General features: G+C 62.2%; 58 protein-coding genes and 1 pseudogene. 42 read left to right on the top strand and 17 right to left on the bottom strand.

Annotation, left to right across the window (positions count from 1 at the left end; translation table 11 throughout):
- Window positions 1-156 precede the first annotated feature (156 nt).
- The 12 genes from QRN63_RS22270 to QRN63_RS22215 all read right to left on the bottom strand — a co-directional run bounded on the left by QRN63_RS22270 (window position 157) and on the right by QRN63_RS22215 (window position 9,866).
- Window positions 157-948: an antibiotic biosynthesis monooxygenase family protein gene (locus QRN63_RS22270; RefSeq protein WP_285032753.1), complete on the bottom strand. Its 792-nt coding sequence runs from the start codon at window positions 946-948 to the stop codon at window positions 157-159.
- Between the two features lie 56 nt (window positions 949-1,004).
- Complete coding sequence (locus tag QRN63_RS22265) at window positions 1,005-1,808, bottom strand: fumarylacetoacetate hydrolase family protein (RefSeq protein ID WP_285032752.1); 804 nt, start codon at window positions 1,806-1,808, stop codon at window positions 1,005-1,007.
- Between the two features lie 183 nt (window positions 1,809-1,991).
- The gene (locus tag QRN63_RS22260; protein WP_285032751.1) at window positions 1,992-3,044 is read right to left on the bottom strand and encodes a cupin domain-containing protein; all 1,053 of its coding nucleotides are present in this window, start codon (window positions 3,042-3,044) and stop codon (window positions 1,992-1,994) included.
- A gap of 17 nt (window positions 3,045-3,061) precedes the next feature.
- Entirely contained in the window at window positions 3,062-3,709 is a 648-nt protein-coding gene (locus tag QRN63_RS22255) for an MBL fold metallo-hydrolase (RefSeq protein ID WP_285032750.1), read from the bottom strand.
- Between the two features lie 30 nt (window positions 3,710-3,739).
- Window positions 3,740-4,447, bottom strand: a complete 708-nt coding sequence (locus QRN63_RS22250) for a maleylpyruvate isomerase family mycothiol-dependent enzyme (RefSeq protein ID WP_285032749.1) — start codon at window positions 4,445-4,447, stop codon at window positions 3,740-3,742.
- Window positions 4,437-5,273 carry a fumarylacetoacetate hydrolase family protein gene (locus QRN63_RS22245; protein WP_285032748.1) on the bottom strand — a complete coding sequence of 279 codons (837 nt, stop codon included), beginning with the start codon at window positions 5,271-5,273 and terminating at the stop codon, window positions 4,437-4,439. The genes QRN63_RS22250 and QRN63_RS22245 overlap by 11 nt, the downstream gene beginning before the upstream one ends.
- Window positions 5,270-6,325: a cupin domain-containing protein gene (locus QRN63_RS22240; protein ID WP_285032747.1), complete on the bottom strand. Its 1,056-nt coding sequence runs from the start codon at window positions 6,323-6,325 to the stop codon at window positions 5,270-5,272. The genes QRN63_RS22245 and QRN63_RS22240 overlap by 4 nt, the downstream gene beginning before the upstream one ends.
- Entirely contained in the window at window positions 6,322-7,014 is a 693-nt protein-coding gene (locus QRN63_RS22235; protein ID WP_285032746.1) for a class II aldolase/adducin family protein, read from the bottom strand. The genes QRN63_RS22240 and QRN63_RS22235 overlap by 4 nt, the downstream gene beginning before the upstream one ends.
- A 2-nt stretch (window positions 7,015-7,016) precedes the next feature.
- Entirely contained in the window at window positions 7,017-8,195 is a 1,179-nt protein-coding gene (locus QRN63_RS22230; protein ID WP_285032745.1) for an FAD-dependent monooxygenase, read from the bottom strand.
- Window positions 8,195-8,530, bottom strand: a complete 336-nt coding sequence (locus tag QRN63_RS22225; RefSeq protein WP_285032744.1) for a ferredoxin family protein — start codon at window positions 8,528-8,530, stop codon at window positions 8,195-8,197. The genes QRN63_RS22230 and QRN63_RS22225 overlap by 1 nt, the downstream gene beginning before the upstream one ends.
- Window positions 8,531-8,580: 50 nt before the next feature.
- The gene (locus tag QRN63_RS22220) at window positions 8,581-9,504 is read right to left on the bottom strand and encodes a TAXI family TRAP transporter solute-binding subunit (protein WP_285032757.1); all 924 of its coding nucleotides are present in this window, start codon (window positions 9,502-9,504) and stop codon (window positions 8,581-8,583) included.
- 92 nt (window positions 9,505-9,596) lie between these two features.
- Entirely contained in the window at window positions 9,597-9,866 is a 270-nt protein-coding gene (locus QRN63_RS22215; RefSeq protein ID WP_285032743.1) for a nickel-binding protein, read from the bottom strand.
- Between the two features lie 171 nt (window positions 9,867-10,037).
- On the opposite strand from QRN63_RS22215, the gene QRN63_RS22210 reads away from it, so the two are divergent.
- From QRN63_RS22210 to QRN63_RS22050, 33 genes are all read left to right on the top strand, one after another.
- The gene (locus QRN63_RS22210) at window positions 10,038-10,814 is read left to right on the top strand and encodes an IclR family transcriptional regulator (RefSeq protein ID WP_285032742.1); all 777 of its coding nucleotides are present in this window, start codon (window positions 10,038-10,040) and stop codon (window positions 10,812-10,814) included.
- Between the two features lie 236 nt (window positions 10,815-11,050).
- Complete coding sequence (locus QRN63_RS22205) at window positions 11,051-11,818, top strand: MlaE family ABC transporter permease (RefSeq protein ID WP_285032741.1); 768 nt, start codon at window positions 11,051-11,053, stop codon at window positions 11,816-11,818.
- Entirely contained in the window at window positions 11,815-12,663 is an 849-nt protein-coding gene (locus tag QRN63_RS22200; protein WP_285032740.1) for an ABC transporter permease, read from the top strand. Before QRN63_RS22205 ends, QRN63_RS22200 begins: the two co-directional genes overlap by 4 nt.
- 4 nt (window positions 12,664-12,667) lie before the next feature.
- Window positions 12,668-14,008, top strand: a complete 1,341-nt coding sequence (locus QRN63_RS22195) for an MCE family protein (protein ID WP_285032739.1) — start codon at window positions 12,668-12,670, stop codon at window positions 14,006-14,008.
- Between the two features lie 40 nt (window positions 14,009-14,048).
- A complete protein-coding gene (locus tag QRN63_RS22190; protein WP_285032738.1) occupies window positions 14,049-15,077 on the top strand; it encodes an MCE family protein in 1,029 nt (342 codons plus the stop codon).
- Window positions 15,074-16,333 carry an MCE family protein gene (locus tag QRN63_RS22185; protein ID WP_285032737.1) on the top strand — a complete coding sequence of 420 codons (1,260 nt, stop codon included), beginning with the start codon at window positions 15,074-15,076 and terminating at the stop codon, window positions 16,331-16,333. The genes QRN63_RS22190 and QRN63_RS22185 overlap by 4 nt, the downstream gene beginning before the upstream one ends.
- On the top strand, window positions 16,330-17,631 hold the full coding sequence (locus tag QRN63_RS22180) for an MCE family protein (RefSeq protein WP_285032736.1): 1,302 nt from the start codon (window positions 16,330-16,332) through the stop codon (window positions 17,629-17,631). The genes QRN63_RS22185 and QRN63_RS22180 overlap by 4 nt, the downstream gene beginning before the upstream one ends.
- Before the next feature lie 38 nt (window positions 17,632-17,669).
- Window positions 17,670-18,767: an MCE family protein gene (locus QRN63_RS22175; RefSeq protein WP_285032735.1), complete on the top strand. Its 1,098-nt coding sequence runs from the start codon at window positions 17,670-17,672 to the stop codon at window positions 18,765-18,767.
- A 1-nt stretch (window position 18,768) separates the two neighbouring features.
- Complete coding sequence (locus tag QRN63_RS22170; RefSeq protein WP_285032734.1) at window positions 18,769-20,259, top strand: MCE family protein; 1,491 nt, start codon at window positions 18,769-18,771, stop codon at window positions 20,257-20,259.
- Complete coding sequence (locus tag QRN63_RS22165; RefSeq protein WP_285032733.1) at window positions 20,226-20,807, top strand: Rv1363c family protein; 582 nt, start codon at window positions 20,226-20,228, stop codon at window positions 20,805-20,807. The genes QRN63_RS22170 and QRN63_RS22165 overlap by 34 nt, the downstream gene beginning before the upstream one ends.
- Before the next feature lie 48 nt (window positions 20,808-20,855).
- Window positions 20,856-21,470 carry an Rv1363c family protein gene (locus tag QRN63_RS22160; RefSeq protein WP_285032732.1) on the top strand — a complete coding sequence of 205 codons (615 nt, stop codon included), beginning with the start codon at window positions 20,856-20,858 and terminating at the stop codon, window positions 21,468-21,470.
- 15 nt (window positions 21,471-21,485) lie between these two features.
- Window positions 21,486-21,845, top strand: coding sequence for a DUF732 domain-containing protein (locus QRN63_RS22155; RefSeq protein WP_285032731.1), 360 nt, complete (start codon window positions 21,486-21,488; stop codon window positions 21,843-21,845).
- Window positions 21,845-22,321 carry a CAP domain-containing protein gene (locus tag QRN63_RS22150; protein ID WP_502888174.1) on the top strand — a complete coding sequence of 159 codons (477 nt, stop codon included), beginning with the start codon at window positions 21,845-21,847 and terminating at the stop codon, window positions 22,319-22,321. The genes QRN63_RS22155 and QRN63_RS22150 overlap by 1 nt, the downstream gene beginning before the upstream one ends.
- Window positions 22,322-22,520: 199 nt before the next feature.
- Complete coding sequence (locus QRN63_RS22145) at window positions 22,521-23,258, top strand: hypothetical protein (RefSeq protein ID WP_285032729.1); 738 nt, start codon at window positions 22,521-22,523, stop codon at window positions 23,256-23,258.
- Window positions 23,255-23,836: a cupin domain-containing protein gene (locus tag QRN63_RS22140; RefSeq protein ID WP_285032728.1), complete on the top strand. Its 582-nt coding sequence runs from the start codon at window positions 23,255-23,257 to the stop codon at window positions 23,834-23,836. The genes QRN63_RS22145 and QRN63_RS22140 overlap by 4 nt, the downstream gene beginning before the upstream one ends.
- 287 nt (window positions 23,837-24,123) lie before the next feature.
- A complete protein-coding gene (gene mhpA, locus QRN63_RS22135; RefSeq protein ID WP_285032727.1) occupies window positions 24,124-25,701 on the top strand; it encodes a bifunctional 3-(3-hydroxy-phenyl)propionate/3-hydroxycinnamic acid hydroxylase MhpA in 1,578 nt (525 codons plus the stop codon).
- A 56-nt stretch (window positions 25,702-25,757) separates the two neighbouring features.
- Window positions 25,758-26,645: a fumarylacetoacetate hydrolase family protein gene (locus QRN63_RS22130; RefSeq protein WP_285032726.1), complete on the top strand. Its 888-nt coding sequence runs from the start codon at window positions 25,758-25,760 to the stop codon at window positions 26,643-26,645.
- A gap of 12 nt (window positions 26,646-26,657) precedes the next feature.
- Window positions 26,658-27,587 carry a VOC family protein gene (locus QRN63_RS22125; protein WP_285032725.1) on the top strand — a complete coding sequence of 310 codons (930 nt, stop codon included), beginning with the start codon at window positions 26,658-26,660 and terminating at the stop codon, window positions 27,585-27,587.
- An 882-nt stretch (window positions 27,588-28,469) separates the two neighbouring features.
- A complete protein-coding gene (locus QRN63_RS22120) occupies window positions 28,470-29,039 on the top strand; it encodes a TetR/AcrR family transcriptional regulator (protein ID WP_285032724.1) in 570 nt (189 codons plus the stop codon).
- Window positions 29,026-29,613, top strand: coding sequence for a pyridoxamine 5'-phosphate oxidase family protein (locus QRN63_RS22115; RefSeq protein ID WP_285032723.1), 588 nt, complete (start codon window positions 29,026-29,028; stop codon window positions 29,611-29,613). Before QRN63_RS22120 ends, QRN63_RS22115 begins: the two co-directional genes overlap by 14 nt.
- On the top strand, window positions 29,610-30,059 hold the full coding sequence (locus QRN63_RS22110) for an anthrone oxygenase family protein (RefSeq protein ID WP_285032722.1): 450 nt from the start codon (window positions 29,610-29,612) through the stop codon (window positions 30,057-30,059). Before QRN63_RS22115 ends, QRN63_RS22110 begins: the two co-directional genes overlap by 4 nt.
- 35 nt (window positions 30,060-30,094) lie before the next feature.
- Window positions 30,095-31,012 carry an ABC transporter permease gene (locus QRN63_RS22105; protein ID WP_285032721.1) on the top strand — a complete coding sequence of 306 codons (918 nt, stop codon included), beginning with the start codon at window positions 30,095-30,097 and terminating at the stop codon, window positions 31,010-31,012.
- Window positions 31,012-31,860, top strand: coding sequence for an MlaE family ABC transporter permease (locus QRN63_RS22100; protein WP_285032720.1), 849 nt, complete (start codon window positions 31,012-31,014; stop codon window positions 31,858-31,860). Before QRN63_RS22105 ends, QRN63_RS22100 begins: the two co-directional genes overlap by 1 nt.
- Before the next feature lie 141 nt (window positions 31,861-32,001).
- Window positions 32,002-32,889: an MlaD family protein gene (locus QRN63_RS22095; protein ID WP_285032719.1), complete on the top strand. Its 888-nt coding sequence runs from the start codon at window positions 32,002-32,004 to the stop codon at window positions 32,887-32,889.
- Entirely contained in the window at window positions 32,886-33,887 is a 1,002-nt protein-coding gene (locus QRN63_RS22090; RefSeq protein WP_285032718.1) for an MCE family protein, read from the top strand. The genes QRN63_RS22095 and QRN63_RS22090 overlap by 4 nt, the downstream gene beginning before the upstream one ends.
- Window positions 33,884-34,843 (top strand): MlaD family protein, encoded by a 960-nt coding sequence (locus tag QRN63_RS22085; protein ID WP_285032756.1) that lies wholly within the window; start codon window positions 33,884-33,886, stop codon window positions 34,841-34,843. The genes QRN63_RS22090 and QRN63_RS22085 overlap by 4 nt, the downstream gene beginning before the upstream one ends.
- Complete coding sequence (locus QRN63_RS22080) at window positions 34,813-35,937, top strand: MlaD family protein (protein WP_285032717.1); 1,125 nt, start codon at window positions 34,813-34,815, stop codon at window positions 35,935-35,937. The genes QRN63_RS22085 and QRN63_RS22080 overlap by 31 nt, the downstream gene beginning before the upstream one ends.
- Complete coding sequence (locus QRN63_RS22075) at window positions 35,937-36,929, top strand: MlaD family protein (RefSeq protein WP_285032755.1); 993 nt, start codon at window positions 35,937-35,939, stop codon at window positions 36,927-36,929. The genes QRN63_RS22080 and QRN63_RS22075 overlap by 1 nt, the downstream gene beginning before the upstream one ends.
- Window positions 36,926-37,909, top strand: a complete 984-nt coding sequence (locus QRN63_RS22070) for an MlaD family protein (RefSeq protein ID WP_350224467.1) — start codon at window positions 36,926-36,928, stop codon at window positions 37,907-37,909. The genes QRN63_RS22075 and QRN63_RS22070 overlap by 4 nt, the downstream gene beginning before the upstream one ends.
- 58 nt (window positions 37,910-37,967) lie before the next feature.
- On the top strand, window positions 37,968-38,627 hold the full coding sequence (locus tag QRN63_RS22065; RefSeq protein WP_285032716.1) for a hypothetical protein: 660 nt from the start codon (window positions 37,968-37,970) through the stop codon (window positions 38,625-38,627).
- A 109-nt stretch (window positions 38,628-38,736) separates the two neighbouring features.
- Window positions 38,737-39,333, top strand: coding sequence for a hypothetical protein (locus QRN63_RS22060; protein ID WP_502888175.1), 597 nt, complete (start codon window positions 38,737-38,739; stop codon window positions 39,331-39,333).
- Window positions 39,320-39,805, top strand: coding sequence for a hypothetical protein (locus QRN63_RS22055; RefSeq protein WP_285032714.1), 486 nt, complete (start codon window positions 39,320-39,322; stop codon window positions 39,803-39,805). The genes QRN63_RS22060 and QRN63_RS22055 overlap by 14 nt, the downstream gene beginning before the upstream one ends.
- Window positions 39,806-40,225 carry a hypothetical protein gene (locus tag QRN63_RS22050; protein ID WP_285032713.1) on the top strand — a complete coding sequence of 140 codons (420 nt, stop codon included), beginning with the start codon at window positions 39,806-39,808 and terminating at the stop codon, window positions 40,223-40,225.
- Window positions 40,226-40,964: 739 nt separating this feature from the next.
- Here the strand turns inward: QRN63_RS22050 and QRN63_RS22045 are convergent.
- Window positions 40,965-41,549, bottom strand: coding sequence for a TetR/AcrR family transcriptional regulator (locus QRN63_RS22045; RefSeq protein ID WP_285032712.1), 585 nt, complete (start codon window positions 41,547-41,549; stop codon window positions 40,965-40,967).
- Window positions 41,550-41,647: 98 nt separating this feature from the next.
- Between QRN63_RS22045 and QRN63_RS22040 the strand changes: the two genes are divergently transcribed.
- The 9 genes from QRN63_RS22040 (at window position 41,648) to QRN63_RS22000 (ending at window position 51,132) form a co-directional block, all read left to right on the top strand.
- Window positions 41,648-42,895 (top strand): NADH:flavin oxidoreductase/NADH oxidase family protein, encoded by a 1,248-nt coding sequence (locus tag QRN63_RS22040; RefSeq protein ID WP_285032711.1) that lies wholly within the window; start codon window positions 41,648-41,650, stop codon window positions 42,893-42,895.
- A 43-nt stretch (window positions 42,896-42,938) separates the two neighbouring features.
- Window positions 42,939-43,772, top strand: a complete 834-nt coding sequence (locus QRN63_RS22035; protein WP_285032710.1) for an alpha/beta fold hydrolase — start codon at window positions 42,939-42,941, stop codon at window positions 43,770-43,772.
- A 61-nt stretch (window positions 43,773-43,833) separates the two neighbouring features.
- Entirely contained in the window at window positions 43,834-44,697 is an 864-nt protein-coding gene (locus QRN63_RS22030; RefSeq protein WP_285032709.1) for an alpha/beta fold hydrolase, read from the top strand.
- Between the two features lie 59 nt (window positions 44,698-44,756).
- Window positions 44,757-45,587, top strand: a complete 831-nt coding sequence (locus QRN63_RS22025) for an SDR family NAD(P)-dependent oxidoreductase (RefSeq protein WP_285032708.1) — start codon at window positions 44,757-44,759, stop codon at window positions 45,585-45,587.
- A 240-nt stretch (window positions 45,588-45,827) separates the two neighbouring features.
- Window positions 45,828-46,808, top strand: coding sequence for an enoyl-CoA hydratase/isomerase family protein (locus tag QRN63_RS22020; RefSeq protein ID WP_285032707.1), 981 nt, complete (start codon window positions 45,828-45,830; stop codon window positions 46,806-46,808).
- Window positions 46,805-47,725 carry an alpha/beta hydrolase gene (locus QRN63_RS22015; protein ID WP_285032706.1) on the top strand — a complete coding sequence of 307 codons (921 nt, stop codon included), beginning with the start codon at window positions 46,805-46,807 and terminating at the stop codon, window positions 47,723-47,725. Before QRN63_RS22020 ends, QRN63_RS22015 begins: the two co-directional genes overlap by 4 nt.
- Window positions 47,722-49,206 carry a class I adenylate-forming enzyme family protein gene (locus QRN63_RS22010; RefSeq protein WP_285032705.1) on the top strand — a complete coding sequence of 495 codons (1,485 nt, stop codon included), beginning with the start codon at window positions 47,722-47,724 and terminating at the stop codon, window positions 49,204-49,206. The genes QRN63_RS22015 and QRN63_RS22010 overlap by 4 nt, the downstream gene beginning before the upstream one ends.
- Entirely contained in the window at window positions 49,203-50,222 is a 1,020-nt protein-coding gene (locus QRN63_RS22005; RefSeq protein ID WP_285032704.1) for an NADP-dependent oxidoreductase, read from the top strand. Before QRN63_RS22010 ends, QRN63_RS22005 begins: the two co-directional genes overlap by 4 nt.
- A 181-nt stretch (window positions 50,223-50,403) precedes the next feature.
- The gene (locus tag QRN63_RS22000; protein WP_285032703.1) at window positions 50,404-51,132 is read left to right on the top strand and encodes a TetR/AcrR family transcriptional regulator; all 729 of its coding nucleotides are present in this window, start codon (window positions 50,404-50,406) and stop codon (window positions 51,130-51,132) included.
- Window positions 51,133-52,428: 1,296 nt separating this feature from the next.
- On the opposite strand, the gene QRN63_RS21995 is transcribed toward QRN63_RS22000, so the two are convergent.
- From QRN63_RS21995 to QRN63_RS21980, 4 genes and pseudogenes are all read right to left on the bottom strand, one after another.
- Entirely contained in the window at window positions 52,429-54,330 is a 1,902-nt protein-coding gene (locus QRN63_RS21995; RefSeq protein ID WP_285032702.1) for a glycosyltransferase family 39 protein, read from the bottom strand.
- Window positions 54,331-54,385: 55 nt separating this feature from the next.
- On the bottom strand, window positions 54,386-55,933 hold the full coding sequence (locus tag QRN63_RS21990; RefSeq protein WP_285032701.1) for a sensor histidine kinase: 1,548 nt from the start codon (window positions 55,931-55,933) through the stop codon (window positions 54,386-54,388).
- Entirely contained in the window at window positions 55,914-56,615 is a 702-nt protein-coding gene (locus tag QRN63_RS21985; protein WP_267318543.1) for a response regulator transcription factor, read from the bottom strand. The genes QRN63_RS21990 and QRN63_RS21985 overlap by 20 nt, the downstream gene beginning before the upstream one ends.
- Before the next feature lie 407 nt (window positions 56,616-57,022).
- A pseudogene (locus QRN63_RS21980) lies at window positions 57,023-57,120 on the bottom strand (MspA family porin); the annotation flags it as partial.

Below are 57,120 nucleotides of genomic sequence, written 5' to 3'. Positions count from 1 at the left end.
CTCGATGCCGTCCGAACCCTCGGTGGCATTCACGATCTTCAGATCGATCTCGCCCTGCGGGAAGCACAGGAGCGTTGTGTCGTGGTTGGCGAGATCGGTTGTCATGCTATCGATTCGGGTTGCGTTGATCGATCGGCGGGTGGTTTCACTCCTTGCTCACGCCACGCAAATACCCGGAATTGCGGTACGGCGCATAGCTTCCCGCATGCATACGCTGTCGACGGGATAATTGGCCGAGAGTGCGGCGAATTCGGGAGCTGTCACCGCCTCATGAAGTGCCTGAGCCGACTCCCAGACAGCAAGGTTGATCAGGACGTTGCTGCTGCCGATGCCGCGGTAAAGCTGCCCGGAGATGAAACCACGCCGCGCCTTCATATACAGCGCGTGCTGTCGCCAGCCGACGATCGCTTCATCGGCTTCTCCGTTGGGTGCGATCAACATATCTAGCAGCGTGAACGGCCCCTCGGTCTGTGCCAACTGCTCCGCAAGCTGCAGGTCCGGATCTAGGTAGCGGAAATTCAGCTGGGGGTTGGGGGCCCTGCTTGGGGCAGATTGCGGATGGGTTGAATTCCAGCGATTCCCGATGCAGATTCCCCTTACCGCGATGGGTCGTACCAGATGCGGGTAGGCCACCGTGCCGTCGGGGTATGTCAGTAGCTGACGCTGAAATTCGGGACTAAGGACGGCGTCGCGCAATGCAGCTGTGGACTCCCACACGGCCACGTTTGTCATGACCCGGCTGCCCGGGGCCGTTCCTCGATGCAGCTGCGCGGAAATACACCCCTTGGACATCATGAGTTCGGCGTCGTGGCGCCAGATTTCCATGACTTTATCCGCCTGGCCACACGGTGCAAGGAAGGTGTTGATGATGGTGACCGGATCGGTTCCCTGATCCTGGATTTGCGCGAAGAAAGGGGAGTTTGGATCGAGATTTTCTAGAGTGATCATGGACGTCCGTCTCTTTGTTGAGGCGCAGGGTAATTGGGATTAGTCGAGTACCGCGGCTAGGCCGACGTACGAGGGCGAACCGGGGTGACCTCCGGCGGGGGCACCGGACCACGCCGAGCGCCAAGGGTAGGGCAGCTGACGGCTCCTGCTGAGCTGACCGAGACAGATAGCACACCGATTCGGTCAATCTCGACACTCACGGTGTCACCGTCGGCGATCTGGCCGATGCCGGCCGGTGTGCCAGTGGTGATGATGTCGCCCGGGTGCAGCGTCATCACGGACGAGGCATAACTCAAGAGTTCGGGTATACCCCAAATGAGGTCGGCGATGTCGGCGTCCTGACGCAGCGTGCCGTTGACTGTGGTGCGCAGCCGCAGCTGCGACAGTTCGCCGACTTCGCTAGGGGTGACCAGTTGCGGTCCCACGGGAGTGAACGTCTCGAATGACTTACGCGTGGAACGATCTTCGCCGCCGCGCATCGTCATGTCCAAACAGCACGTATAGCCTGCGACGTATGTGAGAGCGTCAGCGACATCGACGAATCGTGCTGTGCGCCCGATGACCAGCGCCAGTTCGCCTTCCTGGTCGAACCTACGGTCGGTGTAAGGGAGTACCACTGTGCCGCCGTGCCGAAGGACCGACGAAGGTGCTTTCAGAAAGACACCGAGTGCTTCGATGCCGTAGTCCTCGTTCATTTCCTGCTGGTGGTCGCGGTAGTTAACCGGAGCGGCAACGACTTTGGTCGGGTCTGGAACAATCGGTTCGATGCCGACATCGTCCATCGATACGCTTTGCAGACCCTTGAGGTCAGATGCAGAAAAGTCCAGTACACCGTCGAACGCCTGGAGCAGGCGACGCATGGGGCTTTGGCCCGAACCGATACCCGCGAACAGCGGGCGAAGGTCCAGGAGATGTGAGTCGGATGTCCTCAATCCGACGGACGAGCCGGAAATCGGGTGGCGGAAGCTAACTAGTTTCATGGCTCTACTCCTAAACGGACAACGACCGCAGAGTGAGGCCGGACATGATCGGCGACGCGGACATCAGTACTCCAGAATTTCTTGCCGGAAGAGCGAAAGTGCCTGCAGCACAGGCGCATCGCTGCAAACGAACACGTCGAGCTGAGCGTCGGCGTGAATGAGGTAGGTGCTCCACGAGGGCACCACAAAGATGTCACCGCTTTCCAGGCTGAATGTCTGGTCTTCGACGTCTACGTGGCCTGAACCGTTGAGAACGCCAAAGACCTGGGCACCGGTCTGACGTGCCGGTTCGCTCGACGCCCCAGGAAGGATGCGCGTCATCTCGCACCGTAGCGTCGGCATGACGTCTCCGCCGCTCGTGGGATCGGTGTAGCGCACAGTCGCTGCTGTCGAACGGTGGAGATTAAGTAGTGCATACAGCCCGCGATCGGTGTCACCCCATCGATACACGGTCAACGGTGAGTGTGCGGAACCGTTGTCAGCGGCGTGCTGTCCAGAGGGCACCAGTCCGGGGCCTTGTCCGTAGCGTTGCTCAGCAACCGACGGTGATCTGCTCCACGGTGGTCGTTCTGATCGACCGGGCTCGAAGAAGATCGCTTCGAGCGCCTCCACCACTGGTAGGTCGAGGATGTCGAGCCACATCATGGAACTCATACCGAAGTTGTGGTGCCCATGCCATGTCCAGGCGGGTGTGAGGACAAGATCTCCCCGGGCCATCGGGATCGAGTCGCCGTCGACCGTCGTCGAAACGCCGTCGCCGTCAAGAATGAAGCGCAATGCAGCGGGGGAGTGCCGGTGCGGCGGTGCGGTTTCCCCTGGCAACAGGTACTGAACCGCGGCCCACAGAGTATTGGAAATATACGGCGCCCCATCTAATCCCGGGTTCGACATCGCGAGTACCCGACGGTCGCCGCCCTCATTGATGGGAATCAGCTCGCCGGACCTTGCTGCTAGCTTGTACATCTCCGATGCCCGCCACCGAAAGGGAATCGTCCGGGGACACGGCGTGGTGGTCAGTAGTCCTCGCATCTCCCATAGAGGCTGCAACTGTGCTGCGGCCAAGTCCCCGTAGAGATCGTCGATTGCGCCGTTCGCCGAGTTGTACCGCGTTGTCATGACAGGTCTTTCGTCGTTCAGATGGTGGTCGCCACGCCCTGCTCAAGTACGACGACCTCACAGTTCGCCGGACCTAGGTTGCGCAGCAGCGAGTAGTGCAGGTTCTGGTGTACGGGAGCGAGGCCAGCCTGGTGGATGGGGATCACAATGCGTGGATTGACCGCTCGCAGGTAGTCGATCGCTTCGCCGACCTTCATCCATGGGCCGCCGACCGGAAGCAGCAGCACCTCCACAGATCCCGAGGGCTTGATGAAGGCATCTCCGGGGTGCAGAACGCGTTCGTCAATCACGTAACCGTTGTTGGTGAGATTCGGCATGTCGCAGTGAATGGTTGCGTGGTCACCGGCTAGGGCATCGATACGGATCGCGCCAACAGTCGACGTACTGCCGTCGATAGCCACGTGATGGGTGATTCCGTGATCGGAAAGTATTGCAGCACAGCCTATATCCGCGATCACCTGTACGGTCGGGTTGGCTTTGGCAAGAGCCGGTACCCGGTCCATGTCGATGTGGTCGGGATGAGCATGAGTAAACAGCAGCCCTTCAATATCACCACCGGTATCGAAGCCCTGGGAGTAAGTGCCCGGGTCGATCAAAATGCGGGTCGGATCGGGTGTTTCGAATTCCAGCTGGACACATGCGTGCCCGAAATGGGTGATCTTCAACTGAAAGCTCCTGTGCGTTGGGTGGGGTGGTCAAAGCCAAGGGGGGAGGATCGGCAACGGCTGGTCGCTACTGAGGTGCTCGCCGGCGGATCGGCCGATCAGCCACGCGACGAGCTGAGCGGCAGTGCCGCTGACCGTATTGGTGACGTCCTCCGCCCCGGTTGTGACGAACTGCGCCGTGTCGACCGTCCCTAGGCGTAACGAAGGCCATTCCGGCTGCTTGCTGGTCCAGGCCGCTACGTCGTCCAACAGCGCAGCAGCCACCAGCGGCGGCACGTCGTCGACTGATGCACCGAGATCGATGTGATGAATCAAGACCTCGCGCAACCGAAGCCACGGTACGAGGGATGCAGGGATCGTCCTGCCCTGAGCGGTTCGGACAGGACTTTCCCAGTCTTGCGCGGTGAGCTTATCTGAGTTGGCCTGCAATCGGTCGGCGCTATCCACGACATCGCTGATGATTTCAGCAGCCAGCCGCCTCGCGCCAACGTTGATGTCTGTAGTGCGTTGTTCGCCGGATGAATACATGGGTGTTTCGACGCCCGTGCGGGCCCAGAGCAAGAGATTGCCCAACGCATCGGCATTGCGGGCAAGGTGGGATAGAAGATGACCGAGCGACCATCCCGGCAGCGCGCTGTCCTTGCTCAGGTCGTCGTCCCACAGAGAGTCGACAGTGACAAGCAGGCGCGCGGTCTCGGTCTGCAGCCAGGACTCGACGACCGTGCGGTCAGGACGCATCGGCGAACTCCGGTCGGCAGATGTTCTGGCATTGGCCAAGCCCGGTGATGGTCGTGGTCAGTGTTGCACCGGGATTCAGGTACCGCTTGGGGTCACGGGCGTGGCCGACGCCGCCGGGGGTGCCAGTCGCGATGACATCGCCGGGGCGCAATGTGAAGATCGTCGAGATATACGACACCAGGTCAGCGGGATCGAAGACCAGATCGCTGATCTCGGCCGATTGCACGATCTCTTCACCGACGCGCCCTTCAATTCTGGCCGCGCCGATATCGAATGCGTCGGCGGTTACCAAGTACGGCCCCATGGGGGTGGTGGAGTCGAAGTTCTTCCCCTGCAACCACTCTACCGTGCGATATTGCCAATCCCGTGCAGTGACGTCGTTGAGAACGCTATAGCCGGCAATCGCGTCCAGCGCGGTCACCCGGTCGGCATGCCGTACCGGTGCGCCGACCACGACGGCAAGCTCGGCTTCCCAATCCACCGCGTTCGATGCGCTTGGCAGGATGATGTTGTCGTTGGCGCCGATCAGGGCGTCTTCGTATTTGGCGAACAGTGTTGGGAATTGCGGTAATTCCCGGCCCATTTCCAGGATGTGGGACCGATAGTTGAGGCCCACGCAGATGACCTTGGAGGGCCTCGGGACCACCGGGGCGAAGTTCAGCCCGTCAACAGAGTGCCGGGCACCGTCGGCCGCCGCGGCGACGGCGTGCCAGTCGGGTTGCTTGAGGAGGTCGCCGACATCACCGAAGCCGGTTTCCACGGCTGCGTTCTCGTCAACGCGGACAGCTGCAGTGCCGGCAGCCAGGCGGATGGTCGCCAGTTTCACTGGGTGATTCTCCTATCGAGATGAAGGCGTTCGAAGATTGGGGCGTCGCTCATGCGGAACAGTGTCATCTCGGTCTCCGCTGTGAATGTGTTTGCGCACCAAGAAGGTACGGCGATGAGGTCGCCGCGCACCACGTCGCGCCGCTCGTCGCCGAGGTTGACCGAACCCGTGCCATCGAATACTTGCCAGACGCTGGAACCGGCTTCTTGGGTTGTCAATGTCGCTGCACCGGAAGCGATTCGGTGCATCTCGGTACGGATGGTCGGTAGGGCGTCGCCACCGGTAACAGGATTGCTGAATCTGACGGCTGCGTGTCCGGGGCTGACAACCCCGGGAAATCCTTCGGCCTGCAATTCGAGCTGGGCCCGCAGCGCTGCGTCGGTGTCTTCCCATCGGTAGGCCGCCAGCGGAGAATGCTCCGCCGGACTTCCGACGGCTGATACGGGCAGCAGCCCCGGGTGGCCCCATAGTCGTTCAGAGCGCGACGTCTCTGGGGTGCTTCGATCTTCGACGCCGTCGGTGCCGAATTCGAAGAAGCCTGCGTCGATCTGAGAGCTGAACGGGATGTCGAGTCCATCGAGCCATGCCATCGGTGCCGGGTTTGGGTTGTGGTGGCCGTGGAATTGCCAACCGGCGGTGAGCAACAGATCACCGCGACGCATCGCTACCGGATCGCCGTCGACGACCGTCCAGACCCCTTCGCCCTCCAAGACGAAGCGAAAAGCGTTCTGGCTGTGCCGATGCGACGGCGCTGTTTCGCCGGGCCCCAGGTACTGGATTGCCGCCCACATGGTGGGCGTCGCGTACGGCATCGGGGACAGCCCCGGGTTCGCGATCGCGATGGCACGGCGCTCGCCGCCGCGGCCGACGGGGATGAGGTCACCTGCCTGCTGCGCCAGCGGATACAGATCGGTCCAGTGCCAGATGTACGGAATTGCAGCCGGATTGGGTACCGACGGCATCAGATCGCCTCGTGCCGTCCACAGCGGAATGAGGTGGTTCTCCGCGAAGTCCGCGTACAGCTGTGCCTCTGATTCGGTGGCCGTTGTCATCGGTACTGCCTCTCACTCGCGCGAACCAGATACTGGTAACCGGCATTGAGCTGAACGGGATTCCAGATCTGTTCGTTCTTGAACGCGGACTCTGCGGGGTCCGACCAGCTCAGCGGGCCGCCGGCGGCCATGGCCATCAGTTGGGTGCGGCACGCCCGCTCCAGCAGAACCGCGTACATGACCGCGGTTGCTGGATCGGGTCCCACTGTCACGGCACCGTGGTTCGGCATCAGGATCGCCGGTGCGCTGCCCAACTCGGCCGCTAGAGCCTGGCCTAGTTCACGCGTAGCGATCAGCGCTCCCGTGACGCTGAATCGTGGCAGGTCTGCCTCGAATGCCACCGCGTCGTGGGAGATTGGCCGTAGCGCGGTATTGAGCGAGGCGAATGCGCTCAATGCCGGTGCGTGAGTGTGGACCACGGACTGGACGTCATCGCGTGCCGCCATGATCTCGGTGTGTATCGGGTATTCGAGGTGACGCGGTCCCGATCCGCCAGCCACCTCTCCGAGTGGCGTTACCAGGGCGACCCGGTCAGCGGTGATCTCCTCGAATCCCCAGCCAGAGGCCTTCATCCATACGCCGTTGTCGTCGGGGTCGCGCACCGAGGCGTGGCCCCACACCATGTCGGTGAGGCCGGCCACGGCCAAGGCGGCACTAGCGTCGATTACCTGGGCAATCGGATCTGCCACCGTCACAACACCTTTGCTTGGTAGAGCCAGTCGAGATCGGCGTAGTTCTCGTCGGAGCTGCGCGCCAAGACCCGGTTGCGCAATGCGGGCACGATCGCGTCGGACGCGTGCCAGATTTCGCCCCATGCCCGCGCGATGGTTTGGACCTCTGCTGTTCGCGGTAGCCGGTCCTGCTGATAGGAGGCGAAGGCTTCGACAATATCGCCGTCGTGCTTGACCATGTACTCGGCCAGGCAACCGGCATCCTCGATCGCCTGGCAAGCGCCTTGGGCCAAATACTGCAGCATGGGGTGCGCGGCGTCGCCGAGCAAGGTGATGCGTCCAGTGGTCCAATTGTCGATCGGCTCACGGTCAAACATTGGCCAGCGCCGTTCCCGCTTGAACAAGGTCACCGACGCGCGCACCTGTTCGCACGCCACTCCAAAATGCTCGTCGAGCTCGTCTGGCGTGCCCCAGTCGGTGTCGTTCTCCATGCCTGGCCGGTATCGGTGACTGTGGAAAACCGCGACCTGGTTGTAGAGCTCGCCGCCGCGAATCGGGTACTGAACCAGGTGCCGGTCCGGCCCGATCCAGATGATCTCGGCATCGTCGTCGTGCCGCACTGGTAGATCGGCGATCGGAACCGCACCACGGTAGGCAACGTAGGACGAACAGACAGGCTGATCGTCTGATACCAGACGACGGGTTTTCGACCATAGTCCGTCAGCACCCACGACGGCGTCACACTCGTAGGACGTTCCGTCGGCGAATTCGACGCGTGCCCAGTCACCTTGATCGCTGATGTCCGTCATAGCCTTGTTTGGTTCCAAGGTGATTCGGTCATTGGCGCGGCAGGCAGCCAGCAGTACCTCGAGCAGATCGCCACGGTGCAGGACGGTGTAGGGGTATCCGTAGCGCTGAATGAACGGCTCACCCATGTCCACGGTCGTCAGCTTCGCACCGGTGTCGATGTCGTGGAAGATCAGAGAACTCGGCTGTACGGCGATCTTGTTGATCTCCGAAAGCAATCCGAGACCGTCGAGAATTCGCATCGCGTTGGGGGCCAATTGGATTCCAGCCCCGATCTCGCTGAATTCCGAGGCCTGTTCGACCACGTGAACGGCGAAACCGGCGTGTGCGAGTGCGACGGCAGCCGACATGCCGCCGATACCGCCTCCCACAATGAGTAGGGGGATCCGCATCATTTGTCCTTTCTCGGGCCCACACGGGGCGTGTCGACACCGATTGGGCCGAGGGGGGTGGCGCCGCCGGGGTCTCCTAGCGGCTGTTCGCGTCCGGGCAGTGGCTCATCGAAGAATCGCGCGTTGTCTTCGAACACATCCGGCGCATCGTTGAATTCGTCTGGCGTCAGAATGGCGTCGACCGGGCAAGTCGACAGGCACGCACCGCATTCCACGCATTCGCGGGGATGGATGTACCGCTTGGTCAGCCCCTCGTAAATGCAGTCGACCGGGCAGACCTCCACGCACGAGCCGTCCATCTCGCCGATGCAAGCGTCGTTGATTACATAAGTCACGGGTCACTCCTAACTGTGCGGGCCCCGATGATGGCGGTGCCCGCGTTGCCCTAGCCCCACATCGCGGAAGGCGCGCTGGCAGATGCGCCGACATCCTTGTATGCGCGTTCAGCGGCCGAGTGCAACGGAATTGGCGTGTTCGCCATCTCGATCGGATCTATCGGCGATACCAATGGGGAGCGCTCGGGCGGGAGCATGGCGTACTGCGCTTCCAGCGCCTGGCGTGTACGGATCATGCACCAAGTGATCAGGTACGCCACGTCGTCATCGAGATCGTCGCGACAGACCAGCAGAAAGTCCGCGAAATCGAGGGCGCGCAGATCGTGCTCAAGACCAGGCAGGTAACCGGCCGGCACCGAGCGTTCCTGCCAACCGTGCTCAGCGAAGCCGGCGAAAACCGCTGCGTCCCAGTCGAGGTAGCGCACGGGCCGCTTCTGCGCGATGCGCTGCCAACCCGGTGTCATGATCGCCTCTTGTACCAACACGTTCGCCGTACCTTCGGCGAAGTGTTGCAAACCTGGGAACGGGCGTTCGTCATAGTCGAACGTCGCCCCCGCGGCGACCAGAGCGTCCGGGTCGGCACCGGCCAAGCGCAGCGCGGTATGGGCGGCGAAACCGACACCATTGACGCCGTCATCCGGGCACGTTGCGATCACCAACTGATCGGCCACCGCCATCAGATCAGCCACGTTATGTACCGGAAGGGCGGCGTCCACGACGATGACCAGACGGTCCCGGTGGCCGATACGGCCTAGTGCGCGCAAGAACGGTTGTGGCGCGGCGTCTTCGGCAATCTCTCCGGAACGGACCAGCGGCACCGCCGCGGCGGGCGTCATCACCGCTACATCGACCTCGCGAGCAGCGAGAGCCGCCGCCTGATCCGTACCACCCCGACCCGACCAGATGGCGAAACGGGACCCGGCCGGTACCCGGTCACCGACTTCCTGGGCCAACCAACCGCATATGCGCGTCATATTGGCCTGGCCCCAGTCACCTCGGAAGGCCAACTCGATCGGGCGATCGAGACGGACTTCGCCGTCGCTGGACACGCTGACTGCCGTAGTCGTCACTGGTTCGCCATCGCCGCCACGGCAGCGCCGTCGACTGCCGCATCGATCTCGTGGATCTCGTCGTACGGGAAACCGACCCGCTCGAATTCCTGGCGCAATGCATCAGCGGTCTCGGCCTCGTACAGCGTGAAGATCGCGCCACTGTCAGTGTTCGCGTAGAGGTGTTTGAACGTGGCGTGCACGTTCTTGGCGACCTCTGGGGCGTACCCAGCGATCTCCTCTTCGGACAGGCCGGGGGCTTGATGCGTGCTGAGGAAGAGTGACATCCAGAGACCTTTCAGTGTCGCTATGCGGGACAGTGTCCCGTCTGATGCTGCCATGACCGTCGTCACATTGCAAGCAATCACCGGGCTGGGTAACCAGATGGGATACGGTGCACGCGTGAGGTTTCACGCTGGCGAGCACAAGGCCGCCCATCGCGCAAGGTTCGGTGCGCGATGACCTCCGATGCACAAGAAGAGCGACCATCGAGCCTGATTGGCGCCGTTGACAACGTTCTGCGGCTGCTCGCGATGTTTGAGACCAAGAAGGTCATCCGCGTCAACGAAGTGAGCCGCGACATGGGACTGTCGCGATCCACCGTGCACCGGATGCTGTCCACGTTGCACCACCACCACTTTGTCGAGCAGGACGACTTGTCCCGCGCGTACGCGCCGGGGCCGGCTCTTGTGGATATCGGACTGTCGGTGATCCGCAACATGGATGTCCGGACGGTGTCGCACGGGGTTCTCGTGGAGTTGGCCGAAAAGACCAACGAGACTGTGCATCTGGGCGTTCTCCGGGGCGACAACCTTGTGTACCTCGACAGTGTCGAAAGTGCCCAGATGGTCCGCACGGGGAGTCGCGTTGGCTGGACGCTGCCCGCGCACACCACTGCCAGCGGCAAGGCCCTGCTGGCGGCGATGTCGGACGCTGAGTTGCAGACGCTCTATCCCGACGAGCAACTCCCAGCTCAAACAGGCAACACGATCACCACCCGCGCCGCCCTGTTCGCCCAACTCGATGAGATTCGCCACTGCGGCTACGCGACCAACATGACCGAGAGTGAAGGCGACGTGAGCGCCGTCGGGGCCGCGGTCTGTGACCCGAACGGTCGGGTCCGCGGTGCGCTGGCCGTCACCGCGCCGGCTTCGCGGGTCGACGACACATGGATCACTGCCTGCTCGGATGCGGTGGTCAGCGCTGCTCGGGTACTGGGCAACCGCTTTAGCTGACATCTCGCTCCGCCGAACGTATTTCCGCGGGCAACTCCTGCAATCGCTTGCGTGTGTGACTTCGTCATGTCTACAGTGCGAAGCGTGATAGCGATCACTGTTCCGTATAGTGCGACATCGAGCTGCTTGGTGGTCGATCGTCTATCGGTGCTGAGGAAATTGTTGGTCCGACTCCTGATCCGGCGGCCGGAGCAGTTTTGGTACGCCAGTTCTGCAGACAAATGCAGCGGTTGCGCATGAGCGTTTTATCGATCGCGTCGCGGCCAGCTATCGCCCTGGGTGGGTTCTTCGCGCTGGCGTTGGAGGTGGTACTACTTCTCCCGCGGCGGCCGTTCGCACTGCGCGAATTCGTCCTCCAAGCATGGTTTGTCGCGCGGGTCTCGTTGCTGCCCACCTTGATGCTGGCGATGCCCTACACGGTGCTCGTCGTCTTCACGTTCAACATCCTGTTGATGGAGTTCGGCGCCGCTGACTTCTGCGGTACGACAGCGGCTTTCGCGACGGTCACGCAAGTTGGCCCGATCGTGACGGTGCTGGTTGTCGCCGGCGCGGGAGCGACCGCCATGTGCGCTGACCTCGGAGCTCGCACCATCCGCGAAGAACTCGACGCGCTACGGGTCATGGGGGTCAATCCCATACAGGCCCTAGTGGTTCCGCGAGTCCTCGCCGCGACGCTGGTCGCCGTGCTGCTGTCATCATGGGTGATCACGGTCGGACTGGTCGGCGGCTTCTTCTTCTCGGTGTATGTCCAGCACGTGACACCCGGCGCCTATGTCGCCGGCATGACGGTGCTCACCAGCATGCCTGACTTGGTAGTGGCCCTGGTAAAGGCCGCACTGTTCGGGCTGGCCGCCGGACTGATCGCCTGCTACAAGGGCGTTTCGGTCGGCGGCGGCGCCGCCGGCGTCGGCAACGCCGTCAACGAGACAGTCGTTTACACCTTCGTGGCGCTCTTTGCGATCAACATCATCGCGACCGCCGTCGGCGTGAAGGTCACGCTGTGACCGTCGCCGCGCCACGGTTGCCTCGGCTGACCCAGAAGGCCCGCGGCTGGGCGGCCGGGTGGAATCGCATCGGTGAACAAGCCAAGTTCTACGCCACGACCGTCATGTCGACCCCAGATGCGGTACTGAACTATCGCTCCGAGCTGCTCCGGCTCATTGCCCAAATGGGTTTGGGGACAGGCGCACTCGCCATCGTCGGCGGCACGGTGGTGATCGTCGCGTTCCTCACCGTCACCACCGGCGCCCTTGCCGCGGTGATCGGGTACAACCAGCTCAACGACATCGGCGTCGAGGCGCTAACCGGCTTCGCATCAGCGTATTTCAACGTCAGGCTCGCTGCCCCGCTCACCTCAGGTGTCGCACTGGCAGCCACGATCGGAGCCGGCGCCACCGCGCAGCTCGGTGCCATGCGTATCAACGAAGAAATCGACGCACTGGAAGTCATGGGCGTGCGCTCCATTTCCTATCTGGCGGCCACACGCCTGGTCGCCGGCTTAGTAGTGGTCATGCCTCTGTATTGCGTCGCCGTATTAGCGGCATTCGCCTCAGCCTGGTTGTGCACCACCGTGATCTACGGCCAGTCCAGCGGCGTCTACGACCACTACTTCAACACCTTCCTTTACCCCATGAGCCTCATCTGGTCATTCATGCTTGCGGTAGCGATGGCGATCGTAATCATGCTGGTGCACACGTACTACGGCTTCACCGCCAGCGGCGGGCCAGCCGGCGTCGGCGAAGCAGTCGGCCGCGCAGTACGCAGTTCACTGGTTGCGGCCGGAGTGCTGACCGTGTTCATTTCCCTGGCTGTCTACGGGCAGTCGGGCAGCTTCAACCTGTCGGGCTGACAACATGAGCACAGCAACAGGTCTCTCGCGCATACATCCGGCGTGGTGGGCAGCCACGCTCATCGCCGCGATCACCACCTTCATCTGGTACTGCGGTGCCACGTTCGCCGGCACACTCGACTTCACGATTCCAATCACGCTGGCCGCCGACCGCTCCGGTCTGGTCATGGAATCCGGCGCCAAGGTCAAGCTGCGCGGCGTTCTTGTCGGCCATGTCACCGGAATCGAGCCGGGCACCAAACCAGTACGGCTGAAATTGGAACTCTTCCCAGATCAGATCAGCCACATCCCAGCCAACATCAGTGCACAGATCCGATCCACCACGATCTTCGGCGCAAAGTACGTCGACCTTGAAGTTCCGGAAAATCCTAGTGCACAACGCATTTCGGCTGGCGCCGTGGTGCAATCAAGTAACGTGAGCACCGAGGTCAACACGGTCTTCCAGAACTTGGTCGACGTCCTGAATAAGATCGACGCACCGAAGCTCAACGCGATCCTGACCGCCATGTCCGACTCCGTGCGAGGCCGCGGGCAACAGATCGGCGAGGCAACCTCAGCCAGCAACCATGTACTTGGTGAGATCAATCCCCGCATGGACGCGGTGCAAGCAGATCTGCGCTCGGCGAAAGCCGCCGCAGACGCCTACGGCGCCGCGGCGCCGGACCTAGTGGCCGCTGTAAAAGATTTCACCACAACAAGTTCAACCATCAAGACCCACGCCACCGATTTAGATGCGTTGCTGCTCAGCACAATCGGTGTGTCCAACGCCGGTATCGATCTGCTGGCCCCCAACCAGGACAACCTCGTCACAGCCATCAACGTGCTGGAACCGACAACGAGCCTGCTGCTGAAATACCAGCCTGAATACACCTGCACCCTGGTCGGCGCCAAGAAGGTTCTCGACGAGGACGGATACCAGGTGTTTGGCGGCAACGGATATTCGCTAGTCCTGGATGATGCCTTTCTATTCGGCAGCGACCCGTACCACTATCCGGACAACCTTCCGATCGTGGCCGCCAAGGGCGGACCCGGCGGCAAGCCGGGCTGCGGATCGCTGCCCGATGTCAACAAGAACTTCCCGGTGCGGCAATTGGTCACCAACACCGGGTGGGGCACCGGCTTGGATATCCGGCCCAATCCCGGGGTTGGCAATCCCTGGTGGACGGACTTGCTCCCCGTGACGCGCGGCATACCGCAGCCCCCGAGCACTCGAGGCGTCGGAGCTCCGGCGATCGGGCCCGTTCCATACCCCGGCGCGCCACCCTACGGCGCGCCGGAATACGGACCTGACGGCAGCCCGCTCTACCTCCCGCCTCCCGTCCAGTCATCACCACCCACCCCATAGCAGATCACTACGGCGACAGCATCGATTAAGGACCATTGCAGTGAGAGACAACTTGGTGGGAGCGGTATGGCGCTTCTCCGTCTTCGCGGCCGTCTGCCTGTTGGCGACCTACGGCCTGTTCATGGTTTTCGCGCAGATCCGCTATGAGCCGCAGGTACAGTACTCGGCCGAATTCAGCAACATCAGCGGTCTCAAGGTCGGAGACTTCGTCCGCATCGCCGGCGTCGAGGTCGGCAAGGTGAAGCACGTTTCCATACGCCCGGATACGGTGGTGGTAGCTGATTTCACCGCAGACAAGAGTGTTGCTCTGACACAGGGGAGCCGCGCGGCGATCCGTTACGAGGATGTCGTTGGGCACCGCTACCTCGAACTCCTGCAGGGCACCCCCGGGCTCGCGCGCATCAATCCCGGCTCGACCATCCCGATCGGCCGCACCGAACCCGCACTTGACCTCGACGCACTCATCGGAGGCTTTCGCCCCCTGTTCCGGGCGCTGGACCCGGTCCAGATCAACGCTCTGTCGGGACAACTGATCACCGCGTTTCAGGACCAGGGCGCCGCGATCGGTGGATTCCTGGAGCAGGCCGCGGTGGTCACCAGCACCCTCGCCGACCGCGACGATCTCATCAAATCGGTCATCACCAACCTCAACACGGTCCTGGGATCCCTGGGCGACCAAAGCCGCCAATTCGACAAGGCACTCACGTCGTTTTCGTCATTGATGAGCCGGTTCGCAGAGCACAAAGGCGATCTCACCGACTCGCTCGCACACGGCAACGCGGCCGCGCTATCCATTTCCAGCATGTTGGCGCAGATGCGACCGTCATTCAAAGAGACTGTGGCGCAGTCGGATCGCGCCAACGCCATCGTGGTGGCCGACCATGACTACTTCGACGATTTCCTCAACACGCTGCCCGACGCTTACCAGGTCCTCGCCAGGCAGGGCATGTACGGCGACTTCTTTACCTTCTACCTGTGTGATGCCCTCCTGAAAGTCAATGGAAAAGGCGGACAACCCGTGTATGTCAAACTCGCCGGCCAGTCGTCGGGGAGGTGTACGCCGCGATGACATCCCATTCCCCGCGCCGCCTAGCAATCATGGGAATCGTTGGCGTCGCTGTCGTCGTGGCGATCGTGGCGGGAGCCTTGGGCTACGACAAACTGCCGTTCTTCACCGCGGCGAAGACCAGCTACTCGGCCTACTTCGCTGATTCGAACGGAATCGACACCGGTGCACCGGTACAGGTTTCGGGCTTCCAGGTGGGCGCCGTCACCGGTGTTGATCTGGACGGAGACCGGGTGCGGATCACCTTCTACGTCGACAAGAACATCCCTCTCGGGAATCGAACCGAAGCGGCGATCAAAGCCAAAAGCCTACTGGGAGCCAAAGTCCTGCAAATCACCCCACGCGGGGGAGGGCACCTCGACGCGCCCATCACCATCGACCGCACCACACCGACGTACGAATTACCCGATGCCCTAGGCGATCTCGCGCAGACGATCAACGCACTGAACACCGATCGGCTCAACGAATCACTGAGTATGCTCGCCTCGACCTTCAAAGACACCCCACCCCAGTTCAAACGCGCTGTCGAGGGCGTCGCGCGATTCTCGCAGGTGCTCAATGAACGCGACGGGCAACTGCGCGACCTACTCCTCAACGCCAACAAGTCCACTTCGGTATTGGCTCAGCGCAGCGATCAAGTCGTTGGGATGATCGTCAACACCAATGCACTGCTGGCCCAATTACAAACTCAGAGTGCGGCATTGGAACAGATTTCGGGCAACATTTCCGCACTATCGCGGCAGGTATCCGGATTCGTCACCGATAACCGCAGTCAACTCCACGGTGCACTGGACAAGCTCAATGGCGTCCTGGCCATCGTCGACGGACGAAAAGACCGCATTCAGCAATCGCTAAAGCTGCTCAACACGTACGCGATGTCACTAGGCGAAGCGGTGTCGTCGGGGCCGTTCTTCAAAGCGTATGTGGCCAACCTACTTCCGGGACAGTTCGTGCAGCCGTTCGTCGACGCAGCATTCTCTGACCTGGGTCTCGATCCGAATACGCTGCTGCCGTCGCAGCGGGTAGACCCGCCCACCGGCCAACCCGGAACGCCGGCTCTGCCCGTGCCGTATCCGCGCACCGGCCAAGGGGGCCAGCCGAAGCTGTCGCTGCCTGACGCGATCACCGGTAACCCCGACGACCCGCGCTATCCCTACCGCGAACCGCTACCCGCACCGCCGCCAGGCGGCCCCCCGCCGGGCCCACCGGCCACATCGCCCGCAGCCGATCAACCCGCCGCGAACGGGGTGCCGCAATGAGATCGACCAGAACGTGGGTGATGACGGCGGTCATTCTCGGGCTGGTGGTTCTCGCCGGTATCGGGGTATCCCAGTGGCCGCCGCAGCGCACCAGCAAGACACACATCGTGGCCTGGTTCGATAACAGCAACGGTCTCTTCGTCGGAGACAACGTGGTCGTGCTGGGCGTCAAGGTCGGGACCGTCGATGCGATCGAGCCGCTGCCGGACGGGGCCAAGGTCAGCTTGTGGGTGAACCGGAAGTACCCGATCCCCGCCGACGTGCGTGCGGTAATCCTTTCCCCCAAGCTGATCACCTCTCGGGCGATTCAGCTGACCCCTGCCTATACCGGTGGGCCGGCGCTGGCAGACGGTGCTGTGATCACCAAAGCGCGCACCGCTGTACCTGTCGAGTTCGACGATTTCCGCCAGCAGCTGCAGAAATTGACCGACAGTATGCAGCCGACGCAGCCCGGCGGCGTCAGCCCGATGGGGCAGTTCGTCGATACTGCCGCGGACAATCTGCGCGGTCAGGGTGCACAAATCAGGGACACCATCATCAAGCTGTCGCAAGCTGTTTCGGCTCTGGGTGACCACAGTGCCGACATCTTCGGCACCGCGAAGAATCTCGCGATACTGGTCGCCGCGCTGCACGACAGCGCCGGTCTGATGCAACGACTGAACAACAACTTGTCCACGGTCACCGGTTTGATGACCAATGATCCCGGAGCCATCGCGCGAGCCGTCGACGACCTCAACGCCGCGATCAATGATGTCACCGGGTTCGTGGCAGACAACCGCGAAGCGCTTGGCACTGCCACCGACAAACTGGGCTCGATCACCAAGGCGTTGGTCGACAGTCTGGACGACGTCAAACAGACCCTGCATGTGCTGCCCAACGTGATGACCAACGTGAGCAGCATCTACGAGCCGGCCCATGGCGCTATCAGCGGCATCCTGTCGATCAACAATTTTGCCAACCCGATCTCGTTCTTGTGCGGTGCAATTCAAGCGGCGTCACGACTCAACAATGAGCAGTCGGCGAAACTGTGTGTCCAATACCTCGCACCTATCGTGAAAAACCGCCAGTACAACAACCTGCCTATCGGCATGGATCCGTTCGTCACCGCGCAGGCGCGGCCCAACGAGGTGACCTACAGCGAGAACCGGCTGCGCCCGGACTACCGGCCAGGCTCCCCGCCTGCCGCCGAGGCGCCGAGTCCGCCGCCCCCCACAGCCGCCCCAGCTGAGGTACCGATCCCGACCGATCCTGCTGGGGGTCTAGCCGGCCTCATGGTGCCCGCCGGAGGTGGACAGTGAACGCGTGCCGGCGAGCGCTCCGAGTCGCGCTCGCGCTGATGACTGTCGCGGCTGTTACGGCCGGTTGCGGTGGGTGGCACGGATTGAACTCGCTGCCGCTACCCGGTACTCAGGGGCAAGGCCCCGGTTCCTACGTCGTGCAAGTCCAACTGCCCAACGTGGTGAATATCCAGCCCAATTCACGAGTCCGAGTCAGTGATGTCAACGTCGGCACCGTGACCAAGGTCGAGCGCCAAGACTGGCATGCACTAGTCACAATGCGCCTCAACAGTGATGTCGTGCTACCGGCCAACACCACCGCCAAAATAGGCCAGACCAGCCTGCTGGGCACCATGCACATCGAACTGGCACCGCCCACCGACGAAGCCCCCGAGGGCCATCTTCATCAGGGGTCACTGATCCCACTGAGTCACGCAGGCGCCTACCCGACGACTGAGCAGACACTGTCAGTCGCGTCCACGTTCCTCAATGGCGGTGGCCTGGCCAAAGCCCAGGACATCACCCAGGCATTCAGCACCGCATTCGCCGGGCGTGAGGCCGACCTGAGATCGCTCATCCAACGGATCGACGAGTTCAGCGCACATGTCCAGGACCAGATTGGCGACATCATCGCAGCCAACGAAAGCTTCAACAACGTCACCACTCAGTTCGCCCAACAAAAGCCGTTGATGGACAACGCTTTACGAACCATCCCTGACGCCCTGGCCGTACTCAGCGACAACCGCAACAAGCTCGTCGAGGCATTCGATCAGATCGGAAAGTTCAGCGCACTCGCCGCAGACACGGCCGACAAGACCAAAGACGCCTTAGCTAAAGAGTTCCGGGCACTCGGTCCGGTATTCGATGCCTTGGCCAATGCCGGTCCGGCACTGACACGCTCGCTGAGTCTGCTGGCCACCTACCCCTGGCCCAAAGAGACGATGACCAAGTATTTCCGGGGTGATGCCGCGAACATCACGATGGTCATCGACATGACTCTGAGCAGGCTGGACACATCGTTCTTCACCGGAACCCGGTGGGAGGGCAATCTCACCGAACTGGAAATGCAGTGGGGCCGCACCATCGGCCAGCTACCCAGCCCTGTCACCGGCGGCAACCCGCTGGTGGTTCCGTACCACCTCGACCAGAGGCCGTGATATGCACCTCGCCTTGAGCATCAGGATACGGCTAGCGGTGTTCACCACCATCGCGTTGGTGGCCGCGGGAATTCTGATCGTCGGCTACATCGATTTGCCGGCAATGCTTTTCGGGATCGGACGGTATGACGTCACACTCCAATTGCCGCGTGCGGCCGGGCTCTACCCGCAGGCGAACGTCTCCTACCGCGGCACCGTCGTCGGGCAGGTCAAGACCGTGGCGCTTACCGATTCCGGAGTCCGGGCAGTGCTGTCGTTGGACTCGAAATACCAGATATCGTCGAAGGTGCGTGCCGAGGTACACAGCCAGTCCGCCATCGGCGAACAGTACGTCAACTTGATGCCGGAACCTGCGAACAGCGCGCCGCCGCTGAAAAGCGGCGACGTCATTGCCCCGTGGAACGCGACAGTGCCGCCCGACTTCGACGCGCTGCTCGACGCAACCAACCGTGGTCTGACTGCGATACCGCAACAGAACCTCGAGACCGTAGTCGACGAAAGCTACCTCGCAGTAGGAGGTTTGGGCCCGGAACTGACGCGGCTGGTCAAGGGGGGATCAGCGCTTGCGATCGATGCCGACAAGAACCTCGATTCACTGCTCACCCTCATCGATGACTCTCAGCCGGTGTTGGACTCGCAGGCCAACACTGCGGATGCGATCAGAGCCTGGGCCGCACACGTGGCCGACCTCTCCAAACAGTTCGCGATCAAAGATGCCTCCGTTGCGGGCATACTCCACAACGGAGCTGCCGCAGCTGATCAGGGCCGGCAACTGTTCGATCGGCTGAAGCCAACCCTCCCAATACTATTGGCCAACCTCGCCAGCATCGGCCAGACAGCGGTGATCTATCAACCGAACATCGAGCAGCTGCTCGTACTGACGCCGCAACTGGTCGCCGTCGCACAGGGGATCATGGTCGCCGACCACAGCATCAAATCGCCCTACAAGGGAATGTATCTCGACTTCAACCTCAATCTCGGCGTGCCACCTGTCTGCAACACCGGCTTCCTGCCGCCACAGCAACAACGGGTACCCAGCGAGGTGGACTACCCGGCACGCCCCGACGGGGACCTTTACTGCCGCGTGCCGCAGGATTCCCAGCTCAACGTCCGCGGTGCCCGTAACTTCCCCTGCGAAACCGTCCCAGGCAAGCGGGCGCCAACCGTGAAAATGTGTGAAAGCGACACGAATTACGTGCCGCTCAACGAAGGCTACAACTGGAAGGGCGACCCCAACGCCACCCTTTCAGGCCAGGCCGTTCCGCAGCAGCCGCCGGGAACGTCGTCACCCGCTGCACCCCTCTCTGGCGGCGCTCCAGCGAACGCGCAGGAACCGGCCAGCGCGCCACTTCCTCTTGTCCTCGCCGAGTACGACCCTGCCACAGGCAATTACGTCGGCCCTGACGGCAAGCTCTACACCCAGCTGGACCTATCGCCCAACGCCACGAAGGACAAGACATGGCAATCGATGTTGCTGCCACCGAACAACTAAACGACACCGACGATGCCGGTGACAGGGTCGTGGGGGACCTTGCTGCCGCAGCGGTTGAGGCACAGCATTCAACCACAAAGACGGCGATCGTGGCCGGAGCCGCAATCGCAGTCGGGCTGGTCGGCCTGGTCGGATGGCTTGGTTACCAGGACTACCGCCACCGGCAGGCTGATGACCAACGCAGTTCGTTCGTCGACGCGGCCAAACAAGAGGCGGTAAATCTCACCACCATCAGCCACACGGAGGTCGACAAAGACGTCCAGCGGATCCTGGACTCGTCCACCGGCACCTTTCGCGACGATTTCCTGCAGCGATCGCAGCCATTTATCGAAGTGGTCAAGAAGGTGCAGTCGACATCAACGGGCACCGTCACCGAGGCTGGACTGGAATTCCAACAGGGCAACCAGGCACAAGTGCTCGTGGCGGTCTCGGTGAAGACCGCTACCGCCGGCGCGCCGGATGAGCAACTGCGTCACTGGCGGATGCGGATCAGCGTTCAGCGCAATGGGACGGATACAAAAATCTCCAATGTCGAATTCGTGCTTTGAGGATGAAACCGCTTCCGGTCCATCGCAACTCACAGGAGAGCCACACACATGACTAGCGCCGATACACTGGACTCATCAAAAGACCTGACCGACGACGAACTCGATATCGCCGCGGTTCGCGTTGATGAATCGGCGGACAAGGCGGAAACGGCAGCAGAGTCCGACGCCGGGCATGCGGAGCGCCGGTGGAGCCGCCTGATCGCCTTCGGACTACTGCCTGCGGTGATCCTGCTCTTGACGACAGCTGCAGGATCACTGTCATACCGCGATCATTCGGCTGTCGAGGCCGATACTGCCCGGGCTCAAACCCTGCGCGCCGCATCGGACGGCACCGTGGCGTTGCTGTCCTACGAGGCGGACACTGCGGAGAAAACACTCCATGCTGCCCGAGACGGACTGACTGGGGCGTTCCGCGATTCCTATTCGCGGCTGGTTGATGACGTCGTCATTCCCGGAGCCAAGCAGAAGCACATCTCTTCGGTCGCAACAGTTCCTGCGAGCGCCTCAGTATCAGTAACTGACCGGCACGCGGTGGCGCTGCTGTTCGTCAACCAGACCACAACCGTCGGTGCCGGCGCACCCACCTCGAGCACCTCGTGCGTCAGAGTCACCCTCGACAAAATCGGGGACCGCTGGCTGATTTCCCAATTCGAGCCGGTCTAGACCGAGGGCCCGGCCATGCCCCGTCATCGGTTCACCTTCGTAGCTGCGATTGCTGGTGCGACACTCAGCATCGCTGCGATCAATATGCCTGCGGCGCAGGCCGATAGCCTTGGCTATCTGGTCAACATCACCGTCCGTCCGGGTTATCAATTCAGCGGACCGGAGGATGCGCTGCGCTACGGTTACCAGCTCTGTGCTGACGTCAGCGGCGGCCATTCGTATGCCGCGATGATCGGCCAGATCAAAACCGACCAGCAGACCACCGACGAATACCAAGCCGAATATCTGCTCAGCCAGGCCATTGACGAGCTGTGCCCCGCCCAGATCTGGCAACTGCGTCAATCCGCCGCCGGCTATCAACCGCCGCCAGGATAATGATGAAAACGATTGCTCTACTTAGCCTTACTGCCGTCGCATTGACGCTGGGCCTGTCGGCACGAGCCCGAGCCGACAATAGTCGGCTCAACAGCAGTGTTATTGCCAACGTCTACACCATCCAACGGCAGGCCGGCTGCACCAACGAGGTACGTCGCAACCCGCAACTTCAAATGGCAGCGCAATGGCACGCTGACGACCTCATGGCCAACCGGAATCTCGACGGCAACAACGGCGCTGACGGATCGACCCCTGCGCAGCGCGCGCACGCCGCCGGCTACCGGGGAACGGTGGCCGAAACCGTCGCGATCAATCCGGCCATCGCGATCAGCGGTATCGAAATCCTGAACCAGTGGTACTACAACCCCGCTGACATGGCGATCATGAGCAACTGTGCAAACATCGACATGGGCGTCTGGTCGGAAAACAGTATTGATCGCACGGTCGTCGTCGCGGTGTACGGCGCGCCGGCCTGATCGGCGATGCCCAACTACCGTCACTGTCGCCACTAACGCGCTCCGAGCAGGGTAAATACCCAAAGTCAACCCCTGGAATGGCTTGCATGAGTGATGTCAGCATTGTTACCGTTGAAGCGTGATAGCGGTCACTGTTCCGTATGACGCGACATAAATTGTTCACGGTTGACCCGCTGTTCGCGCTGAGAAAGGTGTCAGCATGACGGACGTCGTCGAAACCGGGCAGATCCCGGAAATGAATCCCACACGCCGGATACCGCCGCCGGATGGCAGGCGCGAGCCGATGAAAGCCAGCGTCTTTGAACGGATGGCCAAGTCGGCTGCGAACTTGATGCCGATTTTTCCGTACGACGAGGCCGGGGCGATCGTGCCGTGCGGCACGATCATGTTCGGCGGCCCCGACCGTGATTACGGCCATTTCTTCCACGGCAACAGCGTCTCCGAAGTGTGTGTGACGTTTGGGTCGAATGAAGCCATGCTGCAGTCGGGTTCGATCATGGCCTTGCAGAAATTCCATGGAGTCAACTCATTCCTGCGGGATCAGAACGACCCCGAGGCCTTCGTGGTTGCCACCATCACCCAGCGTCAGGGCGAAGAGGCAGGCCAGAACGAAGCGCTCGTTGCCAAGTGCAAGAAGTGCAAGCAGGAGATCGTCCGGCTCGAATACCCCGCTGGCCCGGCCGGCGCACCGGACTTTGATCCGACCCGTTTCGGCAAAGCAGACGATGTGTACCACCAGTTCTCAACACTGGCCGGGTCGTCGGAGTTTGTCGCCATCCGCAACTCCGAGGACGGCCGTACGTGTTCGAACTGCGGCCACGTCCACGATCTGTTCCCGAACGATCCCTGGGGTTGGCAACGAATGGTTGATCAAACCCGCGTGGTGAACGCTTCCTACCACCAACTTCGCGCCAAGGCTGAGGAGGCCCACGCATGACCAACCGCCGTCGCATGCTCGACTCACTGAAAGTTGGCGCCACAGTTGGCAACTACGCGGACCTAGCCGTCTTGCCCATGGACGTCGATCCCCAAGTAACGTTGGCGCGCAATTCGATTGAGCAGCCGTTCTATCAGATCTTTGCGGACGACACCGTGCTTGCGGTGATGTCCGGGGACGCAGTCGTACGCATGCGCCTGAGTTCGGTGAACACATTGCGTTTGCAAGTCGGCGATCACGCCTACGTGCCGGCGGGTACTCCGCACCGGATTGAGCCCAACGACGAGACCATCATGTTGCGCTATCTTTCTGGTGACACCTTCCTCGAAGGCGCTGCCTGGTTCTGCGAGCTCTGTGGGGATGAGCTATACCGCCTGGAGTGGCAGCACGATCATGATGCCGACGCTCCTCGGGTATACGCCGCGGCGTGTGCACGGTTCAACGCGGCAACCGATGAAAGGACGTGCGGCCGCTGCGGCACCGTGGCCGACAAGGTTGATCTGGATGCGTTTGGCTGGGGCTATACCGCTGACGCGAATTCCCAGTCCGCCGAACTGGTATCGACGCCGACGGCGTGATCCACAGACTGTCGGGCAGTGACCCCCTCAAGACGCCCGGCATGGACTCCCCGTAGTAGTACGACGCCGTTCGGGTGCGAGGAGTCTGCCAGTCGGCCAAGTCCTGCATAGTCGACGCAGCTTCTTCGCAAAGATGCTGCGCCGGAATAACACTCGGCCTGCATGTCAGCCGTACACATCTGCCTGTCCCAGAAAGAGCGTGATCAGTTGTTGCACCCGGTTTTTGCATCGCACCCCGATGATCGGATACCGGCGCCCGTTGACCGAACCGTAGAGCGGATAAAGCGATGACGCACAACGAGATGCACGACGTCATCATCGTCGGAGCCGGCCCGGTCGGGCTCTCGCTGGGACGCATGCTCGGACTCGCAGGTCACAGGGTGCTGATCCTCGAGCGGTGGCCCCAGGCGTATCCGCTGCCGAGGGCTGTCCACTTCGACGACGAAATCGGCCGCGTCTTCCAGTCGATGGGTTTGACCAACGAGGTCAAGGCGATCTCCGATGCGGTGCCCGACTCTTACGAATGGCGGAACGCCGCGGGTGAGGCGCTGGTGCGTATCGACTGGTCGGGCACGGGTCCGTGTAGTTGGCCGACCGCCAGCTTCTTCTCGCAGCCTGATCTCGAGCACGTGCTGGCCACCGCCGTCGAACAGATGCCGACTGTCACACTGCTGCGCGGCGCGCAGGTTGTGGACATTGTTGAACGGGCGGAAGAGGTCCAGGTCACATATGCGGACGAAGACGGTCAACTCCGTTCTACTGACGCCTATTTCGCCGTGGGATGTGATGGCGCCAATAGTTTCGTCCGCGAGGCTATGGGCGTGACGTTGCACGATCTCGGATTCTTCTTCGATTGGTTGATCGTGGATACCGTCCCCCTCGATCAGCGCGAATGGTCCCCACAGAACTGGCAGTTGTGCGACCCTGCCCGGCCAACCACCGTCGTATCGGGCGGTCCCGGCCGCAGGCGTTGGGAATTCATGCGACTGCCCGACGAAGACCGGGACGAGCTCAACACGCCAGAGATGGCATGGCGGCTCCTGGAACCGTGGGGCCGTACCCCGCAGAACAGCCGTATCGAACGCCACGCCGTGTACAGCTTCGCTGCACGCTGGGCTGACCGATGGAACCTTGGACGCGTCGCTATCGCGGGGGATGCTGCCCATCTCATGCCGCCATTTGCCGGTCAGGGAATGTGTTCGGGCATTCGCGACGCGGCGAACTTGTCGTGGAAGCTCGACCGGGTGCTGCGCGGGCAATCCGACGTCGCGCTACTTGATTCGTACACTTCTGAACGTAGCGCTCATCTACAACACGCTATCGCCATGTCAGTCGAACTCGGTCGGGTTATTTGCGTCCTGGATCCTCACGAGGCTGCTGAACGCGATCAACGAATGATCAGCGAGGGCGCAGATCCGGCACGGGTGTTGCCCGTGACCGCTCTGCCCGTCCTCGGTGCTGGGGTCACGGCCACCAACAATGACGTGCGCTCGCTGCGCGGCACGCTGCTTCCGCAATATCCCGTCATACACTGCGGCAGCACCGAACTTCTCGATGACGCAACAGGTCCGGGAGCATTGCTTCTTCTTCACCGAACCGCGGCTGACGTGCCCGCTAGTGCGCGTTCTGCCTTACGGCACGCTGGCGTCCAGATCGTCGCCCTCGGCAACGAAGGTGACTGCGACCTTGTCGACGGTGACGGTCATTGGGCAGAGTGGTTCGCACGCAACGATATCGCGGCAGTGCTGGTACGCCCAGACCACTACGTGTTTGGCGCAGTGGGCTCATATGCGGATATCCCAAGCCTCGCAAACCAGTACGCGGAAAAAATTCACGTGACGGACTCCGTGAAATCAACTGTCTGACAACCTATTCAAAACAACGTCTGTAGTAAAACGCAACGATTTGAGGAGTACAAGATATGCGACTTGCTAACTATGCGGAACGCGCCTGCGCTGTCCTGGGCGATGACGGCGCCGAATATCTTGTCGATATCGCCACCGCATCTAACGGCCGTTTCGGCCCCCGCATCGCCGACATCTATGACCGCTGGGACGAATTCGTGACATGGTTCGCGAAATCCGCATCTACTCAAACGCTCCCGGAGGACTCACCCGGTTCCCTCGACCGGCAAAAACTCGGTCCGCCGTCGCCATCGCCTCGCCAGGTATTCGCCATCGGTCTGAACTACGACGCCCACGCCGCCGAATCTGGTTTCGAGTCGCCCACCAACCTACCGCCGGTGTTCACCAAGTATGTGTCGAGCTTCTCCGGACCCGACTCCACGGTGGTCATGCCAGCCGGCGGCAACGTCGACTGGGAGGCAGAATTGGTGGTCGTCATTGGTCGAAAGGCGAGCAAGGTCGATGAGGACTCGGCATGGGCGTATGTTGCCGGACTGACTGCGGGCCAGGACATCTCGGAGCGCGTGTCCCAACTACGAGGTCCTGCACCTCAATTCGGTCTCGGCAAGAGCTTCGCTGGCTTCTCGCCTCAGGGGCCGTGGTTGGTCACACCTGACGAGTTTCCGGATGCTGACGACATTGAGCTGGGTTGCACACTTGATGGTGAAGAAGTTCAGAAGGGCCGCACCCGAGATCTGATCTTTTCGGTTCCGAAGCTGATCTCTACCCTGTCGCGAAACGTGGTGCTTTTCCCTGGCGATCTGATCTTCACTGGTACGCCGGCTGGCGTCGGGATCGGCCGACAGCCGCAGCGCTTCATTGCGCCTGGGCAGCGCCTCGACACTTGGATTCAGGGCATCGGCGAACTGCATCAGGTCTTTCAGCCCGAACGTCCGACCGTCTAAAGGAGCGTGCTCATGGCACTACACGGCCTGGCCAAAGTTACGCTCGGCGTTCCGAATGTAGCCGAAACCATCAATTACTATGCCGATTTCGGACTATCGCACAGGGGCGATGGTGTGTTCGCCACTCGCAACGGCGGAGACCAATTGAAGATCGTTCATGCGCCTCAACGCCGGCTGGTTGAACTAGCGATTGCCGCCGACGATCACGACGACATCGCTCGGATAGCCCGCCGACTGGAGGGCATCGGAGTCTCCGCGGAACGCGACGAAACCTCTTTGCGCACTACGGAAACGGCCACCGGCACCCCGGTATCAGTGGAAATACGGCCGCGAATCACGGTGCAGCCGAACGTCATGGCACCCGTCTACAACGGTCCGGGGCGGATCGACCGGTTGGGGCGCGCACCGTTCATTGCGCGCACCCAGCCGGTGCGGCCCAGCAAGCTCGGGCATGCGGTACTCGGCACGGTCGACCTCGCCAGCACCATGCGATTCTTCGTCGAGGGGCTGGGGTTTGAGGTCAGCGACTACATCAGCGACCACGGCGCGTTCATGCGATGCTCGACCGAACATCACAACGTCCTCGCGATGGCCGCACCCGTGAACTTCATTCACCACACCAGTTGGCAGGTCGATGATATCGACGATGTGGGGCGAGGTGCGCACGCCATGTTGGAGGACAACCCGGACCGCCACGTCTGGGGATTGGGCCGACACTACGCAGGTGCAAATTTCTTCTGGTACCTGAAAGACCCTGCCGGCAACTTCTCCGAGTACTACTCCGATATGGACATCGTGCCGCAGGACGAGATGTGGAGTCCTGAAGTGCTGCAAGGCATGAAAGGCCTGTACGCGTGGGGACCTCCACCGCCGCCCTCGTTTCTGTCACCTGACGACCTTGCTGAACTGATGACGGGTGCGCACTCGCCCTCGTCCCGCTGATGGCTGCTGTAGCGAGGTGGCCTGCGGCAAGGTCCTCCGATGGTCTAGCTGACCGGCCTCAACGAAATAGCTGGTGAGACTCGGCCGGCGGTGGGGCGGCTCGACCCGGCCCCGGCTTCGGTCAACTGGCACAACAGCCTTGGGCCATACAGCGTGGTTTCGAACTCGCGCTCGTATATCTAGTCGCTGCAGCGGCCCGCCTGCTCACAGGAGCCGGCAGCTGTTGCCTAGCTCAGATTCTGGGACTTGGCCGTCGGTGCTCGGCCTGGGTGGGTTTAGCCGTGATTCTGGTAGGTTCGCTCTCGGCGGTACCTGCTGTTCGTCACATGAGGCGTTCGGCGGACCTTGAGTTGTCGAGTTGGCCGTACTGTCGCCGAGATCAAATGGGTGGGGCAGTTCGGCTCAGGGTTGCTAGTCGAGGAAGCCCGAACTGCTTCTCCGCATGATCGAATGCGTCCGGGTCGGAGCCCCAACGACAACGCAGCTGGATTCAGGCGAGTTCTTCAATCCGCTTGACTCGAACCATATTGCTGATCCCGACGACCTGATGCGAACATCTCGCACGGCGAAATTGGACGTTGCCGTGCTCAGCTGCCCAGTAGCGGCGTTGAAGTTGACGTAGCCCTCGATCTTAATCGCGAGAGATGTTTTGTATCCCTGGGTCTTTCGGTAATTCCCGCTAGGCCTGCTCGTTTACGACTGGGCGGGGCGCCGAACTTAGGTATCGATACGTAAACGTTTCGATAAACCAGAAAACCTTTGCCTAAGAGCTTGAAAAATGCGTTTCTGATCGATACGATTACGTACACTATGGGCTACATCACTGGGGGCCGGCCACCGGCGCGAAGCCGCGGAGCCAGTCGCGCAGTCGTCATCTTGGACGTGACGCTGCAGCTGCTGGGGGAGGTGGGATACGGTGAGCTCACCATCGACGCGGTGGCCGCTAAGGCGGGGTCCAGCAAGACGACGATCTATCGGCGCTGGCCCGACAAGTCGGCTTTGGTCTGCGCCGCATTGATCAACGCATCGCAACGCCACCCTGAATTACCTTCGGGAGCGAGAACTTTGCGGGAAGACTTGCTTTCGCTGGTCGGTTTGATGGCCAAACTGGGGGCGACCGAGGATCCAGGGGCATTTGCCAGTTTGCTTGTGGCCGCACAGCGCGACCCATCGCTCGCCGATGTGGTGCGCATTGCCGCGGTGGAACCGCGCCGCCGAGATTGCCGGGACGTGATCCAGCGTGCGATCGGACGGGGTGAGCTGCGAGACCCCGCTCTCGCTACCACGCTTTTCGAGCTGGTCATGGGGCAGATCATGGTCCGCTACGTCCTCGCCGCTGACGGGTTCAATGAACAGGACCAGGTCGCGTTCGTCGACCACACAGTCATCCCGGCGCTCAAAGCCCAGGACACACAAGCAGAAACGGAAGGCATCAGCGGTGGCCATCACTGAACCAGGAACAGAAGAGGTCGAGTCGGCGATCGCCGAGTTGTTGCGAGAGCAGGAGATTGGCTCACTCGCCGTGCTCGGACCGGACGGAGAGCCGATGGTGTCGATGATGCATTTCGCATCCGACGGCCTCAGCGTCTACCTGCACACGTTCACATACTCGCGTAAGCACGAGGCCATCACACGTGATCCGCGAGTCAGCTACACGATCGCCGCAATGCCTCCCGATGGCTTTTATGGCCGCGGGCAATTGCGTGCGGTTCAAGTCGAAGGCAACGCCACGTTCGTAACCGACCCGGCCGAGATCGCGCGGGCCGTCGAAGTCAGTCGCGAACAGTTCGATTGGTTGAAAGACGTGTCGATGTTCGACACTTTCGCCAAGGGCACTGCCCACCACCAGGCGTTCTTTCGCATCGACCCGGTTGAGGCGGTGTGGAACGACAACCGCGTACGGTTGTTGTGGCGTCGGATCGTCACCTTCAGCTCCGATGGCAAACACGTTGCGGCGCTGGCGCCGTACGAAACCAAACTGCAACCGACGTCCGTGCAGGACGCGAATGTGGTTGTGCCGCAATGACGATGACGCAGATGTTCGCCTGGGTGATGATTGTGTTCGGCGGGTTGTTCACCGGCGCCATCTTCATCGTCGCGATCGAACGGGTCAACCTGTGGCAGCGCATGCCGGTTGAGCAATATGCGGTCGACTTCCGCCGATCCCTATACCGTTTGGACCCGTTGATTCCGATTCTCGGGCTGATCAGCATGATGGGCGCGCTAGCGTTCGCAGTTGGTAGCCAGGGCCGCTCTGCGGTCTTCGCGTGGGTCGGGATCGCGTTCATCTGTGTGATCATGATCGCCTCGATTGTTCGCGCCGAACCGATGAATTCGAAGTTCCGCAAGCTTCCCGAGGGCCAAGCGCCAGAGGGCATCGAACAGATTCGAACCGCTTGGCGCCGCTTCCACTGGGCTCGCACCGCGGTTGCACTCGGCGTCCTTGCCTGTTTCGCCGCTGCGATCGTCTAGCGCATGCACACGTCCAATTGGGCGGGTAGCCGACGATGACGACTCGCCTTAGTGACACGCTCGAACTCGATGACGCGGCCGTGCCGGCTGCTGACGCGTTCGCGGATAGGCACGCCCAGCGCAGCAAGACTGGCGGCGCCGCAAGGGTCGGGCAGACCCTCTTGCGGATCCGGTCGATACCCGCGAGATCCATAGCCACGGTAGGCCGAGGGGCGGCGTTGGGCGCCACCGTTGTCCGTTACGCGGTCCTCGACTCCGTCTCATTGCGGCTGCCCGTCGGCGAATTCCTGGTACAGGCATGGCTGTTGCTGAAAGTCACCGCGATACCGGCCGTTTTGATGGCTATTCCGTTCGGCGCGATGGTGTCGGTGGTTTCCTCTGGATTGGTCAGTCAGATGGGTGCAAGCTCGCTGCTCGGCGCGGCCAGTGGTACGGGCGTTGTCCGCCAAGGCGCACCGATCACAGCGGGGTTGTTGATGGGTGGTGCGGCGGCGTCGGCCATCGCCTCAGACTTCGGTGCACGGGCCATCCGCGAGGAATTGGACGCACTGCGAGTGATGGGCGTCGACCCGGTCCGCCGTCTCGTGGTGCCGCGCTTCCTGGCGCTGGTGGGCATCGCGCCGATCCTGATCACCGTCATCTTGGTATCGGGCACGACTGCATCGTTCATCCTTGCGGTCACGCTCAGCGATGTAACGCCCGGAAGCTTCTGGCAGTCGTTCGGGCTCTTCGCCCAACAGACCGATGTCTGGTTCGCGATGGCCAAGACGATAGTGTTCGCGGCGATTGTCGCCATCATCTCGTCGTTGCGCGGCATGGAGGCAACCCGTGGCCCCCGCGGCGTCGCTGACGCGGTGAGCTCGTCTGTAGTGCTCAACGTGGTGTTCATTGTTGTCGCCAACCTCGCCATCACCCAGCTGCAAGTGATGTTCTTTCCCACGGTGGTCGCCTAGTGGCCGCGCCGTCGGCGTTCCTTGAGACTCGTCGATCGGTGGTGCGGACCATCCGGCAGCCGCTGATCGAAGCCGGCCAGTGGGCGCTGTTCATCGGGACAACGCTGTGGTACCTCCCGTTGACGCTGCGCCGCTACTACCGACAAACGTTGCAGGCTATGAACAGTCTGGCCTGGGGGCGCGGTTCGCTTATCGTGGACGGTGGCACGATCAGTGTTCTGCTCTTCCTCGGTATCGCTGTTGGTGCCTCGGTTGCGATCGAAGGCTTCGCGATTTTGAACCTCATCGGGTTTGGCGCGATGTCGGGGATCATCGGCGGCGTCGGCACCGTCCGTGAGATCGGACCGCTGGTGGCAGGTATCGCCTTCACTTCTCAGGCCGGGTGCCGAATGACGGCCGAGATTGGTGCCATGCGGATTTCGGAGGAGATCGACGCCCTTGAGGTGTTGGGCCTTCGACCAATCCCGTTCGTCGTGGGCACTCGGCTCATCGGCGGCCTATTGGTAGTGATCCCGGGATACCTGCTCACCATGGTTGCGGCGTTCTACGTGCAAAGCACCTTCATCAAGGTGTTCTACGACCAGCCCGGCGGCACCTATGACCACTATCTGTCCATGTTTTTGACCCCGACCGATCTTGTCTATTCAGCGATCAAAGCCAGCACCTTCTGCATCGCGGTGACTCTGATCCATTGCTATTACGGGTATTTCACTTCAGGCGGGCCGGCCGGCGTCGGCCAGGCGTCAGGCCGTGCCGTCCGTACCAGCCTGGTGGCGGTGATGATTCTGGACTTTGCCCTCACTGTCGCTCTTTGGGGCCTGCAGCCCCAGTTCGTGTTCAGGGGATAGCGCATGTTGCTTAGAGGATCGCAGGATTCGCAGGACCGTACGTTGGCGGCCATTGGAGTCGTGGTCGTACTATGCGCTGCTGCTGCGGGTTTGGTCAGTGCACTGCTTCCTTCATCCGGCCCGGCACCCGACCGGATTTCGGTGTCCATCGATTCGCCGTACGTCGGTCAAGGCGTGCGCGCTGGAAGCGCCATCGTGATGCACGGCGTACAGGTCGGCACGGTCAAGTCCATATCGAACCTGCCTGGCGGCGGAGTTCGGATGCTCAGCGACCTACAGAAGGCTCCAACAGCCCGTCTGACCGACACCATGAAAATCGAGTTTCGTCCGGTCAACTACTTTGGCGTCACGGGCGTTAACGTCACCGCGGGACCTGGCGGCGGACAGCAATTGCGTGACGGAATGCAGATCACCACGCAGCCGCAGGCCAACGCAACTCTGCAGGCCGTTTTGTCTCGGCTTGGCGTGGTGTCCGTCAGCTCGCTGACGCCGCAGCTGATCTCCGTCCTCGATCGCGCGGTGCAATACACCGACGGACTCAATCCATTGATCGAGACAGTCTTGATCACCACACACGCCCTCGCCAACGTCCAAACTGTCTCCACAGCACGACTGTTGGCGACATCGACAGCCATCGCGGCCGCGTTCCCGTCCTACACCGACGCGCTTCTCGGGGCGGGTGAGGACTTCACGGCGATACCGCGAAAATACAACGACGAACAGTGGGTCAACGGCCTTCAAGAAGTGATGCGGGTCGGATCAACTGAACTGTTCGGCGGCTTCGGCCGGCTGGAGTCGAACTACGTCGACGATCTGCTGCCTTCGATCGACGCCGTCAAAGCCCTTACCGATCCGATACCCGCATTGGTCAGACCGGACGACTTCGCCAGCACCCTGGTGCAACTACGTACACGCCTGGAGAAGCTGTTCGCCGGCAACGGGGAACAGCGTGCCCTCCAGATGAAGATCGTCTTGGACAGCCTGCCCGGGGTGGCGGCCCCACTCGCCGCATTAGGAGGTCCGCAGTGAAGCCCCGAGGAGCCTTGTGGCGATTATCGATCAGTGCCGTCACTGCCGCAGTCCTGCTGGTGCTTCTTCTCAGCGGCATTTCGCGGCCCGTGAACGTGCAGACCCAGAGTTACACGGCCAAGTTCACCGATATCTCCGGTCTACATGGGGGAGCCGATGTGCGCGTTCGAGGCGTATTAGCTGGCCGGGTTGTCGAAACCGTGCTGGAGCGGCAACGGGGACAAAGTGTTGCGTCTGTGAACTTCACGCTCGACAAGAAGTACGGAGTGGTGGCAGCTACCCGAATCGCGGTCAAGTACCAGACCCTCACCGGGGCACGGTACGTCGATGTCCTCAATCCTTCCCAGGACTACGTCTCCGCCAGCCTGGTCACTTCAATCCCGGTCACGATGACCGAGCCATCCTTCGACGTCACCCGGCTGTTCAACGGCCTGCAACCCGTCCTCGCGACACTGAATCCAGATCAACTCAACACCTTCGCCGCCAGTGCCGCCAACTTCCTCTCGGGTGACGGATCCGGACTTGCGCCCGTACTGGACAGCATCCGCAAGCTCACCCAGTTCGTGTCCGACCGCCAGCAAGTGGTCGCCACGCTGATGCGCAACCTCGCCGACGTATCACAGGTCATGGGAGGCCACGGCAAAGACCTGATCACGATTGTCAACGGCATGAACACACCGATCGACAGCGCGTTGACGGTGCTGGACGAGTTCCGCAAATCACAGCTATACGGGCCGGAATTTGTCGAGCCGCTGCAACGTCTGCTGACCAATGTCGGATTCAAGCCTGACGCCGACATTGATACGGCCATGGACACGGCGTTCAACAACGTCGACAAAACCCTCGACACGTTCAAGCTCATACCCGTCATGTGGCAGAACATCCCACCGCCTCCTGCACCGGGGGAGCCGCAGCAGTGCTCACGGGGTCGCGCGCAGCTGCCCGAAACGGTGGACATCCTGCTTAACGGGCAGAAGGTCCTGCTATGCAACCGATGAAAGCAACTCGCCGCCAGACAATTTGGGGCATCGTAACGCTGGCACTGGTCGCCGTGGTGGCAGGGGCCGCGAGCTTGCTGTACGTCAGCCCACCCGGGCAGAAGACCGTCACCTTCTATACCGACGACACCGCATCCGTGCAGCCGGGAGACCAGGTGCGCATCGCCGGTATTGCAGTCGGGAAGGTCAAAGATGTATCGCTGGAGGCGAATCGGGTGCGGGTGAGCGCACGGGTGGATAACAGTGCGTTCGTCGGCAACAAATCAACGGTGGAAGTCCGCATGCTGACAGTGGTCGGCGGCTATTACGTCGACCTCATCTCCCTCGGCGACGTTCCGTTGGGTGCCGACGAAATTCCGTTGGAACGGGTGACCATGCCCTACAGCCTGATTCGCACGCTCAGCGATGTGACCAAAGTGACCGATAACCTGGCCGCCAAGCCGATCAATGAGTCGCTCAACGAGCTGCAGGCAGGCCTGCGCGGCGCCAATGTCGATACCTTGAGCACCATCGTCAATGCTGGTAACACGATCATGTCGACGATCGACAAGCAGCGCGGCCAAATCACCGCGATCCTCAACTTGAGCGACGAGTACATACAGCGGTTGAGTGATTTTCGCGAAGAGTTCAAAGCCCTCGTCGAGAAGCTCGCCATCATCCAGTCGATTTTGGAGCTGTACAGCAAGGGATTTGGCGGGGCGCTCAACGGACTTGGCGTCGCCATTGAGGCGCTGAAGCCGATTGGCGAGATGTATGACCATCATCGACCGGAGTTCATCGTGAAGGTGCGCGAACTTCTGGAAAAGGGCCGGCTGTGGGTTGACCGCAACGGAACAGTTGTCCGCGGGCTCAGAGATGTTCAGCGCCACATCGAACGGGTGCTGGACATTCAACAGGCGCCGCCGGAGTTGTTGGCCACGGATCTGTGTATGCCGATGCCGGGCGCACCATGTTAGGCGCACCGGCGCGGGTACATCGCGCGCTCAAGACGGGCACGGTGGTGGCATGCTGCTGCGCGGCAGCGCTGGTGACCGGCTCGTGGTCGCCCGCAACGCAGGAGCAACGTTACGTCGACTACTGCGCCACGATGCCCGATGCCGTCGGCCTCTATATCGGCAACCCGGTTACCCAGATGGGCTACAAAGTCGGCGAGATCAGGACGATCACGCCGGCTGCAGGCAGCGTCCGAGTCGATTTCAAAGTCATCACAGACCGTCCACTGCCCGCGGATGTGAGAGCGGTGACCAGATCGCCTTCGATCCTTGCCGATCGCGCCTTGGAGCTTGTCGGGAACTACACCTCCGGAGCCCGATTGGTCACCGACAGCTGCATTCCGCTGTCGCGATCCTCGACGCCGAAGAGCCTGTCCGACATCATCGGTTCGGCCACCAGTTTCCTCAATGCCATCAATCCCGAGGGTTCGACAAACGTCGGGGACGTCGTCTCCGAGCTCGACCGAGCAATTCAGAACAACGGGCCGGGACTCAATCAACTCCTCAGCAGATCGTCGGCGCTCTTGGATGCTCCCGATCAGGCAGTAAGCGACATCCGTTCCATCATAATCAATTTAGGCACGTTGACATCCACGCTCCGGGAGATCAGCGGACCACTGAAACACATTCTGGTGGCGACTTACCAGACCACGCCCGACGTGGAGCAGGCGCTGGCAACCCCCATCTTCGGCGGTGTCATTCCACTGGTCGGCCTGGCGTCGGACGTGGAGGTCGAGCTCGGCGATCAGATTGAAACCGTGCTCGACGATCTGGAGTATTCGCTCCGGAAAGCCAGTGCCCACTCCACTGTGATCGCCGACACCTTGAAGCCCTTCCCCGTCATCATCAACAAGCTGGAGAACTGGTTTAACCGCAAGCAGTTCAACATCAGATACCGACCACCGCTGTATCGCATCGCCACCCCGGTCGATGGACTGATCAGCTGCGGCGCGATGAACGCTGCCAGCCCGGGCAGCTGCACCGATGTAGCAGGAAAGCCGTATGCGATGGATGTCGCACTACTGCAATACGTCCTGACACAGGCGGCCAGCCGATGATGCGCCGAGCTAGAGCTGTCGTGGCAGCGATCGCGGCCATCGCATCAGTCTCATCCTGCGCTTCCATCGACGTGAACGCTCTTCCCGCGCCGGGTAATTCGTTCCCCGGCGGTTACCCCCTGGTGATGGAGTTCGACAATGTTCTCAATTTGCCTGCCCGCGCCAAGGTAACTCTGGACGGCATCACCGTCGGGATCGTCACCGGCGTCGCGGTTGTCGGCAATCACGTGAACGTCACGACGCGGATGGATTCTGCCGTGGCGATCCCATCAGACATTCACGCGAGTCTGCAGCAGGCGACGGTGCTCGGGGACATCTATATCGCGTTGGACCGGCCTGCTACCGGTAGCCCCGCGGCCGCGCCGCTATCAGCGGACGCGAGAATCCCCGTCGCACAGACGACCTCACCGCCGCAGCTAGAGGACACCATTGCCCATCTCGCAGATTTCACAGGAAGTGGTTCCCTGCAACGCATCCAGAACAGCATCATCGGCGTCAACCGGATAACACCGCCTCCAGCGGACGTACGCAAGATGGCCACACAGTTCGCCGCCGACCTTTCCGATCTGTCGAGCAACATCAACAACGTCGATCTGCTACTGAATGGGGTGGCTCAGAGCGCCCAAGTCATGCACGATCGCATGCCGATGCTCCAGACCTGGTTTTCACCGCAAGGGCTGCAGGGCTGGAAGAACGCCTACGGTTTGTACCAATACGCCGGCACCGCCTATCCAAGCGTCGGCACTATCTACTCAGGTGGGTTCTGGATGGTCCCGCTGCTGCGTTCGTTGGCCGACGCTACTGGCGCGATACAGAAGTCCAAGTGGGCGTTCGAGAGCGAAGTCCCCAAATGGAGAAAACTCTTTACTGACTACTACCTTCCGCAGGATAAATACCCCGCGATCAACATCACGTCCATTGTGGGACACGACGGGCGAGAGTTATCCGGCAACGTGCACGACGTGCTGCGAATCCTGGGGGCAATGCCATGATCATCAAAGGCGCGGTGTCCTTCATAGTGTTCGCCCTCATGATCGTGTTCTCCCTCAACGCTTTCAGGTCCATGGGAGCCAGCCCGGCCGCGTCGCCGCAGCGCACCCACATATCCATGGACGTGCACGACATCAGCGGCCTAGTCGTCGGGTCCAGCGTCCAACTGCGCGGCGTGCCGGTCGGTCAGGTCACCGATATCGCGACAACAGTGGAGGGCGCGGCGGTCAAATTCGACATCGACAGCAGATACACGATCCCCATAGACAGTGAGATCCGCCTGGAAACCCTGTCGGCGCTCGGCGAGGCCTATATCGAAGTGGCACCGCGCAGCGACAGCGGGCCCGCACTGCGCGACGGACAGCGGCTGGCCGCCGACGCCATCACCCAACCGCCAACGATCTCCGACCTTGCCACAACAGTGATTCGGATACTCAACCAGTTCGAACCCGCTGCCCTGGACCGAATCATCAAGGAAGCCGATGTGGCCCTACCGAATCCGACGACCGTTCTGCCGAACCTGACGCGCACGGCGACACTGCTGAGAAACACCGCGGCAGCCATGAATGGCAAGGGACGTGACCTGCTCGACAACTTTCAGGCACTGCTGCGCAACGCGCACTTCGTCGGCCCGGTCTTGGCCTTCAACGCCCCGTGGCTGACCAAGATGGGTCACGACATGGCAGCCATGAACGTGGCTTCTGAGGACCTTCATAACCGCGGAGCACCGCAAACCCTGCACAATCTCTCACACCTGGTCGGCAGGCTGGAACATTTCCTGGACCATTCGGGCGGAGACATCAAGGTCCTTACACAATCGATGTTGCCGTACCTCAATGACATGTCCGGCGCACTGATGAACCTTGACACCGGTCAGGTCTTCAACAACATGTTGGCTGCCGTTCCCGAAGATGGCGCTGTCACTGTGCATCTGACCATCCCTGACTCTCCGGCGCCCGCAGCACCCGCCGACAGCCATTGAGCGAGCCGGGCCACGTGAACTACCGGGTGACGACAGAGACCAATGAGAAAGGCCATCCATGACGACTGAGAGCGACAGCACCGATGCCGCGCACGAGCAATCGGTCGAACCTCACTCGGAAGACCCCGCCCAGACGTCAACCGAGGACTCCACCGACGATCACCAACAGGACGACACCACTGCAGGTAACCGACGCCTGTCTATCTCCGTCAGCGCTCGAACGCTGGCATACGGCGCACTCGTTGCGGCCTTGGTCGCGGCGCTGGCCACGTTCGTCTGGCTCTACATCGACGCGCGCCGGCAGATCGACGCGAAAGAACTTGTCGCGCAAAACAATGTCCACGCCGAGAAGGAATCTCTCGACTACGCGGTGAGTGCAGCGACGATGAACTACCAGGATCTCGGCGGATGGAAAGCCAAACTGGTCGCCGGTACCAGCCCCGAGCTGAACACCAAGTTGACCAAGGCCGCCGAATCCATGCAGCAGATATTGGTTCCGCTGCAATGGATGTCGAACGCACAGCCGCTGGTCGCCAAGGTGCGTTCAAATACAGGAGGCGTCTACGTCGTCGACTGCTTTGTCAGTGTTCAAACCAAGACGATGCAAGCTCCAGATCCGTTGCAGTCCACTGCGACCTACAGCCTCACGCTCGACAGCAACAAAAATTGGCAAATCACCGATGTCGGCGGAATCGGTGCCGTCGTCGGCCAAAAGTGATTCCGGAACGGCCGGAAGGAAACGACTGGTGAAGCCTCAGATGCGCTGCGCCACTAGATGCAGGGCCGACGTGGACGCCGCCAACCGGGACCGTCACGGCAGCCGGCATATGTGTGCGGTCGCGGCCGCGCTCCTCGTCGGCATCGTGGTGGCCGTCCCGACCGCGACGGCCGGACCGGAACAGCCTGCGTCCGACGATCAGCTCATCCAGCCGCTGCCGGTGGTCACACCGAAACCCACCAACTGGAAGCCCAAGTTTCCGTTTCCATACAGCCAAACGCAAAACGAGGTTACTGATGCGGACGTCCACGCTCAGGGCGAGATGTGCCAGTGGTACACCGCGCAATTCAAGGCGCTCAACGACCAGATCGGCAGGCTACAGTTCAACCGGATCAGCCCCGACGGAACGGATTGGGACTATAGCGTGGGCGATCTTCCGCGGCAGGTTGACATCGTCACCACCAATATCGATCAGTCTGTCGACTTTCTAGCCCCCCGAGCTCAAGCGCTCACCCAAAAGCAGGATTTCGCGGGCGACACCTACTTCCCGCTGTACGAAGGCGAAGCTTTCTACGGCCTGTGGCAACAACTGTCGAACGTCAGCAATGGAATCAAGGCCCACCAGCCCGACTGGTTCACCGGGCCGTCCTACCTACGGATGAAAAGGTTGGCAAGTGAGATCAACCGGTCGCATGTCTGCGACTAGCGATGCTGCGGTCACGCTTCCCATTGCCGCGCTGACTACGCTGCTTGCGGCGGCAGTCGCAACCACTTTCGCTCAAGCTCCTTCGGCGGTCGCGGACTACTCCGGCGATCTAAGAAGTGCAGTGGCCCAATCACGCAGCGGTGCGTCCTGCGGGCCATTGCGCGCCGAACCCCTTGCCGACCAAACGGCCGAAATCGCCGTCCATTCAACGGGCGCTTACCTTGATCACAACGCACGCGTTGTTCCAGTCTCCGACCCACTGCCGATCCTCAAGGACCTCGGCGTGCCCGCCGCCAAAGCAAAGTTGTTGCAAGGCGCCGGAAAATCCGAAGCCGACGCGATCAAGTCTATCTTGATAGCCGGATACAAAGACCTGCGTGACTGTTCTTACACAGCGTACGGATCGTCGGCGCTGCCGAACAGCAACACCGATAGCTGGTACCTGGCAACTGTCGTGTTGGTGGAGACATAGATGACGCCGTCGCGAAATTCACTGATGAGCGCGGCACTGATCGCTGGTGCGGCGATGCTGCTGCCTGGTCCGGCCGCCAGCGCCCGCGACAGCGTGACCTACGAGATCGTCTCGGACGGGGGAGACGTGCCACTGGCCGACGTCGAGTTCAATCAAGACTCTGAACGCAGTTCCCTGCAACAGGTTTCGCTGCCCTGGCGACTTACAGTCGACGTTCCCGATGCAACGAGTCCCACACGGGCCGGCGCGGAACTGCGGGCTGATTGGCGACCCTACCGCTGGCGAGACAAGTACGTCACGGTCCGCATCTACCTCGGCGACCAACTGCTGTGCGAAAGCACCCTCGATGTCGGCGACGCCACCTGCTACGGAAGTACACCGCACCGGAACTTCCCCGCAACGGGAGGGCAGCGGTCGTGACCGAACCCCGTGCCGTGCGACGTATGCTAGCGGCGATCTCCATCCTCGGATATCTGTCGGTGAATGTGCCCCCGGCACACGCTGATCCGGGTGATGAACCCATAGCCTCCAACCCGTATCCGAAAGACAGTCTTGTGTTAGCGGCCTACACTCGCCTTGACCCCGTCACCTACTTTCTACCGGGACTCTATGGGGTGTACTTTCTCTCTCCTAGTGGTCTCAATTGCGGGATCTGGTTGCGGGGTAGTTTCGGTTGCGCAGGCCCTCTGCCTGGAGCACCGGCTGGAACTGACCACATTGGCTGGTTCAACGGGGACACGCAGGTCCACGATGACTGGGCTATCGCGATCGGGTTCCCCAATACCCAAGCGCAACAGGTACTTCCACCACACAGCTATCTGAACTGGAACGAAACTACTTGCGTCACCATGGCGGACAGCAGCACATACTGTTACCGCGGCATGTTCCGATTTCTCGTGACGCCTGATGCTACTTACCTCAACGGTTGATACGGCGTGAGGCTCCGGCGGCCTGCTCGAGGTACGAACAGAGGAGCGCGAGGTGGGCCATATGGATGAATTCGGCGACGTGAAGAGCCGGAGAGCAGGTCGTTTCGACGTGCGGCGCATCTGCTCGCCATCGCGGTGTGTTCGTTCGGGGCAGGGGGGTGGCCAGTCTCGTCGCGGGTCAGAGAGCCCCTTCCTTTTGCAGCGCCTGACTCGCCGGGGTTCTGTCGGAGTCAGTTCAGAGTGTCGAGTACCCGGAGTGCGTTGTTGATCCCGGCGTCGAGCACTTCAGCGGAGACTTCGGGGTCGGCGATCGCTCGCGAGAGTTGCAGCGAGGTCACCAGAATGCTGAACAGGCCCCACGCTGCCTGCATTCGAACCGCGTCCGAAGCGAGAGTTGGCAGATGCGCGGCGATCTCCTGGACGATTGACTGAGCCCCAGCGGAATAGGCGTCTTTGACGACATCAGCGCAACGTCCGATCTCGCTCAGTAACGCCGCTGTCGGGCAGCCGTCGGGTGGGTTGTCTCGGTGCTCGGTGGACAGATATCCGCGGATATAGCCTTCCAGTGAATCTCGATCGGCTGGTAGGGCACTGATCGCGACACGCTGTTGCTCGAGTTGATCGGCGACGACGTTCGCCACCAGATCATCCTTGGAGCCGAAGTGCGCGTAGAACGCACCGTTGGTGAGGCTGGCGTCAGACATCACCGCCGCTATCCCGGAGCCGTCGATACCGTCCTGCTTGAGTCGCCGGCTGGCTGCCGTGATGATGCGCCGGCGCGTCTCCAACTTGTGCTCCGCCCCATACCTGGCCATGGCACTCACCTCCACCTGTATCTCGAACCGCCCTTGACGATGATAATACAGTCATAATATTATGACCATAATATCAAGTACCGCGGCGAGAGGCCCTGATGAACGCCCTGCATGAACCACTTCGCTTGCCCAGTGGTCTGGTGTTGCCCAACCGGATCATGAAGGCCGCGATGAGCGAGGCGCTGGCCGATGCGCATCACGCACCTGATCAGCGTTTGGTGCGGCTCTACGACCGATGGAGTCGCGGCGGTTATGGGCTACTCATCACCGGCAACGTGATGGTCGACCGCACCCAATTGGGGGAGCCGGGGAACGTGGTGATCGAGGATGATCGGGATCTGGCGGCGCTGGCGCGCTGGGTCAAATCTACTCATGATGCGGGCGTGCCGATCTGGGCGCAGCTCAATCATCCTGGGCGGCAATCCAATCCGCTGGCGATCGGCCATACCCCCGTCGCGCCCAGTGCGGTGCCGCTGAGTCTGCCGGGCTCGCCCACGCCGCGCGCACTGAGCGCAGCGCAGATCGAGGACATTGTCGAACGGTTCGTGACCGCAGCATCGGTGTGCGAAGCGGCGGGATTCGACGGCGTGCAGGTCCACGCCGCGCACGGATATCTGGTCACCCAGTTCCTCTCGCCGCTGACCAACCTGCGTGATGACGAGTGGGGCGGCGACAGCGATCGCCGGATGCGTTTCCTGCTCGAAGTGATCCGCGGTATCCGAGCCCGCGTCTCACCGGCATTCGCAGTGAGTGTGAAGCTCAATTCAGCTGACTTTCAGCGGGGTGGATTCACTGAAGACGACTCCCGTCTGGTGGTGAGCGCCCTCGCCGACGAGGCCGTCGACTTGATCGAAATCAGCGGCGGGAACTACGAATCGCCGGCCATGGCGGGATCGGCAGCAGCGAGCACACGAGCCCGCGAAGCCTACTTTCTGGAGTATGCACGCACCGTTCGCGCAGCGGCCGGACAGGTACCACTCGCGGTCACCGGTGGCTTCCGGTCGCGGGACGCGATGACTACGGCAGTCGAATCGGGAGATTGCGACGTGGTTGGCCTGGCGCGCCCGACCGTGACCATGCCCGATGCCGCCGAGGCCATACTGACGGGCCAGGCCGACGTCCTTCGGACGCGCGAACTCCACTACGGAATGCGAAGTCTGATAGGTCGATTCGTCGATGTCAAAGCGCTCGACGGTGTACTCAACATCAGTTGGAGCACCGATCAGCTCCACCGGCTCGGAGCCGGGCTCGAGCCGGACCTGCATCGCGGTCGGCTCGCCACCACCCTCGCGATGCTGCGGCGCAACGGAACCGGGTCGCTCCGTCCCAAACGCGGCATCCGGTAACACCTCCGAACTCCAAACTCCCACCAACACAACGAGGTTTGACATGCTCGACTGGAAAGACACACCGACCAAGACCATCGATGTCAACGGGGTGCCATTCGCATACCGGCAACTTGGCGTCGACTCCGACGTGCCCGTGGTGTTCCTGCATCACTTCACCGCTGTGCTCGACGACTGGGACCCGAGAGTCATCGACGGCATTGCCACCCGTCATCGCGTCATCGCCTTCGACAACCGGGGCGTCGGGGCCACCGGCTCGAAAGTGCCGGACAACATCGATCAGATGGCCGAAGACGCTATCGCGTTCATCCGCGCACTCGGCTTGACGAAGGTGGATCTGATCGGTTTCTCCCTCGGCGGCGCCGTCGCCCAGCTGGTGGCGTTGAAGGCTCCCCATTTGGTTCGGCGAATGATCCTGGCGGGCACCGGACCTCGCGGTGGCGGCGGAATCGACGCGATGCGCAGGATCGTCGCCGTTGCCTACACCAAAGCCTTCCTGTCGCGCAAAGACCCCCGCGAATACCTGTTCTTTCCCCGCACTGCGGAAGGCAAACGGGCCGCCTCCGATTATTTCACCCGTTTGCAGGAGCGGACCTTCGACAGGGACAAGAAGATCTCGATGCAGGCGCGGCTGGCGCAGCTCAAAGCGATCGTCAACGGCGGCAAGGCCGCACCGGACGATCTGTCGCGGATCGCGGTACCCGTTCTGGTAGCCAACGGGGATGACGACCTCATGGTGGCGAGCAGCCTGTCGGCGGATTTGGCGCGTCGAATCCCCAACGCGGAGTTGAAGATCTACCCACGCTCGGGACACGGCGGCATATTCCAGCATCACGCGACCTTCGTCCCTGACGCCCTCGATTTCCTCGCTGGCTGAGTGCCAGTTCGGTTGACGTAAATCTCCTGCCCAGCAGCACCATTGAAGAAACGAGTACCGCATGAACAACATCAGTGAAGTCATCACCTCCTACGCCAAGGCACCCTCGCGCACCGTGAGCGCCGGCGGCAGCACCTACGCCTACCGTGAACTCGGTCCCAAAGGTGGTGTTCCGGTGGTCTTCTTCGTGCACCTGGCCGCGACCTTGGACAACTGGGATCCCCGCATCATCGACCCGATCGCCAAGACCTGCCACGTGATCGCCTTCGACAACAAGGGCGTGGGTGCATCCAGCGGCTCGGTCCCGGGCACCATCGACGAGGCAGCCGACGATGCCTACACCTTCGTCACGGCCCTGGGCTTCAACAAGATTGACGTGTTTTCATTCTCGATGGGCGGCATGATTGCCCAGGATCTGGTGCTCAAGCATCCCCAGCTGGTGCGCAGGCTGATTCTGACCGGGACTGGGCCACGGGGCGGCAAGGGCATTGACAAGGTCGCGGGAGTCACCTACTGGGACACGCTGCGGGCCACGCTTACTCGTTCCGACCCAAAGGAGTTCTTGTTCTTCAACCGTGACGCCGTGGGCAAGCGGGCCGGAAAAGAGTTCGTCAACCGGCTCAAGGAGCGCACCACCGATCGCGACAAGGACATCAAAATCAGTGCGCTCCAGACCCAGCTCAAAGCGATCAATGCCTACGGCCGGTCCACGCCCTCGGACCTGTCGAAGATCACCCAGCCGACGTTGATCGCCAACGGCGACCATGACCGCATGGTGCCAACGGTGCTATCCGAGGATCTCCATCGCCGCATCGCGGGATCGGAACTGATCATCTATCCCAACTCCGGGCACGGTGGCATCTTCCAGCACTACGAGCAGTTCGCCCCGATCGCCGCGGCGTTCCTCGCCGACGGCGAACAATAGCAAGCCGTTACGGCAGAAAGAATTTCGCAATGGCTCACGCGCGTCAGCAGCCTTACTCATTGAACAGCAAGACCGTGTTCCTCACCGGCGCCGGCGGCGGACTGGGCGCAGCGACCGCTGCGGCTCTGACCCGGCGCGGCGCACGGGTGGCCCTTGCCGATATCGACGTACGTGCCGCGGAACGAACCGCTCGAATGCTGCCACCGGGACAAGTTCTTCCCGTGCACTGCGACGTCACGTCAATCGACTCCGTCCACGCTGCCGTCCGCGAGGTCGAGGACCGGTTCGGCCCCGTCGACGTCTCCATTGCCAATGCGGGCTTGATGGGACGCGGCGGAACATTGCGCACCTTGGCGACCGCTGAGGTCGACCGCGTGCTGTCGGTCAAGGTATCCGGCGTCCTCAACACGGTGTCGGCGACGATCGAGTCAGTCATCCAAAACCGCGGCCAGATCGCCCTCGTCAGTTCGGTTTTCGCCTATATCAATGGTGCAGGAGCCATGCCCTATGCGATGAGCAAGGCCGCGGTCGAGCAAGCCGGCCGCGCCCTCGCTGTTGAACTGGCCAACCACGGCGCAACGGCCATGACCGCATATTTCTCGCTCATCGAGACCGGCATGATCCAGCACGGCATCGATGAAGACCCACACGTACGGGCCCTGCTTTCGGCGATGCCGAAGTTCATTCTCAAGCGCATCCAGCCAAGCACGGCTGCAGCAGTCATTGTCAACGGTCTCGAGCAACGTCGACGGACTGTCGCTGCGCCGGCGCGCTGGCGCCCGGTCGCGGCATTGCGCGGTGTCCTTGGTCCGGTGGTCGATGCGCGACTGGCGCGTGACACCGGGGTACAACGCGCTCTGTCCGAACTCGATGCACGGCATGGGGCGTGACCCGGTGCATGGCTCGTTGTCGGCGAACGATATTGAGTCGCAAGCTATTCAGATCGGCTCACGGCTCGAGGCGGTGTGGCAGCTGTTGACCACGATCGCCGGTATCGGTGGTTGGTACGACACCTGGGTCACCGCCGAACGCGACGAGCTGGAGCAGCGAAGTCCAGTGACTCTTGCTCAGACTATAACTTCGTTATAGTCTCAATAGAACTTCGTTATAGAACATTCGAGAGGACGACGATGGCGCAGCAGGTACGAGGCGATCTGGTGATCGAGGATCGCGGGCCGGTGCTCGTTGCCCGCGTAGATGGTGGGCCGCACAGCTTGTTCGGCGTCCAGATCGCCAATCAGCTTGAGGCATTGGTGGATCGGGCCGATCGCGATCCGGGTGTGCACGCGGTGGTGTTCACCGGTGCCCGGCCTGGCCGATTCGTCAGCCATGCCGACGTCCGCTGGCTGCAGGCAGAGGGCGCTGCCGTACCCGAGATGGGTAGGCGCAGCGCGTCGGCGGCCTTGCGACTGGCCCGTGGCGTCGACCGCGCCCGGGTCTTGAATCCGGTGGTGCAGAAGACCCCACTGCGCGGCGTCGCACAGCTCGATCGACTCCACGCGACCTTTCTGAAGATGAACGCCAGCGGCGTCATCTTCGTGGCCGCACTCAACGGATCGGCGCTCGGGCTCGGTGCGGAATTCGCGTGGGCGTGTGACCTGCGAATCATGGCCGACGGCGATTTCTTCATCGGCCAACCCGAGGTGCTGCTCGGCATCATGCCCGGCGGGGGCGGCAGCCAACGACTGACCCGCCTCATCGGCACCCACAAGTCGTTGGTAGCCATTTTGGAGGGCAGGCCGTTCACTCCCGCACAGGCGTTGGCCAACGGCGCAGTTGACGAAGTCGTGGCCACCGAGGACGTCGTGACGCGGGCCATCGAAGTGGCTGAATACTTCGGCAGACGCACGAAAGGCTCGATCGAGGCGATCAAGAGATCGGTCTATTTCGGCGGGTCCATGCCGTTGGAGGAGGGCCTTCATATCGAGCGCACGGAATTCCTCGGCACCGATCAATCTCCCGAAGGCCAGCAGCTCATGCTGCAGTACCTCGCAGACACCGAATCTGTGGGGGAGCTGCCCCTCTACTACGAGGACACCTTCGACCGGGCGTTGGCGGCGGGCACGGTGCCGGCACTCGGCTCTCGCGGCGCCGCGGTGGCGCGAAAATGAGTTCTACACAGGCATTTACGCGCCAGGATATCTCGTTCACCTCCGGCAAGGACACCTGCGCCGGATGGCTCTACCTGCCCACGGGCGCGGCCTCACCGCCGGCGGTGATCCTGGGCCATGGCCTGGGCGCGACACGGGAGATGCGTCTGGACGCCTACGCGGAGCGCTTCGCGCAGGCCGGCATCGCGGCGCTGGCGTTCACCTACCGGCACTTCGGTGACAGTTCGGGCCAACCTCGACAGCTCCTGTCGATCAAACGCCAACTGGCCGACTGGGACGCCGCGATCGCCTACGTGAAGGGGCGACGTGACGTCGACGGCACCCGGATCGCGGTGTGGGGCAGTTCGTTCGGCGGCGGTCATTCCATCACGGTTGCTTCACGGCACCCCGAGCTGAAAGCCGCTGTGGCCCAATGCCCGTTCACTGATGGACTGGCCTCCGCGCTGGCTCTGGGCCCGGTAGCGACACTCAAGGTCCTGCCGGTGGTAGCCCGGGACTATGCCTCGATCCTCAGCCGGCGTGAGCCGGCGATGATTCCGTTGGCCGGTGCCCCGGGGACGCTGGCATTGATGAACGCACCGGATGCACTGCCTGGCTACCAGGCGCTCCTGCCGGCGGATTCCGCATTCCGCAACGAGGTCGCCGCTCGCGTTGCCCCCACGATCATGGCCTACCGGCCGGGACGCGCCGCCAAGAACATTGCGTTTCCGATCCTGTTCTGCATCAGCGACACCGATACCGTCACCCCGCCCGAGGAGACCGAACACTATGCGCGGTCGGCTCCCCGCGGTGAGATAAAACATTACAGCGCCGGGCATTTCGCGTTCTACCTCGGCGAACCGTTCGAGCAGTTGGTCACCGATCAGACCGAATTCCTGACCCGTCACCTGAAACCCGAACCAGCAGGACACCTATGAAGCTATCCACACTGCCCGACCGCCGTGCTGAGCACGATCCGCACGCACCCGCTGTCGCCGACGCCCGCCATACCCTGTCCAATACACAACTGCACGACCGTGTTCGGGCCGCCGCACAGCACCTGTGCGACTTGGGGATCGGCGTCGGTGACGTGGTGGCCGTTGCACTGCGCAACCGTGTTGAGTTCGTGGTGCTGTTGTTCGCGGCATGGCGGCTTGGCGCCGCGGTCACGCCGGTCAACCCCAGCCTCACTGACGACGAGGTCCGTCGCCAACTCGTCGACTCCGCGGCGCGGTTGCTGGTGATCGATGACGATGGCACGCCCGCGGCCGGGGTGCCCACTCTGAGTGTCGCCCGGTTGGCCTCCTCGCCCGTGGGGACAGATCACGTACCGCACGACGATCCCGCGGCGCTGGCGCTGCTGATCTACACCAGCGGCACTACCGGCACTCCCAAGGGTGTCATGCTCGACCACGCAAACCTCGACGCGATGGCCCAGATGGGACGTCAGGCGCTGCAGGTCGGGCCCGTCGACCGATGCCTGTTGATCCTGCCGTTGTTCCATGTCAACGGCATTGTCGTCAGCGTGATCACGCCGCTGCTGTCCGGGGCCAGCGTCGTCATCGCCGACCGTTTCACTCCCGAAACGTTCTTCGAGGTCATCGCACGCAAGCGGCCCACCTTCTTCAGCGCGGTACCCACCATCTACACCATGCTCGCCGCCTTGCCCGACGACGTCACCGCAGACACATCGTCGCTGCGGTTCGCGATCTGCGGTGCGGCGCCGGCGTCGGCGGAGTTGTTGAACCGCTTCGAAACGCGCTACGGGTTCCCTGTGATCGAGGGCTACGGCCTGTCGGAGGGGACGTGCGCCTCCACCATCAATCCGATCGACGGTTCCCGCCGCGTCGGCACAGTGGGCAAGCCCTTTCCGGGTCAACGGATTCGGATCGTTGACGCCCACGGACACGACGTTCCCACCGGGGACGACGGCGAGATCATCATTGCGGGACCCAACGTCATGCGCGGGTACCTGGGCCGCCCCGAAGACACCGCACGCACGGTCGTCGACGGCTGGCTGCACACCGGCGATATCGGTCACCTCGACGCCGACGGCTACCTGACTTTGGCCGGCCGCTCCAAGGACATGATCATCCGGGGCGGTGAGAACATCTATCCGCGCGAGATCGAAGACGTCTTGTCCAGCGACCCCGACGTGCTAGATGCAGCGGTCCTCGGGGCACCCGACGACAAGTGGGGCGAAGTCGTGGTGGCGTACGTCGCACCGCGCGCAGGAGCGACTATCGACATCAACGCCCTGCAGGCGCGGTGCGCACTCAACCTCGCCGGCTACAAGCGGCCAACCGAAATCCTGATCGTGGACGCCATCCCCAAAAACCCGGTCGGGAAGACCGACAAAGCCCCACTGCGCGCCGCCCGCATTGCGGCCACCGAGAACACCGAAAAGGCAATGCCATGAAAGCTTTTGCACTCGCCCGTTATGGCAAGAAGAATGGCGTCGCCGTCGTCGAGCGTGCCGTGCCGGAGCTGCGCGACGACGACGTCCTGATCCAGATCCACGCGACCAGTGTCAATCCACTGGACCTCAAGATCCGTAACGGCGAACTCAAACCACTACTGCCGTACAAGCTTCCAATTGTCCTCGGTAATGACCTGGCCGGCATCGTCGTCAAGACCGGGGCGCGGGTGCGGCGCTTCACTGTGGGTGATGCGGTGTACGCCAAACCAAGCCAGGACCGCATCGGCTCTTTCGCCGAATACCTTGCCGTCGACGAAAACGACGTCGCCCGGATACCCAAGACCGTCACCATGAACGAAGCCGCGGCGCTGCCGCTGGTCGGCCTGACCGCCTGGCAGGCACTGGTCGACAAGGCACATCTGCGGCCCGGACAGAAGGTACTCATCCACGCCGGCTCCGGCGGCTTGGGCACCATCGCGATCCAACTGGCCAAACACCTGGGGGCTACTGTGGCGACCACCACGAGTACCAAGAACGTCAAGTGGGTCAAGGCACTGGGCGCTGACGTCGTGATCGACTACAAAACACAGGATTTCGCCACCGAACTGAGCGGCTACGACGTCGTCTTGGACACTCAGGGCGGTGACACTCTGGAGAAGTCGCTGCAAGTCGTCAAGCCCGGCGGCTCGGTCATCTCGGTAGCCGGCCCGCCCGACCCCGCCTTCGCTCGCGAGTTCGGGGCAAACTGGCTGCTGGTCCAAGCGATGCGCGCTCTGAGTTTCTCGGTGCGGCGCAAGGCCAGAAAACGTTCGGTGAACTACTCGTTCCTGTTCATGACCGCCAACGGTGACCAGCTTCGTGAGCTGGCCACGTTGGTCGACGGTGGTGCCATCCGTCCGGTCATCGATCGGGTCTTCCCGTTCGACGCCACACTGGACGCGTTGGCATATGTCGAGAATGGCCGCGCGACAGGCAAAGTCGTCATCACGGTTACGGGTGATCGTGAACAGTCCTGACCATCACCGCCCGCTCGCCGAATACGCCATGGCGCAGATTCCGGCACACGCCGGGTCTGCCCGAGACGCCGACAACCAAGCGAAAAATGATCAAGGAAAAGGGCGCACATGACGAATCTCTCGGCGCAGTCGCTTGTACCCTCAACTGGCGACGTCAACTGAACGGAGGTACAGGAGGGCCATGCCCCGACCAGCCAAGGCCAATACCGCACCTAAGGCCGCAAAAGAGGCGGCGCCGCGGTTGGACCGCGCGCAGGCGGTCGCTCAGTTGGTCAGCGCCGCGACCGCACTGTTGGCCGAGCAAGGGCCTGCCGCGATCAAGGTACGCACCGTCGCTGATGCCGCCGGGCTCTCGACGATAGCTGTGTATCACCACCTTGGTGGCGTACCGGAATTGATCCAGGCCGTAGTGGATCGAGGCTTCAAAGATTTCGGTGACGTCTTCCTCGACGCACCCGCCAACGATGACCCGGTCGCTTCATTGTTCGCGATGGCACTGGAGGCCCGCCGGTTCGCCCAAGCCAATCCACACCTCTACGACCTCATGTTCGGTCTGTCAGCCCGCGGTAGTTACCGGCCGGCACCGGCCACGGACCGCGGCCGCTCCGCCGGTTTCGAGGACGCCTACGCGCATTTGGTCCAAGGCTGCCGCCGGTTGGTCGCCAGCGGCCGAGTCCGTCCGGACGAGGACCCCGAATTGATTGCGCCACAACTGTGGAGTGCCGTCCACGGGGTCATCACGCTTGAACTCGGCGGCCACCTGTCGCCATTCAAAGACCCTGTCCGCCAAGTATTCTCGCCGATGATGGTCAATCTCGTGGTGGGTCTCGGTGACGATCCGAAGAAGGCCACCGCATCCCACCTTGCCGCCATTGAGGCGTCGAGCCGGCCAGACCTCGACGCATCCTGATCTGGTCGTGTCTCACGTGGGCTGTGCTCGACGGTACGCCCACGTGCGGCCTATTGAACTGCAACTAGATTGGCGTTGGCGGTCGGGAAAGATCCCGACCGCCAACGACGGGCTTCGATCCTGCTACCGGCTCATCGCGGGCACGGTACCAGCGGCAGGCAGGGCGCGGGTGCGGGGCCGGGTCCTCCGAGGCCAGGGCCGACGGGACCGGGCCCGGCAGGGCCTCCGGGTCCGGGGCCTGCGGGGCCAGGGCCGCCAGGCCCCGGACCACCGACACACGGGGCGCCGGGCACACATGGCGGAGGCGGGGCGGCGTTAGCGACACCTGCGCCGATCCCGACGGCGCTCAGGCCAAGACCAGCACATAAGACTGCGGTGGTGATCAGGCCAGGCTGGCGAACTTTGGCATGCATCAATTTCCCTTTCGACGAAATATGTTGTGTCACAACAAACATAGCCAAACGCGCCGGTGCTGAAAAGGTCTTCGACCTGTGACCACCTTATGGATTCGAGTCTTTTTCTAGGAAGCTCGTGACGATAGTGCTACGTTGCGCGTGTCTTCTCGACACCAGCGCGACTGGCTGTTCCTGCGGTGCGCCTATCCTATCTCGCCGCCGAAAATGTCTTTTGGTGCAACATGTTCAGGTGCGCAAGACTGCGTCACCAGCCGATGCGACTTGGGCGGTATTCATTGTTATGACAGTGTTAAGTCGCTTACAGTAGGCGCAGAACTGACCCACGACACATTTCCGGGTCTGGCTTCGCCCGGTTCCAGGTCAAACCTGGGCAGTCCGTATGGATTTTCTATTGCGCAGGTATGGATGTAGAGCAGCGGGTAACTTTCCTGGCGTCGGTGGTCTAATCTTTGCCTGTCGGATTGTGCCAAAGCGCATGGCTTTCTGGATGAATATTTGGCTGCAGCAAAATCGCTTACGCATACTGCAGGCGCGGATGTCCCGTCCCTGCTGGCGTAAGTGCAAATGGTGGTTTGAAGCCGCTTCAGCGAAATTCAAGATATCGGCGCGATTCAACAACGTCGGATAAGGTCAGCGACTGTGAGCCAATTGCAGGGCGGGAGATGCGAATATGATCAAGCAGCACAGGACGCATCGCCGCGCCGGAATGGCATTGATGGTGGTCGCGCTGGTGAGTGCGGGCGCAGGCGTCGGCGCCACAGTTGCTCTCGTACTGATTCAGCGTGGTCCTGATGCAGTGGGGCACGGCCTGACGTAGTCAACCACGTGTCGGAGATTCGTCGTTCTTCGATGGTCCGGCAACAACATTGGAGGTTCTTGCCTATGCGGTGTTGCGCTGGGGCGCGGTGAGGTCGTAGTAGGTCGCGCCGTCGACGGTGGCATCGGTGAAGTTGTGCTTTACCCACTCGGCAATCTTGGCCGCCTCGGTCTGCGATCCGCCCGGCCCGCCGGGTCCGCCCGGCCTGAGGGCGAGGATGTAGTAGTGAATCCGGCCCTGGGCGACGTACTGCTGGAACTGCGTCAGGGTGGGCGAGGGGTCGCCTCCCGAGAATCCGCCGATCGGCATCACCGCGTCGCCGGTCGCCAGCTGGTAAGTTGCGGCGTCATTGGACCCGGTGGTGGCCGCCACCCACGTGTAGTTGTCGGCGTTCGCTTTAAGCAGCTGCTCCAACTCTGCGCTCGGTGCTGTATCGCCACCAGGCGGCAAACCGGGGAAGTGCTGTTCACTGAGCCGGGGGCCGGCCGTCACGATGCCGCCGCTGTGCGGGGTCGCCACCGTCTGCACGCAGTAGGCGAGGGGACCGGCCAGAACCGCGACGACAGCAAGTGGGGCCGCCCATGCCCCAAAGCGGATGCCGCGCAGCACCTCGGCCACGAGGAGCAGCGCCGCGGCGGCACCGATAGTCACCACTACCCAACGTAGCCACGGAACGAAATCCGCTGTGCGGTAAAGCAGTACCCAGGCCCAACCCGCGGTCAGCGCGATCGTCGCGGCAAGGGTGAGAGCGATCAAGGCGGTGGCCCGGCGTCGCCAGAGCTGGGTAGCTCCGATGCCGACCAGTGCGGCAATGGCGGGGGAGAGCGCCATCGTGTAGTAATCGTGATAGAGGCCGGACATGAAGCTGAAGACGGCGCCGGTGCCGAGCAGCCAGACGCCCCAGGCGAAGTACTGAGCTCGTCGTAGATCGGTTCTCGGCGCCTTGCCACATGAGATGATTCCCGCTGCGAGGAAGACCAGGGCGGCCGGCAGTAACCACGAGATCTGTGCGCCGGATTCGCTGGTGAACAACCGCAGGACGCCGGGATCGGAACCAAATGGGAAGCCGCCGTGCTCGCCGCCCGGAGGCAACTCTGCGCCGGCCGGAGGCTCCGGTAATCCGCCGTGGTTGCCACTGAGCCGCGATATTCCGTTGTATCCGAAGGTCAGGTTCAGAAAGCTGTTATCGGTCGAACCACCGATGTAGGGCCGGTCGGCACTAGGGAGCAACTCCACCAGGGCCACCCACCACCCAGCCGCAGCGACCATCGACAGCAGTGCTGCGATCAGTTGCAGCAGCCGGGTACGCAGCCGGTGCGGCCCCGCGACCACGTAGGTCACGGCCAACGCCGGCACCACCAGCAGTACCTGCAATTGCTTTGTCAGAAAACCGAATCCGATCAATGCGCCGCACAGCACCAGCCATCGCGTGCGGCCGTCTTCGACGGCGCGCAATAGGGCGCCGACCGAGGCGATCATGAGCAACACCAACAGAGCATCCGGGTTGTCATAGCGGAACATCAGGGTGGCCACCGGTGTCAATGTCAGTGCACCACCGGCGATCAGGCCCGCGGCTGCACCGAATTGCCGGCGCACGATCGCGTACAGCAGTGCGACCGAGGTGACGCCGATCAGCACTTGCGGTAGCAGGATCGACCAGGTGTTGACGCCGAAGATTCGGGCGCTGAGCTCCATCGGCCACAGCGATGCGGGCGGCTTGTCCACAGTGATGGAGTTCGCGGCGTCCGACGAGCCGAACAGGAAGGCCTTCCAGCTCTGGGTGCCCGCCTGCACGGCCGCGGCGTAAAAGGCGTTGGCCCAACCCATCCGGCCGAGAGTCACGGTCCACAAAGCGGCAGTCGCCGCCAACAGGCCGGCAAGCGCGGGGCGCGTCCACCGCTGGTCGGCCTGTGAACGCGCGGCCTGCGGCAGCCGTGCAGGATGCAAGGTCGGGTTTTGCAACATGATGTCATCGTCTGCGAGTCGGCTGGGAATTCTGTTGGTTGACTGTGGGGCGGAGCTATGACTGTGCGCCGCGCGCCGGCAGCGTCACCGTGAACGCAGACCCGTCCGGGCCGCTGTCGACCGCGATCGTGCCGCCGTGGGCATGGACTACAGCTTGAGCGATGGCCAACCCGAGGCCGGTACTACCCGCGGCTCGCGATCGGGATTCGTCGCCGCGGGCGAAGCGCTCGAAGATTTCTGGCAGGAGATCGGACGGAATTCCGGGGCCGCTGTCAGCCACCCTGAGTCTCGTTGACCCGTCGCTGTCCGCGGCGAGCGTGGTGGACACTGTGGTGCCGGCGGGGGTGTGGACGCGGGCGTTCGATAGCAAGTTGGCCAGTACTTGTTGCAGTCGCTGGTGGTCACCGAACACAACGACAGGCTGGTCTGGAAGGTCTAAGGCCCAGCGATGTTCGGGTCCGGCCATGTGGGCGTCACTCACGGCGTCGATCACCATTTGGGAAAGGTCGACGTCGTTGTGCTCGAGTGGACGGCCGGCGTCCAGCCGGGCCAGCAGCAGCATGTCCTCGACCAATTGGCTCATGCGCCGGGACTCGGCGTGGACTCGGGTGAGCGCGTAGACCAGATCTTCGCCTTGCTCATCTGAGCGGTGCGCAGGCGTCCCGATTACCAGACGCCGTGCCACCTCGGTGTAGCCCTGGATGGAGGCCAGGGGCGTCCGTAACTCGTGGCTGGCGTCGGCGACGAACTGGCGTACGCGGGTCTCGCTTGCGTGGCGGGTGGCCAAGCCGTCGGCTACCCGGTCGACCATACGGTTGAGGGCGGTGCCCAGCCGGCCGACCTCCGTATGAGCAGCGTCCGCGTCGACGGGCTCGATCTGGGACGGGAGTCGTACGTCGCCTTCGTGTAGCGGAAGTCCGGCAACGTGTTGTGCCGCTTCGGACATCCGTGACAGCGGGACGAGTTCGCGGCGAATCATTGCGCTCCCGGCGGCGATCGCCGCCGCCAGCGCTACCGCAGAAAACCCACCGATCATCCATGTGACGGACCCGAGCGTCTGTTGCACTCCCGATACTGGCAGGCCTGCCACTACAACCGCATCGTGGGACTGCTGCGCGGTGAGCCGGTAGCGGCCGAGTCCATCGAGGTCGACACTGACCTTGTGCCCCTGGGGAACTCGCTCGAGCTGCGTCAGAGCTGCAGGGCTGACAGAGCGCCGATCGCCGCTGGTGATGATCACTGCCCCCTGACTCTGCCCGGGCTGCGAAATGATTGCGCCGACGGTGCCCGCCGATTGGCCGGGCGCATCGAGAAACATCGGCCCGGGACCGGAGAATCGCAGGAATGGCGGCGGCCCGAACTCGAAGAACGTTACGGATCGGGATTCGGCGTCGGAGACTTGAGTATCGAGTTGGCCGATGAGGAAGTGCCGTAACGCAATCAGCGTGGCGGCGCCGACAGCGGTGCACAGACCTGCGCCGAGTACCGACACCACGACGATCAGGCGGCTCCGCAACGTCCAGGTCCGTGGTGCGTACTTGCGGCAGCGTCGCGACGGCGGGGGCGGTTCCGCCACCACGACGTCACTGAGGCTTGAGGACATAGCCGATCCCCCGAACCGTATGGATCATGGGAGTGCGGTCGGCATCGATCTTCTTGCGGAGGTAGGAGATGTACAGCTCGACCACGTTGGAGCGGCCCTCGAAGTCCCAGTCCCATACTGCGCGTAAGATCTGTGCCTTGGTCAGTACCCGTCGAGGGTTGTTCATCATCAGCCGAAGAACTTCGAATTCGGTTGCAGTCAAACTGATGTCGGTACCTGCTCGCGTGACTTCGCGGCTATCTTCGTCCAGTACCAGATCTCCCACGACGAGTTGCGCACTGTCGATGGCGACCCCGACGCCGGCCCGGCGGATCAGTGCCCGCATCCGGAGGACCATTTCCTCGACGTTGAACGGCTTGGTGACGTAATCGTCTCCGCCCGCGGACAATCCAGCGATGCGATCTTCGATGGTGTCTTTGGCGGTGAGCAGCAGGACCGGTAGTTCGGGGCGGATGCGGTGCAGCTCGTGGAGCACGTCGAGCCCATTCATGTCAGGCAGCATGATGTCGAGTACCACGATGTCGGGTTTCTCATCGGCGGCCTTCTTGATGGCCGACGCACCGTCGCTCGCTGCCGTCACTCGCCAGCCCTCGTAGCGCAGCACCATCGCGACCAGGTCGCCGAGTGCCGGTTCGTCGTCGACCACGAGAACCTCGATCGGGCTGCCGTCGTGGCGAGTCATCGGGGCCGGAGCCGCGGGGCCGGTGGCCTGGGGCCGATGGGCTGCCTCGTGAACATCTGCCGGGTATCGCATCGCGACATTGTTGCCAACCGGATTAGCGACCCTCTGTGGTTGGCCTATGGAGAACCTATGAAGTGCGGCATTTTGCAAGGTAGGGGCCACGTTTCTGGCGTAAATTCCTTCGGCTGGCGTTCCCGGCTTGGATCCAACTCGTTATGGGATACGCGCTGCGCCGCCCGCATCGTCGGGCATCGCCAGGGAGCTTTAGATGGTGGATGATGTCGCGCGCATCGCTGCGAAAATGACACAAAACGAACCCCGGCGGCGCAGCAAGGTACCCGGCAATCTCTGGCCTGGCCCCACGGCACGAATCCGATGCCTGTACCCCTCGGCAGTTGCCGGTTCAGTTAGTTCATGTTCCAAGGTTCGCCGTAGGTGGTGACCGAGTCGCCCGTCTTGGCGATCAGGCGAGCGAACGGACGCAGCAGCACGCCACCGGCCGCGC

Source organism: Mycolicibacterium sp. lyk4-40-TYG-92, assembly GCF_030209435.1.
In the GTDB taxonomy this organism is placed as follows: domain Bacteria; phylum Actinomycetota; class Actinomycetes; order Mycobacteriales; family Mycobacteriaceae; genus Mycobacterium.
This window is presented reverse-complemented; position numbering and strand designations above follow the sequence as displayed.

Bases quoted from the DNA above. Each gene is read 5' to 3' on its own strand.
- QRN63_RS22270 (WP_285032753.1), bottom strand. From the start codon at position 948: ATGATCACTCTAGAAAATCTCGATCCAAACTCCCCTTTCTTCGCGCAA.
- QRN63_RS22265 (WP_285032752.1), bottom strand. From the start codon at position 1,808: ATGCGTCGCCTGCTCCAGGCGTTCGACGGTGTACTGGACTTTTCTGCA.
- QRN63_RS22260 (WP_285032751.1), bottom strand. From the start codon at position 3,044: ATGACAACGCGGTACAACTCGGCGAACGGCGCAATCGACGATCTCTAC.
- QRN63_RS22250 (WP_285032749.1), bottom strand. From the start codon at position 4,447: ATGCGTCCTGACCGCACGGTCGTCGAGTCCTGGCTGCAGACCGAGACC.
- QRN63_RS22240 (WP_285032747.1), bottom strand. From the start codon at position 6,325: ATGACAACGGCCACCGAATCAGAGGCACAGCTGTACGCGGACTTCGCG.
- QRN63_RS22230 (WP_285032745.1), bottom strand. From the start codon at position 8,195: ATGCGGATCCCCCTACTCATTGTGGGAGGCGGTATCGGCGGCATGTCG.
- QRN63_RS22220 (WP_285032757.1), bottom strand. From the start codon at position 9,504: ATGACGCGCATATGCGGTTGGTTGGCCCAGGAAGTCGGTGACCGGGTA.
- QRN63_RS22215 (WP_285032743.1), bottom strand. From the start codon at position 9,866: ATGTCACTCTTCCTCAGCACGCATCAAGCCCCCGGCCTGTCCGAAGAG.
- QRN63_RS22210 (WP_285032742.1), top strand. From the start codon at position 10,038: ATGACCTCCGATGCACAAGAAGAGCGACCATCGAGCCTGATTGGCGCC.
- QRN63_RS22205 (WP_285032741.1), top strand. From the start codon at position 11,051: ATGAGCGTTTTATCGATCGCGTCGCGGCCAGCTATCGCCCTGGGTGGG.
- QRN63_RS22195 (WP_285032739.1), top strand. From the start codon at position 12,668: ATGAGCACAGCAACAGGTCTCTCGCGCATACATCCGGCGTGGTGGGCA.
- QRN63_RS22185 (WP_285032737.1), top strand. From the start codon at position 15,074: ATGACATCCCATTCCCCGCGCCGCCTAGCAATCATGGGAATCGTTGGC.
- QRN63_RS22180 (WP_285032736.1), top strand. From the start codon at position 16,330: ATGAGATCGACCAGAACGTGGGTGATGACGGCGGTCATTCTCGGGCTG.
- QRN63_RS22175 (WP_285032735.1), top strand. From the start codon at position 17,670: ATGACTGTCGCGGCTGTTACGGCCGGTTGCGGTGGGTGGCACGGATTG.
- QRN63_RS22170 (WP_285032734.1), top strand. From the start codon at position 18,769: ATGCACCTCGCCTTGAGCATCAGGATACGGCTAGCGGTGTTCACCACC.
- QRN63_RS22165 (WP_285032733.1), top strand. From the start codon at position 20,226: ATGGCAATCGATGTTGCTGCCACCGAACAACTAAACGACACCGACGAT.
- QRN63_RS22160 (WP_285032732.1), top strand. From the start codon at position 20,856: ATGACTAGCGCCGATACACTGGACTCATCAAAAGACCTGACCGACGAC.
- QRN63_RS22155 (WP_285032731.1), top strand. From the start codon at position 21,486: ATGCCCCGTCATCGGTTCACCTTCGTAGCTGCGATTGCTGGTGCGACA.
- QRN63_RS22150 (WP_502888174.1), top strand. From the start codon at position 21,845: ATGATGAAAACGATTGCTCTACTTAGCCTTACTGCCGTCGCATTGACG.
- QRN63_RS22145 (WP_285032729.1), top strand. From the start codon at position 22,521: ATGACGGACGTCGTCGAAACCGGGCAGATCCCGGAAATGAATCCCACA.
- QRN63_RS22140 (WP_285032728.1), top strand. From the start codon at position 23,255: ATGACCAACCGCCGTCGCATGCTCGACTCACTGAAAGTTGGCGCCACA.
- mhpA (WP_285032727.1), top strand. From the start codon at position 24,124: ATGACGCACAACGAGATGCACGACGTCATCATCGTCGGAGCCGGCCCG.
- QRN63_RS22130 (WP_285032726.1), top strand. From the start codon at position 25,758: ATGCGACTTGCTAACTATGCGGAACGCGCCTGCGCTGTCCTGGGCGAT.
- QRN63_RS22125 (WP_285032725.1), top strand. From the start codon at position 26,658: ATGGCACTACACGGCCTGGCCAAAGTTACGCTCGGCGTTCCGAATGTA.
- QRN63_RS22110 (WP_285032722.1), top strand. From the start codon at position 29,610: ATGACGATGACGCAGATGTTCGCCTGGGTGATGATTGTGTTCGGCGGG.
- QRN63_RS22105 (WP_285032721.1), top strand. From the start codon at position 30,095: ATGACGACTCGCCTTAGTGACACGCTCGAACTCGATGACGCGGCCGTG.
- QRN63_RS22085 (WP_285032756.1), top strand. From the start codon at position 33,884: ATGAAAGCAACTCGCCGCCAGACAATTTGGGGCATCGTAACGCTGGCA.
- QRN63_RS22075 (WP_285032755.1), top strand. From the start codon at position 35,937: ATGCGCCGAGCTAGAGCTGTCGTGGCAGCGATCGCGGCCATCGCATCA.
- QRN63_RS22070 (WP_350224467.1), top strand. From the start codon at position 36,926: ATGATCATCAAAGGCGCGGTGTCCTTCATAGTGTTCGCCCTCATGATC.
- QRN63_RS22065 (WP_285032716.1), top strand. From the start codon at position 37,968: ATGACGACTGAGAGCGACAGCACCGATGCCGCGCACGAGCAATCGGTC.
- QRN63_RS22060 (WP_502888175.1), top strand. From the start codon at position 38,737: ATGTGTGCGGTCGCGGCCGCGCTCCTCGTCGGCATCGTGGTGGCCGTC.
- QRN63_RS22055 (WP_285032714.1), top strand. From the start codon at position 39,320: ATGTCTGCGACTAGCGATGCTGCGGTCACGCTTCCCATTGCCGCGCTG.
- QRN63_RS22050 (WP_285032713.1), top strand. From the start codon at position 39,806: ATGACGCCGTCGCGAAATTCACTGATGAGCGCGGCACTGATCGCTGGT.
- QRN63_RS22045 (WP_285032712.1), bottom strand. From the start codon at position 41,549: ATGGCCAGGTATGGGGCGGAGCACAAGTTGGAGACGCGCCGGCGCATC.
- QRN63_RS22040 (WP_285032711.1), top strand. From the start codon at position 41,648: ATGAACGCCCTGCATGAACCACTTCGCTTGCCCAGTGGTCTGGTGTTG.
- QRN63_RS22035 (WP_285032710.1), top strand. From the start codon at position 42,939: ATGCTCGACTGGAAAGACACACCGACCAAGACCATCGATGTCAACGGG.
- QRN63_RS22030 (WP_285032709.1), top strand. From the start codon at position 43,834: ATGAACAACATCAGTGAAGTCATCACCTCCTACGCCAAGGCACCCTCG.
- QRN63_RS22020 (WP_285032707.1), top strand. From the start codon at position 45,828: ATGGCGCAGCAGGTACGAGGCGATCTGGTGATCGAGGATCGCGGGCCG.
- QRN63_RS22015 (WP_285032706.1), top strand. From the start codon at position 46,805: ATGAGTTCTACACAGGCATTTACGCGCCAGGATATCTCGTTCACCTCC.
- QRN63_RS22010 (WP_285032705.1), top strand. From the start codon at position 47,722: ATGAAGCTATCCACACTGCCCGACCGCCGTGCTGAGCACGATCCGCAC.
- QRN63_RS22005 (WP_285032704.1), top strand. From the start codon at position 49,203: ATGAAAGCTTTTGCACTCGCCCGTTATGGCAAGAAGAATGGCGTCGCC.
- QRN63_RS22000 (WP_285032703.1), top strand. From the start codon at position 50,404: ATGCCCCGACCAGCCAAGGCCAATACCGCACCTAAGGCCGCAAAAGAG.
- QRN63_RS21995 (WP_285032702.1), bottom strand. From the start codon at position 54,330: ATGTTGCAAAACCCGACCTTGCATCCTGCACGGCTGCCGCAGGCCGCG.
- QRN63_RS21990 (WP_285032701.1), bottom strand. From the start codon at position 55,933: ATGTCCTCAAGCCTCAGTGACGTCGTGGTGGCGGAACCGCCCCCGCCG.
- QRN63_RS21985 (WP_267318543.1), bottom strand. From the start codon at position 56,615: ATGACTCGCCACGACGGCAGCCCGATCGAGGTTCTCGTGGTCGACGAC.